Annotated in this window: 57 protein-coding genes and 1 riboswitch (1 of these 58 cut by a window edge); of the genes, 29 read left to right on the top strand and 28 right to left on the bottom strand. The window is 53.8% G+C overall.

All coding sequences use genetic code 11. The features are described 5' to 3' along the window. From EGT74_RS08570 to EGT74_RS08560, 3 genes are all read left to right on the top strand, one after another. Window positions 1-241: the final stretch of a M16 family metallopeptidase gene (locus tag EGT74_RS08570; protein ID WP_123846094.1), read on the top strand. It extends 1,004 nt beyond the left edge of the window; only the last 241 of its 1,245 coding nucleotides appear in the window; the start codon falls outside the window, past its left edge; it ends in the stop codon at window positions 239-241. A 3-nt stretch (window positions 242-244) separates the two neighbouring features. Further along, window positions 245-1,528 carry a M16 family metallopeptidase gene (locus EGT74_RS08565; RefSeq protein ID WP_123846093.1) on the top strand — a complete coding sequence of 428 codons (1,284 nt, stop codon included), beginning with the start codon at window positions 245-247 and terminating at the stop codon, window positions 1,526-1,528. 67 nt (window positions 1,529-1,595) lie between these two features. Continuing rightward, entirely contained in the window at window positions 1,596-1,946 is a 351-nt protein-coding gene (locus EGT74_RS08560) for a phage holin family protein (RefSeq protein WP_123846092.1), read from the top strand. Window positions 1,947-1,998: 52 nt separating this feature from the next. Here the strand turns inward: EGT74_RS08560 and EGT74_RS08555 are convergent, their stop codons facing one another. Together EGT74_RS08555 and EGT74_RS08550 are read right to left on the bottom strand one after the other, a co-directional pair. After that, entirely contained in the window at window positions 1,999-3,573 is a 1,575-nt protein-coding gene (locus EGT74_RS08555; protein WP_123846091.1) for an N-acyl-D-amino-acid deacylase family protein, read from the bottom strand. A 10-nt stretch (window positions 3,574-3,583) separates the two neighbouring features. Then, window positions 3,584-4,015, bottom strand: a complete 432-nt coding sequence (locus EGT74_RS08550) for a YybH family protein (protein WP_123846090.1) — start codon at window positions 4,013-4,015, stop codon at window positions 3,584-3,586. A 98-nt stretch (window positions 4,016-4,113) separates the two neighbouring features. Between EGT74_RS08550 and EGT74_RS08545 the strand changes: the two genes are divergently transcribed. The 5 genes from EGT74_RS08545 (at window position 4,114) to EGT74_RS08525 (ending at window position 8,196) form a co-directional block, all read left to right on the top strand. Continuing rightward, complete coding sequence (locus EGT74_RS08545; protein ID WP_123846089.1) at window positions 4,114-5,307, top strand: DegT/DnrJ/EryC1/StrS family aminotransferase; 1,194 nt, start codon at window positions 4,114-4,116, stop codon at window positions 5,305-5,307. An 18-nt stretch (window positions 5,308-5,325) separates the two neighbouring features. Beyond that, a complete protein-coding gene (gene kdsB, locus EGT74_RS08540) occupies window positions 5,326-6,063 on the top strand; it encodes a 3-deoxy-manno-octulosonate cytidylyltransferase (protein ID WP_123846088.1) in 738 nt (245 codons plus the stop codon). A gap of 58 nt (window positions 6,064-6,121) precedes the next feature. Further along, window positions 6,122-7,198: an iron-containing alcohol dehydrogenase family protein gene (locus tag EGT74_RS08535; protein WP_123846087.1), complete on the top strand. Its 1,077-nt coding sequence runs from the start codon at window positions 6,122-6,124 to the stop codon at window positions 7,196-7,198. 46 nt (window positions 7,199-7,244) lie between these two features. Beyond that, the gene (locus tag EGT74_RS08530; protein WP_123846086.1) at window positions 7,245-7,739 is read left to right on the top strand and encodes a hypothetical protein; all 495 of its coding nucleotides are present in this window, start codon (window positions 7,245-7,247) and stop codon (window positions 7,737-7,739) included. Window positions 7,740-7,812: 73 nt separating this feature from the next. Then, complete coding sequence (locus EGT74_RS08525; protein WP_123846085.1) at window positions 7,813-8,196, top strand: group III truncated hemoglobin; 384 nt, start codon at window positions 7,813-7,815, stop codon at window positions 8,194-8,196. A 406-nt stretch (window positions 8,197-8,602) separates the two neighbouring features. On the opposite strand, the gene EGT74_RS08520 is transcribed toward EGT74_RS08525, so the two are convergent. From EGT74_RS08520 to thiS, 8 genes are all read right to left on the bottom strand, one after another. Beyond that, entirely contained in the window at window positions 8,603-9,814 is a 1,212-nt protein-coding gene (locus tag EGT74_RS08520; RefSeq protein ID WP_123846084.1) for an MFS transporter, read from the bottom strand. 24 nt (window positions 9,815-9,838) lie between these two features. Beyond that, window positions 9,839-10,948, bottom strand: a complete 1,110-nt coding sequence (thiH, locus tag EGT74_RS08515) for a 2-iminoacetate synthase ThiH (RefSeq protein ID WP_123846083.1) — start codon at window positions 10,946-10,948, stop codon at window positions 9,839-9,841. 606 nt (window positions 10,949-11,554) lie between these two features. Beyond that, window positions 11,555-12,328: a thiazole synthase gene (locus tag EGT74_RS08510; RefSeq protein WP_123846082.1), complete on the bottom strand. Its 774-nt coding sequence runs from the start codon at window positions 12,326-12,328 to the stop codon at window positions 11,555-11,557. Continuing rightward, window positions 12,316-12,936: a thiamine phosphate synthase gene (locus tag EGT74_RS08505; protein WP_181954735.1), complete on the bottom strand. Its 621-nt coding sequence runs from the start codon at window positions 12,934-12,936 to the stop codon at window positions 12,316-12,318. Before EGT74_RS08505 ends, EGT74_RS08510 begins: the two co-directional genes overlap by 13 nt. A 186-nt stretch (window positions 12,937-13,122) precedes the next feature. Further along, entirely contained in the window at window positions 13,123-13,947 is an 825-nt protein-coding gene (locus EGT74_RS08500) for a hydroxymethylpyrimidine/phosphomethylpyrimidine kinase (protein ID WP_123846080.1), read from the bottom strand. Next, window positions 13,932-14,522 (bottom strand): thiamine phosphate synthase, encoded by a 591-nt coding sequence (locus EGT74_RS08495; protein WP_123846079.1) that lies wholly within the window; start codon window positions 14,520-14,522, stop codon window positions 13,932-13,934. The genes EGT74_RS08500 and EGT74_RS08495 overlap by 16 nt, the downstream gene beginning before the upstream one ends. Before the next feature lie 165 nt (window positions 14,523-14,687). Continuing rightward, window positions 14,688-16,400 (bottom strand): phosphomethylpyrimidine synthase ThiC, encoded by a 1,713-nt coding sequence (thiC, locus tag EGT74_RS08490; protein WP_123846078.1) that lies wholly within the window; start codon window positions 16,398-16,400, stop codon window positions 14,688-14,690. A gap of 91 nt (window positions 16,401-16,491) precedes the next feature. Continuing rightward, window positions 16,492-16,692, bottom strand: coding sequence for a sulfur carrier protein ThiS (thiS, locus tag EGT74_RS08485; RefSeq protein ID WP_123846077.1), 201 nt, complete (start codon window positions 16,690-16,692; stop codon window positions 16,492-16,494). 51 nt (window positions 16,693-16,743) lie between these two features. Continuing rightward, a riboswitch (TPP riboswitch) is annotated at window positions 16,744-16,843 on the bottom strand. A gap of 90 nt (window positions 16,844-16,933) precedes the next feature. Between thiS and EGT74_RS08480 the strand changes: the two genes are divergently transcribed. Next, window positions 16,934-17,425 (top strand): lipocalin-like domain-containing protein, encoded by a 492-nt coding sequence (locus tag EGT74_RS08480; RefSeq protein WP_158618060.1) that lies wholly within the window; start codon window positions 16,934-16,936, stop codon window positions 17,423-17,425. Between the two features lie 107 nt (window positions 17,426-17,532). Here the strand turns inward: EGT74_RS08480 and EGT74_RS08475 are convergent, their stop codons facing one another. The 3 genes from EGT74_RS08475 to dnaN all read right to left on the bottom strand — a co-directional run bounded on the left by EGT74_RS08475 (window position 17,533) and on the right by dnaN (window position 20,082). Next, window positions 17,533-17,787 carry a hypothetical protein gene (locus EGT74_RS08475; RefSeq protein WP_123846075.1) on the bottom strand — a complete coding sequence of 85 codons (255 nt, stop codon included), beginning with the start codon at window positions 17,785-17,787 and terminating at the stop codon, window positions 17,533-17,535. Window positions 17,788-17,822: 35 nt separating this feature from the next. Continuing rightward, entirely contained in the window at window positions 17,823-18,653 is an 831-nt protein-coding gene (locus EGT74_RS08470; RefSeq protein WP_123846074.1) for a sterol desaturase family protein, read from the bottom strand. Between the two features lie 310 nt (window positions 18,654-18,963). Continuing rightward, window positions 18,964-20,082 (bottom strand): DNA polymerase III subunit beta, encoded by a 1,119-nt coding sequence (dnaN, locus tag EGT74_RS08465; protein WP_123846073.1) that lies wholly within the window; start codon window positions 20,080-20,082, stop codon window positions 18,964-18,966. Between the two features lie 287 nt (window positions 20,083-20,369). On the opposite strand from dnaN, the gene EGT74_RS08460 reads away from it, so the two are divergent. The 6 genes from EGT74_RS08460 to EGT74_RS08435 all read left to right on the top strand — a co-directional run bounded on the left by EGT74_RS08460 (window position 20,370) and on the right by EGT74_RS08435 (window position 29,795). Continuing rightward, complete coding sequence (locus EGT74_RS08460) at window positions 20,370-21,629, top strand: pyridoxal phosphate-dependent aminotransferase (RefSeq protein ID WP_123846072.1); 1,260 nt, start codon at window positions 20,370-20,372, stop codon at window positions 21,627-21,629. A 1,268-nt stretch (window positions 21,630-22,897) separates the two neighbouring features. Beyond that, window positions 22,898-23,503 carry a TetR/AcrR family transcriptional regulator gene (locus tag EGT74_RS08455; RefSeq protein WP_123846071.1) on the top strand — a complete coding sequence of 202 codons (606 nt, stop codon included), beginning with the start codon at window positions 22,898-22,900 and terminating at the stop codon, window positions 23,501-23,503. A 3-nt stretch (window positions 23,504-23,506) separates the two neighbouring features. Beyond that, window positions 23,507-24,115 (top strand): TetR/AcrR family transcriptional regulator, encoded by a 609-nt coding sequence (locus tag EGT74_RS08450; protein WP_123846070.1) that lies wholly within the window; start codon window positions 23,507-23,509, stop codon window positions 24,113-24,115. A gap of 27 nt (window positions 24,116-24,142) precedes the next feature. Next, on the top strand, window positions 24,143-25,501 hold the full coding sequence (locus EGT74_RS08445; protein ID WP_123846069.1) for a TolC family protein: 1,359 nt from the start codon (window positions 24,143-24,145) through the stop codon (window positions 25,499-25,501). Between the two features lie 8 nt (window positions 25,502-25,509). Further along, the gene (locus EGT74_RS08440; RefSeq protein ID WP_123846068.1) at window positions 25,510-26,574 is read left to right on the top strand and encodes an efflux RND transporter periplasmic adaptor subunit; all 1,065 of its coding nucleotides are present in this window, start codon (window positions 25,510-25,512) and stop codon (window positions 26,572-26,574) included. A 26-nt stretch (window positions 26,575-26,600) separates the two neighbouring features. Next, entirely contained in the window at window positions 26,601-29,795 is a 3,195-nt protein-coding gene (locus EGT74_RS08435) for an efflux RND transporter permease subunit (RefSeq protein ID WP_123846067.1), read from the top strand. Window positions 29,796-29,918: 123 nt separating this feature from the next. Here the strand turns inward: EGT74_RS08435 and proC are convergent, their stop codons facing one another. The 3 genes from proC to dusB form a co-directional block, all read right to left on the bottom strand. Then, complete coding sequence (proC, locus tag EGT74_RS08430) at window positions 29,919-30,719, bottom strand: pyrroline-5-carboxylate reductase (RefSeq protein WP_123846066.1); 801 nt, start codon at window positions 30,717-30,719, stop codon at window positions 29,919-29,921. A 137-nt stretch (window positions 30,720-30,856) separates the two neighbouring features. Further along, a complete protein-coding gene (locus EGT74_RS08425; protein ID WP_123846065.1) occupies window positions 30,857-31,426 on the bottom strand; it encodes an HNH endonuclease in 570 nt (189 codons plus the stop codon). A 32-nt stretch (window positions 31,427-31,458) separates the two neighbouring features. Continuing rightward, entirely contained in the window at window positions 31,459-32,508 is a 1,050-nt protein-coding gene (gene dusB, locus EGT74_RS08420) for a tRNA dihydrouridine synthase DusB (RefSeq protein ID WP_123846064.1), read from the bottom strand. A gap of 110 nt (window positions 32,509-32,618) precedes the next feature. Between dusB and EGT74_RS08415 the strand changes: the two genes are divergently transcribed. The 5 genes from EGT74_RS08415 to EGT74_RS08395 all read left to right on the top strand — a co-directional run bounded on the left by EGT74_RS08415 (window position 32,619) and on the right by EGT74_RS08395 (window position 35,846). Continuing rightward, on the top strand, window positions 32,619-33,554 hold the full coding sequence (locus EGT74_RS08415) for a CPBP family intramembrane glutamic endopeptidase (protein WP_158618059.1): 936 nt from the start codon (window positions 32,619-32,621) through the stop codon (window positions 33,552-33,554). An 11-nt stretch (window positions 33,555-33,565) separates the two neighbouring features. Next, window positions 33,566-33,799, top strand: a complete 234-nt coding sequence (locus tag EGT74_RS08410; RefSeq protein ID WP_123846062.1) for a putative signal transducing protein — start codon at window positions 33,566-33,568, stop codon at window positions 33,797-33,799. 31 nt (window positions 33,800-33,830) lie between these two features. Next, window positions 33,831-34,694, top strand: coding sequence for a phosphatidate cytidylyltransferase (locus EGT74_RS08405; RefSeq protein ID WP_123846061.1), 864 nt, complete (start codon window positions 33,831-33,833; stop codon window positions 34,692-34,694). 68 nt (window positions 34,695-34,762) lie between these two features. Beyond that, complete coding sequence (locus EGT74_RS08400) at window positions 34,763-35,419, top strand: phosphatidylserine decarboxylase family protein (RefSeq protein WP_123846060.1); 657 nt, start codon at window positions 34,763-34,765, stop codon at window positions 35,417-35,419. A gap of 178 nt (window positions 35,420-35,597) precedes the next feature. Beyond that, window positions 35,598-35,846 (top strand): hypothetical protein, encoded by a 249-nt coding sequence (locus EGT74_RS08395; RefSeq protein WP_123846059.1) that lies wholly within the window; start codon window positions 35,598-35,600, stop codon window positions 35,844-35,846. A 163-nt stretch (window positions 35,847-36,009) separates the two neighbouring features. Here the strand turns inward: EGT74_RS08395 and EGT74_RS08390 are convergent, their stop codons facing one another. Then, window positions 36,010-36,705: a YjjG family noncanonical pyrimidine nucleotidase gene (locus tag EGT74_RS08390; RefSeq protein ID WP_123846058.1), complete on the bottom strand. Its 696-nt coding sequence runs from the start codon at window positions 36,703-36,705 to the stop codon at window positions 36,010-36,012. Window positions 36,706-36,850: 145 nt separating this feature from the next. On the opposite strand from EGT74_RS08390, the gene EGT74_RS08385 reads away from it, so the two are divergent. From EGT74_RS08385 to EGT74_RS08375, 3 genes are all read left to right on the top strand, one after another. Continuing rightward, window positions 36,851-37,558, top strand: coding sequence for an SDR family oxidoreductase (locus EGT74_RS08385; protein WP_123846057.1), 708 nt, complete (start codon window positions 36,851-36,853; stop codon window positions 37,556-37,558). 96 nt (window positions 37,559-37,654) lie between these two features. Then, window positions 37,655-39,601 carry a BatD family protein gene (locus tag EGT74_RS08380; RefSeq protein ID WP_123846056.1) on the top strand — a complete coding sequence of 649 codons (1,947 nt, stop codon included), beginning with the start codon at window positions 37,655-37,657 and terminating at the stop codon, window positions 39,599-39,601. Between the two features lie 6 nt (window positions 39,602-39,607). Continuing rightward, window positions 39,608-40,360 carry a tetratricopeptide repeat protein gene (locus EGT74_RS08375; protein WP_123846055.1) on the top strand — a complete coding sequence of 251 codons (753 nt, stop codon included), beginning with the start codon at window positions 39,608-39,610 and terminating at the stop codon, window positions 40,358-40,360. A 9-nt stretch (window positions 40,361-40,369) separates the two neighbouring features. Here the strand turns inward: EGT74_RS08375 and EGT74_RS08370 are convergent, their stop codons facing one another. The 7 genes from EGT74_RS08370 to EGT74_RS08340 form a co-directional block, all read right to left on the bottom strand. After that, window positions 40,370-41,113, bottom strand: a complete 744-nt coding sequence (locus EGT74_RS08370) for a LytR/AlgR family response regulator transcription factor (protein ID WP_123846054.1) — start codon at window positions 41,111-41,113, stop codon at window positions 40,370-40,372. A gap of 38 nt (window positions 41,114-41,151) precedes the next feature. Continuing rightward, on the bottom strand, window positions 41,152-41,970 hold the full coding sequence (locus EGT74_RS08365) for a histidine kinase (RefSeq protein ID WP_158618058.1): 819 nt from the start codon (window positions 41,968-41,970) through the stop codon (window positions 41,152-41,154). 155 nt (window positions 41,971-42,125) lie between these two features. Then, window positions 42,126-42,836 carry a response regulator transcription factor gene (locus EGT74_RS08360; protein ID WP_123846052.1) on the bottom strand — a complete coding sequence of 237 codons (711 nt, stop codon included), beginning with the start codon at window positions 42,834-42,836 and terminating at the stop codon, window positions 42,126-42,128. Window positions 42,837-42,889: 53 nt separating this feature from the next. Beyond that, entirely contained in the window at window positions 42,890-43,924 is a 1,035-nt protein-coding gene (locus EGT74_RS08355) for a sensor histidine kinase (protein WP_123846051.1), read from the bottom strand. A gap of 6 nt (window positions 43,925-43,930) precedes the next feature. Beyond that, a complete protein-coding gene (locus tag EGT74_RS08350; RefSeq protein WP_158618057.1) occupies window positions 43,931-44,488 on the bottom strand; it encodes a gliding motility lipoprotein GldH in 558 nt (185 codons plus the stop codon). 341 nt (window positions 44,489-44,829) lie between these two features. After that, window positions 44,830-45,705 (bottom strand): YicC/YloC family endoribonuclease, encoded by an 876-nt coding sequence (locus tag EGT74_RS08345; RefSeq protein WP_123846049.1) that lies wholly within the window; start codon window positions 45,703-45,705, stop codon window positions 44,830-44,832. Window positions 45,706-45,785: 80 nt separating this feature from the next. Next, complete coding sequence (locus tag EGT74_RS08340; RefSeq protein ID WP_246008153.1) at window positions 45,786-46,352, bottom strand: pseudouridine synthase; 567 nt, start codon at window positions 46,350-46,352, stop codon at window positions 45,786-45,788. A 202-nt stretch (window positions 46,353-46,554) separates the two neighbouring features. On the opposite strand from EGT74_RS08340, the gene EGT74_RS08335 reads away from it, so the two are divergent. The 3 genes from EGT74_RS08335 (at window position 46,555) to EGT74_RS08325 (ending at window position 49,237) form a co-directional block, all read left to right on the top strand. After that, on the top strand, window positions 46,555-47,151 hold the full coding sequence (locus EGT74_RS08335; protein WP_246008152.1) for a Crp/Fnr family transcriptional regulator: 597 nt from the start codon (window positions 46,555-46,557) through the stop codon (window positions 47,149-47,151). A 410-nt stretch (window positions 47,152-47,561) separates the two neighbouring features. After that, complete coding sequence (locus EGT74_RS08330) at window positions 47,562-48,503, top strand: UDP-3-O-(3-hydroxymyristoyl)glucosamine N-acyltransferase (protein ID WP_123846046.1); 942 nt, start codon at window positions 47,562-47,564, stop codon at window positions 48,501-48,503. Window positions 48,504-48,514: 11 nt separating this feature from the next. Next, window positions 48,515-49,237, top strand: a complete 723-nt coding sequence (locus EGT74_RS08325) for a hypothetical protein (protein WP_123846045.1) — start codon at window positions 48,515-48,517, stop codon at window positions 49,235-49,237. Here EGT74_RS08325 and EGT74_RS08320 read toward each other — a convergent pair. From EGT74_RS08320 to pheS, 3 genes are read right to left on the bottom strand one after another with little or no spacing between them, the layout of a single operon-like run. Beyond that, entirely contained in the window at window positions 49,234-50,223 is a 990-nt protein-coding gene (locus EGT74_RS08320; protein WP_123846044.1) for an NAD-dependent epimerase/dehydratase family protein, read from the bottom strand. The genes EGT74_RS08325 and EGT74_RS08320 overlap by 4 nt on opposite strands. Before the next feature lie 33 nt (window positions 50,224-50,256). Next, complete coding sequence (locus EGT74_RS08315; protein ID WP_123846043.1) at window positions 50,257-51,102, bottom strand: 3-hydroxyacyl-CoA dehydrogenase family protein; 846 nt, start codon at window positions 51,100-51,102, stop codon at window positions 50,257-50,259. A 30-nt stretch (window positions 51,103-51,132) separates the two neighbouring features. Further along, the gene (gene pheS / locus EGT74_RS08310) at window positions 51,133-52,161 is read right to left on the bottom strand and encodes a phenylalanine--tRNA ligase subunit alpha (RefSeq protein WP_123846042.1); all 1,029 of its coding nucleotides are present in this window, start codon (window positions 52,159-52,161) and stop codon (window positions 51,133-51,135) included. A gap of 63 nt (window positions 52,162-52,224) precedes the next feature. Between pheS and EGT74_RS08305 the strand changes: the two genes are divergently transcribed. Continuing rightward, window positions 52,225-53,508, top strand: a complete 1,284-nt coding sequence (locus tag EGT74_RS08305; protein ID WP_123846041.1) for a histidine kinase — start codon at window positions 52,225-52,227, stop codon at window positions 53,506-53,508. 52 nt (window positions 53,509-53,560) lie between these two features. Next, window positions 53,561-54,019, top strand: a complete 459-nt coding sequence (locus EGT74_RS08300) for a hypothetical protein (RefSeq protein ID WP_123846040.1) — start codon at window positions 53,561-53,563, stop codon at window positions 54,017-54,019. 273 nt (window positions 54,020-54,292) lie between these two features. Here the strand turns inward: EGT74_RS08300 and purU are convergent, their stop codons facing one another. After that, window positions 54,293-55,120 carry a formyltetrahydrofolate deformylase gene (gene purU / locus EGT74_RS08295; RefSeq protein WP_123846039.1) on the bottom strand — a complete coding sequence of 276 codons (828 nt, stop codon included), beginning with the start codon at window positions 55,118-55,120 and terminating at the stop codon, window positions 54,293-54,295. A gap of 123 nt (window positions 55,121-55,243) precedes the next feature. Between purU and EGT74_RS08290 the strand changes: the two genes are divergently transcribed. Continuing rightward, window positions 55,244-55,810, top strand: coding sequence for an RNA polymerase sigma-70 factor (locus tag EGT74_RS08290; RefSeq protein WP_123846038.1), 567 nt, complete (start codon window positions 55,244-55,246; stop codon window positions 55,808-55,810). The last annotated feature ends 103 nt before the right edge of the window (window positions 55,811-55,913 follow it).

Below are 55,913 nucleotides of genomic sequence, written 5' to 3'. Positions count from 1 at the left end.
AAGAGAACTGCAGAAAGTGAAGAACCGGGTGGAAAGCCTGCTGGCTTTTGAAGACATGAGCCTGCTGAACCGCGCCAACAACCTGGCCTTCTACGAACTCATGGGCGACGCCGGGCTGATGAACGCAGAGTTTGAGCGCTACGAGCGCGTTACCACGGCGGATGTGCATCATGAGGCACAGATCATCTTTTCGGAGAAAAACGCCAATACCATTCACTATTACGCAGGAAACCAAGTATAAATTATGATCAACAGAAAACAGGCGCCCCCGATCAAAGACGCTGTGGAATTTGAATTGTCGCTGAAGCCATACGAACTGTTTAAACTCGATAACGGTATTCCCGTGTACGTGATCCGTTCGGAAGAACAGGAGACCCTTCAACTGGAACTGGTATTCCCCGCCGGTTCGTGGTACGAGTCTGAGAACATGGTGGCCGCGGCTACCAACTTCCTCATGAAAAACGGCACCAGCAAACGTTCCGCGCTGGAGATCAACGAGCTGATCGAATATTACGGGGCCTATCTCAACCGCAATTGTTACCACGAAAACGCTACGTATACTTTACACTGCCTGTCCAAACACACAGCCTCCCTGCTGCCGGTGTTCCAGGAAGTGATCCAGGACCCTGTGTTCCCGGACGAGGAACTGGCGATTTATGTGCAGAACATGAAACAGAAGCTGGCGGTGAATCTGCAGAAATGTGAATTCGTAGCCAACCGGCATATCGATAAATACCTCTTCGGAGAGTTCCATCCTTACGGCCGCGTGAGCAGCATGATGGCGTACGATGCCCTGCAAACGGAATCGCTCAGGGCGTTTTATAAAAAACAATACACGTACAACAACTGCAAGATCTTCCTGGCCGGCAACCTGCCGGCGGATATGATCGAAATGCTGAACCGGTATTTCGGCAGCAGCGAATGGAACGGGCAAAGCCACCTGCTGCGCCCGGATTTGCCGATACTGCCGGCGGAGGAAAAGAAATACCGCATCTTCAACGATGAAAACGGTGTGCAGGGAGCGGTGCGTGTAGCGCGCCCCTTCCCCAACCGCTACCATCCCGATTTCCCGAAAATGCTGGTGCTGAATACCATCTTCGGCGGCTACTTCGGAAGCAGGCTGATGAGCAACATCCGGGAAGACAAAGGGTATACCTACGGCATCCATTCGCAGATCTATAACTTCCGGCAAACGGGCGGCATCAACATCCACACCGAAGCCGGCCGTGACGTATGCGAAGCCACACTCACGGAGATCTACAAAGAACTGGCCCGCCTGCAAACAGAACCGGTGCCGGAAGAAGAACTGGGCCTGGTGCGGAACTACATGATCGGATCCATTCTCGGCGACCTCGACGGGGCCTTCCAGGTTATCCAGCGCTGGAAAAACCTCATCCTCAACGATCTCGACGAGCATTATTTCCAGAACAACGTCAGGACTATTAAAACCATTACCGCTGAAGAACTGCAGCACCTGGCCAAAGTATATTTCAACCGGGAGGATTTTTACGAGCTGATCGTGATCTGACGGTGAACATTCAGCATGCTTTTTGTGTAATTAATGGGATTGCATTGTATGACCAATTAAGCCTATCATGGGAATACTGATTCGTATACTCGTCACCGCATTGGCCGCCCTGTTAACGGCGTACCTGTTGCCCGGCGTAAAACTGCCGGATTTTAAAACCGCACTTTTACTCGCCATCGTGCTGGGCCTGCTCAACCTCATCGTAAAACCGATACTGGTACTGCTCACGCTGCCCGTGACCATTATTACCCTCGGCCTCTTTTTACTGGTGATCAACGCGCTGATCGTGTTGTGGGCCAGCAGCCTGGTAAAGGGGTTCAAGGTAGACAACTTCTGGTGGGCGCTCATCTTCAGTGTAGTGCTCTCCGTGATCAGCAGTATCATGCTGTCGCTGGGGCCGTCGCAGGACAACGACTAAAAAAAAGACAGCGGACAATGCACTTGCCCGCTGTCTTTCTTATATTCTTTTACTATTGATTCAGTTTCAAGACGGCGCCGCTCCTGGTGCCGTTGTGCTTCCCGTTATCGACCGTTACCTGCCCGTTGACCAGTACGTACTGGAAGCCGGTGCTGTATTGGTGCGGGGCGCTAAAGGTAGACAGGTCTTTGACCGTATCGGGGTTAAAGATCACAATATCTGCCGCATAACCGGGCAACAGCAGCCCGCGGTTTTTGAGCCGGAATTTCTGCGCCGGCAGCGACGTCATTCTGCGGATGGCTTCTTCCAGCCCGATCACTTTTTCTTCCCGCACATATTTCCCCAGCACTCTTGCATTGGTGCCATACCCGCGGGGATGCGGCACGCCCACGTTAAACTCGCGGATGCTCGCGTCTGACGCAAACATGTTGAAAGGGTATTGCATGATGTATTTCACATCCTTTTCGCTCATGCCGTGGAACACCATGCTGGCATTTCCCATTTCCGCCATGTCGAGCACCGTTTGTACTTCTTCTTTCAGGTTGGATTTGCGGCCCCGCATCTTGTTTACTTCCGCGATGTTTTTTCCGTTGAAGGTGGTGTCCGGCTTGAAATAAGCCACTACGGCGTAGTCGAGGTGCTTCAGGCCGCGTTTTTTATACATCGCCGTCATTTCCCCGGCAATTCTTTTGCGGGTGGCGGGGTCTTTCAGGCGGTACTGGATCGAATCCGCTCCGCCGGACAATGCCCAGTCGGGCAGCATGGTGCGTAAACTGGTGCTGCTGGCCGTGTAGGGATACTGGTCGATGGTGACCTCGAGCCCTTCCTGCCGGGCTTTTTCCACCATGCCGAGCGTCACATTGGAGCGGCCCCAGTTCTGTTTGCCGCCGATTTTGAAATGGGATATTTCCACCGGGATATTCGCCTGCCGGCCGATGGTAAGCGCTTCTTCTATGGCGGCTTCCACGGCATCGCCTTCGTTGCGCATGTGCGTGGCGTACACACCGCCGTGCAGGGCCGCTACTTTCGCCATGCCCACCACTTCGGGCGTGCGGGCGTAGAGGCCGGGCAGATAGATGAGGCCGGTGGAAAAGCCTACCGCGCCGTCCTGCATCGCTTTGTCGACGATCGCTTCCATCCGCTGCTGCTCATCCGGGCTGGGCGCACGGTCGGTACTGCCCATCACAGCCCGCCGAACGTCGTTGTGGCCAATGAGGGAACCGACGTTCACGGAAGTCTTCAGGCTGTCGAGCTGGCGGAAATATTTGCCGAGGTCTACATTGGAAGAGCCGCAGTTGCCGGTGATCACGGTGGTCACGCCGTCGTACAGGAAGTTATCCGCCGTAGGCACCTTGAATTCGTCGCCCTCGATATGGGTATGCACGTCTATGAAACCCGGCGCCACAACGAGGCCGCCGGCTTCGATGGTACGGCTGGCTTTGAGGGTGGCGGGCAGGCGGCCCGTTTGCAGTATGCGCCCGTCTTTCACCGCCACATCGCCGTAATACCAGGAGTTACCGGTGCCGTCGATGATTTTTGCATGTCTGATCAGGAGGTCGCAATCAGATTGGGCATGTACGCCCAAACCGGCCAGCAGTAAGGGAAGCCAGAGGAGCCGTTTTGTCATTTTGTTATATTTAACTGGAATGGTCTGCCACGATTTTCCACTCTCCTTTCATTTTCCGCACTACGAGGGTGAAGTGGCCGGAAAGATCGCCGATTGTGCGGGCGAGATGCCATTTCCCTACTACAAAATACACATCCGTGGCCAGTTTTTTAAATTCCAGCAGGTTGAAGGTCAGTGTGCCCATGCCCTCTTTGCCGGGATACGACTTTTTGTAATTGTCGAGCGTCGCCTGCCAGCCATATGTGATGCCGCTTTTCCCGATGAACATCAGGGAATCGGACCGCCAGTAGGTCTCCATGAAACGCTCCAGGTTTCCCTCGTTCCAGGCCGTCAGCTGGGTGCCAAGCACCGCTTTAATGGCGTTGACGTCCCGCGACTGCGCACTGGCGGGCATTTGGAGGGTGAATAAAGATATCGCAATGAGAATGATGCATTGACGCATGGTAAATTTTTAGCAAAAGATAAACAGTTTTTGGCATTTGCGCATTAGTTGATTATACTACCTTTGCACAACCTCGTAAAATAAAAAACTGTATCAATATGCCAGGATTTGAACTATTTGGCGCAGAAGAGAAAAAAGAAGTAAATGACGTACTGGAAACCGGCATTTACATGCGTTATGGATTTGACGGTCCCCGCAAAGGGATCTGGAAAGCGAAAGAGCTGGAGCAGGCGCTCTGCGAGCGGTTTAACGTGCAGCATGCGCAGCTGACTTCCAGCGGCACCACGGCGCTCACCACCGCGATGGCCGCCCTGGGCATCGGCGCCGGCGATGAGGTGATCATGCCTACTTTTACTTTCGTGGCTTCGTTCGAAGCCGTACTGTCCGTAGGCGCTACCCCCGTGCTGGTGGATGTGGACGATACGCTCACCCTGGCCCCCGCGGCGGTAAAAGCCGCCATCACGCCGCAAACCAAAGCCGTGATGCCCGTGCACATGTGCGGTTCCATGGCTGACATGGATGCCCTGGAGGAAATCTGCCGCGAGCATAAACTGATCCTGCTGGAAGATGCCTGCCAGTCTACCGGTGCCACTCATAAAGGCCGCGCCCTGGGCTCTATCGGCGATGCCGGCACTTTTTCATTCGACTTCGTAAAAACCATCACCTGCGCCGAAGGCGGTGCGGTGATCACCAACAATAAGGAAGTATACCTGAAGTGCGATGCGTACTCCGATCATGGCCACGACCACCTTGGCGGGGCCGACCGCGGAGCCGACGGGCATCCGCACCTCGGCTTCAATTTCCGGATTTCGGAGCTGCATGCGGCCGTGGGCCTGGCGCAGATCCGCAAGCTCGACCGCTTCCTGGCTATTCTCCGCAATAACAAACAGGTATTGAAAGAAGCCCTGGCAGCAGTGCCGCAGGTAACATTCCGTCGCCTCCCCGATCCGGAAGGCGACAGCGCCACCCACCTGTCTTTCTTCCTGCCCGATGCCGACACCGCCCGCGCAGCTACCGCAGCCATCAAAGCCGCCGGTTTGCCTGCGTTCTACTGGTTCGACAATAACTGGCACTATGTGCGTAAATGGCAGCACTTCAAAGAAAGCGCCACCCTCACGCCGTTTGCCGCGCAGCTGACCAAAGCCATGGAAGTGTATAAAACCAAAACTTTCGAGGCCTCCGACGCCATCATCAGCCGCTGCATTTCTTTCCCCATCAGCCTCGCCTGGACGGAGGAAGAACTGCGCGACCGCGCCACCAAACTCGCCGCCGCCGTTAAAAGTGTTTTATAATCCAAGCTTCCGCAACGCATGAAAAAGATCGCACTGATCCCTGCACGTTATGCAGCCACCCGGTTTCCCGGCAAAATGATGGCCGTGCTGGGCGGTAAAACCATCATCTGGCGCACCTACGAATCCGCCCGCAATACCGGCGTGTTTGATGAAGTGATGGTGGTGACAGACAGCGACGTGATCTATAACGAAATCGTCAGCAATGGCGGCAAAGCCGTAATGAGCAAAAAAGAGCACGAAAGCGGCTCCGATCGTATAGCCGAAGCCGTGGAGGATATGGAGGATGTGGATATCGTGGTGAACGTGCAGGGCGATACGCCTTTCACCCAGAAGGAACCGCTCGAAAAACTGCTGCAGGTGTTCGAAGGGGAAACCGGCAAAAATGTACAGGTAGCCTCGCTCATGCAGGTGCTGACAGACTGGAAAGACATTGAAGACCCCAACTTCGTGAAAGTGGTGGTGGACAAGGATTTCAACGCGCTTTTCTTTTCAAGGTCGGTATTGCCGTACCCGCGGGACAAAGCTGTGAACACCACCTACTACGAGCACATCGGGGTGTATGCTTTTCGCCGCAGCGCCCTGCTGCAATTTACCCGTACGCCCATGAGCCCACTCGAAGCTGCGGAGAAAATAGAATGTTTACGTTATCTTGAAAACGGGATCTCCCTGAAAATGGTCGTAACCGACTATATGGGAGTGGAGATCGATACGCCGGAAGACCTGGAGCGCGCTTCGAGGTACCTGGAGAATAAATAATGACCAGCGCAGGAAAAGGACCGTTTCCGCCTGCCGTTGAAAAATAAAACAGTTAGGGATGAAATTCAGAAATTTTAAACTCGTCGGGTACGTTATTTTCGGCCGTGGCGCGTTTAACCAGCTCGATGAGATCATTGCGCCGCACCGCAAGGGAGATGCGCCCATGATCTTTTTTGTGGACCATTATTTTGAGAAAAACCAGCCCTTTATTTCCCGCATCCCGTTGAGGGGGAAAGATAAAGTGGTGTTCATAGACGTGACGCACGAACCGAAAACCGTATATGTAGACCGCCTGCGCGATGAGCTGACGGCGGAATTCGGTGAAGTGAGCGGCATCATCGGCATCGGCGGCGGCTCCACCATGGATATGGCCAAAGCGGTCAGCCTGATGATGACCAACCCCGGTTCCTCGGCCGACTACCAGGGCTGGGACCTCATCAAAAAACCGGCTGTTTACAAAGTGGGCATACCCACCCTGTCCGGCACCGGCGCGGAAGTGAGCCGCACCACGGTACTGACCGGCCCCACCAAAAAACTGGGGATGAACTCCGACTACACGCCGTTCGACCAGATCGTACTGGATCCCGAGCTGATCAAAAATGCGCCGGTGAACCAGCGTTTCTATACCGCCATGGACTGTTATATCCATTGCATCGAATCGCTGGAAGGCACCTACCTCAACGCTTTCAGCCGCTCTTACGGCGAAAAGGCGCTGGAGCTGTGCCAGGAGATCTACCTGAAAAAAGAGCAGTGGGACGATGATGCCGACGAAAAACTGATGATGGCCTCTTATGCCGGCGGTATGAGCATCGCCTATTCACAGGTAGGCGTGGCGCATGCGGTGAGCTACGGACTGAGCTACCTGCTCGGCACCAAGCACGGCATCGGCAACTGCATCGTATTCGACAAACTCGAAGAATTTTACCCGGCCGGTGTGAAGGAATTCAAGCAGATGGTGGAAAAACACCAGGTGGAAATTCCCCAGCACATCACCAAAGGCTTGTCCGACGCTGATTTCGACAAGATGATCGACGTGTCGATGGGATTGGCCCCGCTTTGGGAAAACGCTCTGGGCAAAGACTGGCAGCAGCAGATGACGCGCGACCGGTTGAGAAAACTGTACGAACAATTGTAAAATACAGGCTGCACCACCACGGTGCAGCCTTTTTAATGATATCGAGATGGAAGAAATCGGAAAACTGACGGAAGAATACAAACAGGTACTCGCCAAAGTGCAGGACCGGCGCAGGCACTGGCATGAACATTCCAAACCGTTTCTCAAACAGTACCTCAGCGAGGTATCGGAAAAACATCAGCTGAACTGGAAGGCCGGCGCCAACGAATCGATGCAGGGCCTGGAAGCCGTGTATCTTGTATTCGACCATGAGCCGAGCGGAATTGTGGAGCAGTCGCCGTTCAGTGTGGTGCAGAAAATGAAGGTGGGTGGTTTTCTTTCTTTTTCCCAAACCCGCAACGGCCAGGTGGTGGTATGGATCAGCTTCCCGTTCATCGACGGCATGGCAGAGGAAAAACCTAAGGTGGAAACCATCGAAACGATTGAGCCCGAAGAAATTACCGCCGAAAACATCACCCGTTTCATCAGCAAGTTCCTGGACGAGCTGATCCAGTGGGAAAACGACTCCCGCGACGAAATCGGATTCAGAAGTCACCGCTGACAGCAGTCCGGATGATTTTTATCAGTGGCGGTACGCGCCGGTTTTCCGAACTTTGTGGTAAGAAATGATTCCGATGCGAGACATAGAAAACAGCGACGATATCAAACTGATGGTGGATACCTTCTACGCCAAGATCCAGCAGGATGCCCTGCTGGGGCCCGTCTTCGCGGAACGGATCGCCCCTGATGCGTGGACGCCGCACCTCGAAACCATGTACCGCTTCTGGGGCTCACAGCTGTTGGGCACACAGCAATATCAGGGCGCACCCTACGCCAAACACCGCACTTTGCCCGTTCATGCCGAACATTTCGACCGCTGGCTGCAGCTGTTCGATGCTACGGTAGACGAACTGTTCAAAGGCCCGCGCGCTTCCACCGCCAAAGTAAAAGCCGCCTCCATAGGCAAAATATTCCTCAGTAAAATGATGTTTGAAAGAGGGCTGTCAGGGAAGATCTAATACCCCCTTGTAATGATTTTAATGGAACGCTCCATCGAATTACCGTTATGTTTTTGTTGCCTGTTGTAAAGTGAGTTTGAATGAGGGTTGTTCGGGTAGGTCTGATGCCCCTTGGTAAAGCTATTTTGCGGAAGCCTCTCCGGGAAGTCCCGTTATGCTGTTGTTACCTATTGTAAAATGAGTTTGAATGAGGGTTGTTCGGGCAGGTCTGATGCCCTTGGTAAAGCTATTTTGAGGAAGCCTCTCCGGGAAACCTGGGATGCTTTTGTTTCCCATGATAAAATGAGTTTGAAGGAAAATTGTTCCGGACGGTTTGATGCCCTTTGTTAAAGTGATTTGAGTGGCCTCTCCGGGAAATTCCGACTTCTTTTGTAAATAGTTTCCGGGGCGCCCTGTGGGGCAAAACTCAATGCCCTTTTGATCTTAAGCGGATGGTTTTCCGCATGTACCGCACATACTTATTTCGGTAGATAAAAAACAGGTAAACAGTGGCCAGCAAAGTAATGATGGCCATGATGTAAAACACGCGGGCAAAGTGTTCCGGGTTGTTGCCGTACCATTCGGCGGAAAAGAACGCACCCAGGCCAATCCCCGCTTCCAGCGCAATGTACATGCTCCCCAGGGCGCGACCACGATGCTCCGGCAGGCCGAGGTCAATCGTCCAGGCCGTTACGGCAGGGGAATTGATGCCCAGTGACACGCCGTACACCAATGCGCCGGCGAGCAGCATGCCGGGGCTCGTTGCCAGCCCTATCATCAGCATCGACACGGCCATCAGGGCAGATGCAATTTTCAGGAGCGGCACGCGGCCGTATTTGTCGCTGGCCTTGCTGGTGAGCAGGCGTATGCCGATGGAGCTGGCGGTGAAGAAGGTAAAGAACACGCCCTTGTTTTGCAGCCCAAGGTGGGCGCTGAAATCGGGAATGATGGTCAGCAGCGCGCCATAGCTGAAATACGTGAGGAAGGTGATCACCACCGGGGCAATCACCAGCGGTTCAAAAATCTCGTGTTTCGATATCTTCAGGAGCCGCGGTGAAAAGCTCTGCCGGTTATGCAGCGTTTCTTTCATGCCGATCAGAATCACGACAGACAACAGCGCGAATCCGGCCGATATCTGGAACATGGTCATGATGCCCCAGGCATTGGCGATGGAACCGCCGATAGAAGGGCCGAGCGACAGTCCGATAGTACTGAAAAGCCCCACCATGCCCATTGCTTCGGCGCGGCGGTTGAAGGGCACCATATCCGCCACGTAGGCAGACGTGCCGGTAGGTTTGAAGCCGGTGGAAAAACCATGGAAAAAACGAAGGAGGAGGAAAGCGGCAACGGAACTGACGAGGGGATACAGGAGGCTGCAGATCACGCAGGTGACGGAACCGAATACCATGACCGGCACCCTGCCGATAGTGTCCGTCAATTTTCCGGAGAATGGCCTGCTTAAACCAGCCATCAGGGTAAATAATCCGATGATGTAACCTTTGTAGTCGGCGCCGCCTAGGCTGGTCAGGTAGGCGGGCAACTCGGGTATCATCATGTTAAAACTTGCCGAAAAAAGCAGGTTACTGCTGCACAATAACCAGAACTGCACGGTATAAATCTTACCCGACTGGTGGTCCATGCCACAAAGTTAGGAGAAAAAACATCATTGCTGAAACACTTCCCAATCCTTCCATACCGGCTCGTACCCCTGCTGGCGGATCATGCCGGCAACGTCGGCGGCCGACCTTTCATCACTGATCTCAAACTGTTCCAGGCTCTGTGGATCCACGGCATAACCGCCCGGGTTCGTTTTGGAGCCTGCGCTCATGGTGGTGATGCCGAGCTGTACCAGGTGATTGCGGAACTTTTCCGATTCGCGGGTGGATAGGCTGAGCTCCACGTCGTTGTACAGCAGGCGGTACGCGCAGATGAGCTGCACCAGTTCGCGGTCGCTCATTTCCACCTTCGGCGCCAGTCCGCCGGAAAACGGGCGGAGCCGCGGGAACGAAATGCTATAGCGCGTTTGCCAGTAGGTGCGTTGCAGGTAATCCAGGTGCAGGGCGGTAAAGAAGCTGTCGGTCCGCCAGTCTTCCAGCCCGATCAGCACGCCCAGCCCGATTTTATGAATGCCTGCGGCGCCTAACCTGTCGGGCGTATCCAGCCGGTAGGAGAAGTTCGATTTTTTCCCTTTGGGGTGATGTTTGCGGTAATCGGCTTCATGATAAGTTTCCTGGTAAACCAACACCGAATGCAGGCCCAGCGGGATAAGCGCGCGGTAGTCGGCTTCGTCCATCGGCTGCACTTCCATCGATACCTGTGCGAAATGCGGGCGGATAAGGGGCAGCACTTTCCGGAAATAATCGAGGCCAACGGTTTGTGTGGCCTCTCCCGTCACCAGCAGTACATGCTCAAACCCCTTGTCGCGGATGGCGTCGATTTCCTGTAGAATTTCCGCGCCCGTGAGGGTTTTGCGGCGCAGCGGGTTGTTGTAGCTGAAGCCGCAATAGGTGCAGATGTTCTGGCATTCATTGGACAAATACAGGGGCGCGTACAGCTGCATCGTTTTGCCGAAGCGCTGCTGTGTGATCAGTCTGCTGGCCGCCGCCATCTGTTCCAGGTAAGGAACGGCGGCGGGGGAGATGAGCGCCATAAAGTCGTCGAGATGGCGCTGCTGGCGGCCGAGCGCCTGCTCCACATCACGGGCGGATTTGCTGTAAATCGCCGCTTTTATATCGTCCCAGCGATGTTGCCGGAAAATGGTTTCGAATCCCATGTTGATGGTTTTTATGTGTAATGCTTCGTGCCTCCCATACTGTGCCTTGCCGGATGTTCCGGTAACTGTAGCGTTCTTCCTGGGAGTTCCACTTCTCCGCAATTCTTCGGGAATGCCCCTTATTCACTGATTGGTTCCTTTGCCGCTTATTCCTCTACATTTCTTCCGGATGCAGTTCTATTCACTGATTGCGCCTTTGCGTCCATTGTTTTGCACCCTCCTGATGCGGGCGATTCAATGATTGCCACTTTGCGTCCATTCCTTTTTATTTCTTCGCAATGCAGTGCTATTCGCCTGTTGTCTCCTTTTCAGTCCATTCCTTTTGCACCCTCCGGATGCTGCACTATTCACTTGTGCCTCCTTTGCGTCCATTCCTTAATTTCTTCGCAATGCAGTGTTATTTACCTGTTGTCTCCTTTTATATTCATTCCTTTGCTCCCTCCGGATGCCGCATTATTCACTGATTGCTCCTTTATGTCCATTCTTGTTTACTTCTTCGCAATACAGTGCTATTCGCCTGTTACCTTCCTTCCGTCCATTCCTTTGTGCCTTCCGGATGCTGTACCATTCACCCGGTGCCTCCAGTACCGCTTTCGCATTGCCGCTTTATTCATCCAGGAAAGCCAATAAAGGACTGCTGGCGTGAGCCTGGCGGCTTTCTCCCGGCAATCCGGCCTCGAATGCGTGCCTGCCGGCGCTGACAGCCTCCCGGAACGCCGCGGCCATATTGACCGGGTTGCCGGCCACGGCAATAGCGGTGTTGACCAGTACGGCGTCTGCGCCCATTTCCATAGCCATGGCGGCGTGCGAGGGTGCGCCGATGCCCGCGTCGATGATGACGGGCACTTTGCTTTGCGCGATGATGATTTCGAGGAAGTCCTGCGTGCGTAATCCCCGGTTACTGCCGATCGGTGCGCCCAGCGGCATCACGGCCGCTACGCCGGCTTCCTCCAGTCTTTTGCAGAGCACCGGGTCTGCATGGATATATGGAAGCACCACGAAACCCAGCTTCACCAGTTCCGCCGCCGCCTGCAGTGTTTCGATCGGGTCGGGCAGCAGGTAGCGAGGGTCCGGGTGGATTTCGAGTTTGATCCAGTTGGTGCCCATGGCTTCGCGCGCCAGCTGTGCCGCAAACACGGCTTCCCCGGCGGTGCGCACCCCGGAGGTGTTGGGCAGCAGGCGGATATGGGGATGCCGGAGCCAGGCCAGCATATCGTGGCGTTCCGGGTCTTTAGGATCAATCCGTTTGAGTGCGACTGTCACCAGTTCAGACCCCGAAGCAAGTATGGCCGCTTCCATGGTAGCCGCATCACCGAATTTGCCGGTGCCCGTAAAAAGGCGGCTGTTGAAGGTGGTGCCGGCGATGGTTAATTGTTGCATGACAAAGCTTGTTGAATGTGATGAACCATTTCTTTTTTATTGGCGGCATGTGTGATCAGACCCGACACGGCCACGCCGTGAATGCCGGTGGCCATCAGGGCGGGAATGTCTTCCAGCAGAATACCGCCGATAGCGAGCACGGGAATGGCGACGCCTTTTTCGCGCAGGTGCGCCATCAGCTGTTTATAGCCTTCGAGGCCCAGTACAGGGCTGAGTTTTTCCTTCGTGGTGGTGAAACGGAAAGGCCCGTAACCAATGTAGTTCGCTCCTGCGGCCGCGTGTGCCAGCGCGTCGGCTGGGGTGTTGGCGGTTCCGCCCAGCCAGCAGCCCTCGCCGGTCAATTGGCGGGCTTCCCGCACGGGGATGTCCAGCAGGCCCACATGGGCGCCGTAGGCACCAATCACGGCTGCCATGGCAGGATGATCGTTGATGGAAAGTTTGGCGCCATACTGGTCGCAGATGATTTTTGCCGCAGTCGCCTGCGTGGAAACGTCGCCGGACTTTACCCGCAGCTGGATCCAACGGCAGCCCGCCTCGCAGGCCGCGCGAATGTTATCGAGGTGGGAGGAGTCTGGTGTCTGTTGCGAGATGTATAATAGTCGTTCCATGATGTTGTTTTGATGTGATTGATATTTTTTGTGTTTGTCCGCCGGATTTGTCAGGTAGTGAACGCCTTGCGGGACCTGCTTAAACCGGATAATTGCAAGACTATGTTCTTACCATTAAAGCCGAAACACAACTGCTTCCCTAAAGCTCCGCGCACTGCCCTTCTGCATCATTCCGCAAGGGTGAACTCAGGCCGGCTGCTGCATTTTAAACAGGTGATGCCCCAACAGGGACGGTGAACTTTGCAGGTAATCATAAGTATACGCTTTGCCTTCCCGGCACGCCCGCTCCAGCGAAAGGCTATTCGCCAGCGCGGCTGTAATGGCAGCGGACAGCACGCAGCCCGAGCCGTGTTTGGGATATACAACGGGCTGGTGCAGGTGCGCTCCAGGCTGACCCGGAGTTATGGTACTCCCCGCTTCCATTGAAGAAATCGGAGCAGGGGGGGCGAAATCCGTCTGACCGCCACCGTCATACAGCGTGTCCCAGCCTTCTTTCCCCGGCCGGTGCCCGCCTTTCAGCAGCACGTTACAATGCCCCGCCATTTTACGGGCGGCGTTTTCACCGGAGGGATCGTTCATCATCGCCACGGCCTCATCATAATTCGGCGTCAACAGGAGCAGATGCGGGAGCACCTGTTCCCATTGCCTTAATGAATCGGCATGAAAAGCGAAGCCGGCAGAGGCTTTCAGCACCGGGTCGAGCACAAACTGAAGACCGGGCCGGATGGCCCGCAAAGCGGGCAGAATTTCCAGTATCGCATCCGGACCGGCCACGATACCGATTTTGCAATACCGCACCGGGAACTTTTTGAGCAATGGCGCGGCCTGCGCGATGATCTTCGCAGCGCTGAGCCACTCCACGGCGTGCAGCTCGTCGTCTGTTTGCACCGTGAGGGCCGTGCACACACCGAAGCCGGTGAGGCCATACGCTTCAAAAGTTTTGATGTCTGCCAGCAAACCCGCGCCCCCCGAGGGGTCAAGGCCTGCCAGGCTCATTACGAATGTTGCCATAAATCCTGTATCGTTTGATAGGTTTTCACTGCCCCGGCGGGATTGCTCCAGATCGTTCCGAGCAATGCGGCACCGCAAAAGCCCATCGATTTTACCTGCCGGATGTTGTCCGCCTGCACCCCGCCGATGGCGATGCAGTTGGGCGGGACGGCCACAAAAAGATGTCCTTTACCGCTGTAGCCGTTCTTCGAAATGCTGTCGAACACAGGGCCGAGCAGCAGGTAGTTCCATGGACCGGCCGGCGCCCCGGGCGTGTGAATGGAAGTGCTGAAAACGGGCGCTTGCGACGCCTGGCGATGCGGTGTTCCGGCGGATGGTACCGTACGGCTATTGTCCGTCCGCCTTACCGCCTCACCAACATGCAGTCCCATCACGTTATACCGTTGCAACAGTTCCGGGAACCCCGCCACCATCACCCGGGAATGATCGTGCAGCCGGTCGAGCAGGCCGGTATAAGCCTCCAGGCTCCAGCCGGGCTTCCGCAACAGCAGCGTAACCGGGCCGGCGGCGGCCAGTTCGTTGAGATACAGGTGTTCTTCGTGTATCCTTTCAGGGGATGTGACTATCCAGATCATGTTTGCAGTCTTCCATGTTAATGCGGCTAGGACTTTCCTCTCTGTTCTGATGAATGAAGGTTTTCGTCAGGGCCTGTTATCCACTACGATTTACGATTCGTTGTCCATGCCGTGATATCTTCCCGCTGCAAATGTTTGTTGGCATCGGGAATGCAGGCCTTCGGGTCATGAATAAATCTCCCCTCCCGCGGCCGCAAAACGTTCCGACTGTTCTTTCAGCCCGGCAGCCCTTACTTCCTGCGATATTTTCATGGAGCAGAAATGCGGTCCGCACATCGAACAGAAGTGCGCGATTTTGGCGCCTTCGGCCGGCAGGGTTTCGTCGTGGAAACTGCGGGCGGTGTCAGGGTCGAGGCTGAGGTTGAACTGGTCTTCCCAGCGGAACTCGAAGCGCGCCTTGCTGAGGGCATCGTCGCGGTGCTGCGCGCCGGGGTGGCCTTTGGCGAGATCGGCGGCATGGGCGGCGATCTTATAGGTGATCACGCCGGTTTTTACGTCTTCGCGGTTGGGCAGGCCCAGGTGTTCTTTGGGCGTTACGTAACAGAGCATCGCCGTACCGAACCAGCCGATCATGGCGGCGCCGATGGCGGAGGTGATGTGATCGTAGCCGGGCGCGATGTCGGTGGTCAGGGGGCCTAACGTGTAGAAAGGCGCTTCGTGACAATGTTCCAGTTGTTTGTCCATGTTTTCTTTGATCAGGTGCATGGGCACGTGGCCGGGCCCTTCGATCATCACCTGCACATCGTGCTTCCAGGCGATTTTCGTGAGCTCGCCCAGCGTTTCCAGTTCCGCAAACTGTGCTTCGTCGTTCGCGTCCGCGATGGAGCCGGGCCGCAGGCCGTCGCCCAAAGAAAAGGCTACGTCGTAGGCTTTCATGATCTCGCAGATGTCTTCGAAGTGGGTGTAGAGGAAATTTTCCTTGTGATGCGCCAGGCACCATTTGGCCATGATGGAACCGCCGCGGGAAACGATGCCGGTAGTGCGTTTGGCGGTTAGCGGCACATAACGCAGCAGTACGCCTGCGTGGATGGTGAAATAGTCTACCCCCTGCTCCGCCTGTTCTATCAGCGTGTCGCGGAAAAGCTCCCAGGTGAGGGCTTCCGCTTTGCCGTTCACTTTTTCCAGCGCCTGGTAGATGGGCACGGTGCCCACCGGAACGGGGCAGTTGCGGATGATCCATTCCCTTGTTTCGTGGATGTTTTTACCGGTGCTCAGGTCCATGATGGTATCGGCGCCCCAGCGGCAGGCCCACACGGCTTTCTCCACTTCTTCTTCGATGCCGGAGGTAACGGCCGAGTTGCCGATGTTGGCGTTGATTTTAACGAGGAAATTGCGCCCGATGATCATCGGTTCCGCTTCCGGGTGGTTGATGTTGGAGGGAATGATGGCGCGGCCCGAGGCAACTTCCTGCCGCACGAATTCCGGCGTGATGAGGCGTGTTTTAGATCCACCGGCGGCGCGCTGGTTCTCCCGGATGGCGATGTATTCCATTTCCGGGGTGATGATGCCCTGGCGGGCGTAGTGGAGTTGCGTCACGTTCCGGCCCGGCGCTGCTTTCAGCGGCAGGTGCAGGTGTTCGAACTTCGTTTGCTGCGGTGCAGAGAAGGCCGGGAGCGCTTCCACATCGTTGCGGCCGGTAATCCACGTTTCCCGCAGCCGGGGGATTCCTTTGTGCACGTCGATGTCGATTGCAGGGTCGGTATACGGCCCGCTGGTGTCGTACACGGTGACGGGCGCATTGGTTTCTTCAATGCCCTGAAGGCGTGTATCCGTAAGCGTTATTTCCCGCATGGCAACGCGGATGTTGTGCAGCTGCCCGGGAACATAAATTTTCTGAGATGCGGGCAAAGGCGCCCGGCTGATGGTGGTGTTTTGCATAGCGCAGTTTTTTTGTTTTGCTGAGGAATGGGCACGACGATCCCGGCGCCCGTTGAGGGCGTTGGCGGACAGGCGTTATTGCAGGCAGGTATTACCCTCCCTGTGTGGCCTGGATGATCATGACCTTGTCGGCCGGCGACAGTGTGGTGGCGTCCCATGCGGCGCGGGGCACCACACTGCGGTTAACCGCAACCGCAATGCCCTTGGTGGGGAGCTGAATAAACTGTAAGAGTGCAGCAACCGTAGTGTCCGGCTGCACTGCATAAAGTTTATTGTTTACAAGCACTTCCATGTTTGCAGGAGTTTAGGTGAAACAATAAACTTTAAGGATGTAGATGAGAAGGAGTTCAGTATTACTTTTCCCTACGTCAGTGCGAACTGCATCAGGTACTGAGGGTATCATCTCAGTTCCGGCGCGGGCCGGAACACCCCTAAAGTGATACAAATGTATGGTGTAGAATACCAAATTCCAAATACACAACGGTTTAGCATTATCTTTGATAGGAACAAGAGATATGTTTAAACGATCCTGTATGAAAAAACTCAACCTGTTTGCCGGATGCTGGTTATTGCTGGCCGCCTGCCAGGCGCCGGTGTCGGGCGAAAAGGAAAAAGACAGTGTAGCCGTTACCGATAGTACGGAGCTGGTCGACACACTGCCGGCCGATTCGGTGACCGTGATTCCTGCAGATACCGCCGTGATAGTGGATTCCACGCTGGTCCCGGGCCGCTGGCTGCAGCCGGTGCAGGGAATAGACAGCGTGATGCAGGGTTTCAACCTCAGGAAAAACGGGAAAGCGGAATCGGTGAACATGCACAGCCGCCTTTACGATAAATGGAAGCTGCAGCAGGATACGCTGCTGCTTTGGAGCCATGCTGAGGGGGACAAAGAACCGGTGACGGAGATCGATACGCTGGTGATCAAAATGTTGAACGATACATCGTTGGTGGTATTTCCAACCAATGCAGCTCCGGGGTACCTGGAAAAATATACAAGAAAAAAAGGTTCAAGGAAAGGGAAATAAGGACAATGCAAGTTCCCCGATCCGGATTCGGGAGGTTGCTTCATAATTGGGTACGGTTATTACACCGGCACCCGAACTGAGGAACTTGTGCAAGCGCTTTAGCGCGACTATAAATTATACTGCTGCCAGAAACCTATAGCGGTGGCAACAATTGCCAGGAACAGGCCGGCCACGGCCATCTGCAGCTCGTCGGTACTCTTACGGGCAATTATCAGGGATATGATGCAAACGAAAACGCCTGCAGCGCCAAGGTAAATAGCAGCGTCTGCGGATTTGCTGATGAATGAAAATGCGGCCGTAACCACACCTACAAAAATGGAAGCAAACCCTGCGATTTTGGGCATACTAGTTGGGTGATGCATACTGAATAGAGATTATGGTGAATAAATATTGAACGCTATTGTTGCAAGCCCGGCTGTTGGTCACGTTCCGGCACCTCTTCCCAGGGAGTCTTCAGCAAGGGACCAATCTGTTGATAACGCGCATCCTGGTATTCATCCAGCCCATAACGCAGACTGGTGGTATCTTTCACTGTAACGAACGTACCGAAGAGGCGATCCCAGATAGAAAATATATTGGCATAATTCGAATCCGTTTCCGGCTGATACCGGCTGTGGTGTACTTTGTGCATATCCGGCGACACGATGATCCAGCTCAATGTTTTGTCCATCCAGCCCGGCAGGTGGATATTGGCGTGATTGAACTGGCTCATGAACGCCGAAATCGTCTGGTAGAGCATCACCATCCAGATGGGCGCACCCATGGTCACAATGCCCACAAACAGCGCGATCACGCGGAACACGCTTTCCACCGGGTGGTGGCGCAGCGCCGTGGTGGTATCCACCGCCGTGTCCGTATGGTGGATTTTATGGAAATGCCACATCCAGGCGATTTTGTGCTGGATGAAATGAACCAGGTAAGCGCCTATAAAATCGAGCATCAGCAGCGCGGCAATGGCATGCGCCCACACCGGCAGCTTCAGCCAGTATAAGAGCCCGAATTGCTCCCGTGCTGTCCATTCCGAGGCCTTGACGATCAAAAAGGCGAATCCCAGGTTCACCATGGCGGTCGTTAACGTAAAAAAGAGATTGGTGCCGGCATGCCGGTATTTGTTCCCCGAAAACCGGAACCGCGGGATCACTCCTTCGATGAGCCACAACAATACCAGCCCGGCCACTAACATGGCGGTACGGTATGAAGATGGTATATGCTCAAAAAAGTCGATCATGTGCGGATGGAATTTATACGTACGTGCGTTGAGGTTAGTAAATATCAGTTACGTTTCTAATGAAAATTTACGATTTTTTGCCCAATTGTAGCGGGTTTCAGCGGATTATTTGTATTTCAAAAAACAAGCAATTCATTCAGAGAATGCTTTATATATGAAGAAATGGTTAATTGTTGGGGTCGTCGGCGGGGTATGGGAATGGATACATTTTTCCTTTAATGTATAATGGAAATTAATATTTGAAGGGTTTGTGATAAAACAAAAAAGAGGAAGCACTGCTTCCTCTTTTTTTATCGGTATCGTGTTAAGATCAATTGTTGAGCAGCAGCGGCATCACCAGCATCAGGAGGTCTTCGGACTCCCCCTTTTCCACGGGGCGGAGAATACCGGCTTTAGTGGGCGCGCTCAGGTCGATGGTGATTTCGTCACCTTCGGCGGCGTGCAGCATTTCGATGAGGAATTTCGCGTTGAAGGCGATCTGCATGTCTTCCCCGCTGTACTGGCAGCTCATGCGCTCGTTCCCTTCAAAGGAAAAATCAACGTCCTGCGCGGAGAGCTGCAATTCGGCGCCGCTGATGTTGAGGGCTACCTGGTTGGTGCTCTTGTTGGCGAACACGCTCACGCGTTTCAGGCCGTTCTGGAAGTCGTTTTTCACGAGCGTCAGGCGGTAAGGGTTTTCCTTCGGGATCACCACTTTATAGTCAGGGAAACGGGCGTCTATCAGGCGGCAGATCATCTGTGCATTGTCGTGCGACACAAAGAAGTGGTTGCTGCTGTAAGACACTTTGATTTCGCTGTCGTTATCAGGGATGGCGGATTTGAGCAGGTTGAGGGGCTTCTTCGGTACGATGAAGCTGTCGGCCTGCGGACATTTCACATCGGTGCGGATATACTTCACGAGCCTGTGCGCGTCGGTAGCCACGAAGGTGATATTGTCCGGGTGCAGTTCAAAAAACACACCGGTCATCTGCGGGCGAAGATCGTCGTTGCTCACGGCAAACAGGGTTTTGTTGATGGCCGTCACCAGGGCGGAAGCCGTCATGGTGAAGTTCGTCGCATCTTCTGCCGCCGGCTCTTTCGGGAAGTTTTCCGGGTTTTCTCCCATCACCTTGTATTTACCGTTGTCCGACGTGATCTCAACAGCAAACGAATTGAGGTCTATGTTGAAAGTCAGCGGTTGGTCCGGCAGGTTCTTCAGGGAGTCCATCAGAATTTTCGCCGGAATACAAATGCGCCCGGTTTCTTTGGCCTCTACCTCCAGCTTTACCTTCATAACGGTTTCCAGGTCGGTAGCAATTACGGTGAGCTCGTTTTTGTCGATCATGAAAAGGAAGTCCTCCAGGATGGGCAATACCGTGTTCGAGTTAATCACACCGCTGATCTGTTGTAATTGTTTCAATAAAGTAGAGGAAGAAACGATAAACTTCATAAGGTTACTTAATAATTGTTGCAAATGTAAGGCAAACAAAGATAGAAAGTTTTGTCAATCATCCTCCGCCGCTTTTCCACAACTTACGCGCATGTATTCGCATTATCACAAAATATAATGCTTGTTAAAAGAGCGGTAAATCGACTTATTTTTGAACAAATTCGCAGTATTTCTGCCATGTGTTGAAAATATTGAAAACAATATGCCTTTTCTTTTAAATTATTAATAAATCGGTTAGTTTTGCGGGCGCAAAAATCATCATTCATTAAAACAAAAAAACTGGGGTTATGAAACTGTCTCATTTAGCCGAAACGCTGATAGGTTCTGAAATTATCAAACTGGCCGGAGAGATAAAGGAAAAGCAGGCTAAGGGTGAAAAGATCTACAATTTCACCATCGGTGACTTTGACCCCAAGGTATTCCCTATTCCGCTGGAGTTTGAAAATGAAATCATTCAGGCTTACAAGGATAAATACACCAACTATCCGCCGGCCGACGGTATTGCCGAACTGCGCAAGGCAGTGGGCGAATTCATCTCGGAGCGCGAAGGCCTCAGCTATGATCCGAACAGCGAGATCGTGATCTCCTGCGGCGGCCGTCCGATCATCTACGCTACTTACCGCACGATCGTTGACCGCGGTGAGAAAGTAATCTACGCCACTCCTTCCTGGAACAACAACCACTACACTCACTTCCTCGAAGGCGAGCACGTGGTGCTGGAAGCAAAAGCGGAAAACGACTTCATGCCCACCGCTGCCGAACTGAAGCCGCTGCTGAAAGGTGCAACCCTGCTGGCGCTCTGCTCTCCGCAAAACCCCACCGGTACTACCTTTGGTAAAAAACAGCTGGAAGAAATATGCGATATGGTACTGGAAGAGAACAAAAGCCGCGCAGCCGGTGAAAAACCGCTGTACGTGCTGTTCGACCAGATGTACTGGGTGCTCACCTTCGGTGAAACGCATCACTACAACCCCGTTTCCCTCCGCCCGGAAATGAAAGATTACACCGTGTTCATCGACGGTATGAGTAAAGCCTTTGCCGGTACGGGTGTGCGTGTGGGCTGGGCGCTGGGCCCCAAACACGTGATGAGCAAAATGAAAGCGATCCTGTCTCACGTGGGCGCCTGGAGCCCCATGGCAGAACAGAAAGCCGCTGCCAAATACCTCGTACAGAAAGAAGCCGTGAACAAATACCTCGTTCACTTCAAAGGTGAGGTGGAAGAAAGACTGGTGAAAATCTTCGAAGGATTCGACGCGCTGAAAAAAGCCGGCCACCAGGTAGACGCCATCGCTCCGCAGGCAGCCATTTACCTCACCATCAAACTGGACCTGGTGGGTAAAAAGACGGCAGACGGGAAAGAGCTGGCAGACCAGGCAGCCGTTACCTCCTACATCCTGGATGAGGCGAAACTGGCGGTGGTTCCTTTCTACGCATTCGGCTCGGCTAAAAACTCACCCTGGTACCGCCTGAGCGTGGGCACCTGTGTGAAAGAAGAAATCCCTGCCATGCTGGCAGCATTGAAAGCGGCACTGGAGAAACTGCAATAAGCGGAAAAGTCTACATAGAAATAGCAAAAAGGCCCGCCGGAAGGCGGGCCTTTTTGCTATGCCCCGGCCGGCATATCCCATTTGGCCCGGACCATTCATTTGCGACAAACAGCACCCTGTTACGCCCTTCCAGGCATTCATTTCCCGCTTTTGGAGGCGGGCAGGTCCGGTAATTTTAGCGGGAAGAGCGGTTTTGGACGGCGTGGATTCGGCGCGTTTAAGCCGGGGATAACCAAAAAAGGTACACCGCCATTAGAAATAAGGCCCATGCCGTGGAAAAGGCTGAAATTCATTTATTGGCGTTTTTACACATAATATAAAACGAATGAATCAGGATTTTTCATTTTGTGTATATGTGCCAAAAAACTCATTCCCAATAAGTTGTGTTTTTCAGTGTTTTGGCCGTGGCCGGCAGATCAATACCATCGGCCCCGCTCGTATTTCGCTCCCTCCCGACCCGGTAAACCATTCCGGGCGCACGGCGTTCCGTCCGCTGTCGGTGCCCTGCAGGCTCCTTCAAAAATGTGCACGAGTGCAGAAAAAATGTGCACGAGTGCAGAATATGGAGCAACACGGGGCACGCCTGCCTGTTTTCTCCTTCCCCGTAATTACCGTCCCGGTGCCGGCCGGAAATTGAACGCGAATTGACAGAAATTTGATCTGAATGGAGATTCCCAGGGCAAAAGACGAACCTACAACGAACCTACACTGGGGGAATAACGAACCTACGTCCAAAAGGGAAGCTTCGTTGTAGGTTCGTTGTAGCTTCGTTGTAGGTTCGTCTTTTACGGTGGGTTCACTTTGATTCGTCCCGAAATAGGTTTACACCCCTTGTTGTTAATCCGCATAAAGGTCTACAGGTTCAAAGAGTAAAAAAAGAAACGATTACGTGACTCGTCCTGAAACAGGTGTACGCCCCTGGCCAGATTGTCATGATAGTCCACATGGTACATGGATATGTGAATAAATCCGGTTCACCGGATGCCGGGGGAGCGCTTCCCGCCTCTTTTTCTGCTTCCTCCGTACTGCCATTTTGCCCCGCCCCGGCTCAGGTGAGGTCATCACAGCCATGCCGGTTATAAGTGAGAGTGACCCTGGTTATCAGACCCATGTAATTTAACTGATTCATAATCAATCTGTTCCCGGGAAACTCCCAAAACTCTCCCTGTCACGGAATCGTTAAAAATCCGTTAAATGGTCAACTTCATTTACCAAATCCAAATATTCACTATACCTTTGACTTTGTAACTAAAAAAGTCAGAAAGTTAATGCACACAGACAACAGAGACGAAATGCGTGACCGGATCATAGAGGCGGCTCTGAAAAGGTTTACTCACTATGGTGCTTCCAAAACCACTATGAATGAGATCGCCGAAGATCTGCATTGCTCCAAGGCCTCTTTATACTACTATTTCCCCGACAAAAACGCGCTGCACTTCGGAGTGCTCGAAAAAGCAGGTGAAACCTTTTTTGCACGCCTCGAAAAAGTAGCGGAGGGCGAGGGCGCGACCGTCGACATATTACTGGAGATGGCCAGGGTGCGCCACATCTTCGCCAAAAGATTCTGCCGGCTGGAGCTTTTTAAAGTACTGCGCGACAAACAGATAGACACTACCGGCGACGTATTCGAACAGGCCCGCCAGCGGGAAACCGCCATGACGGCCAAAGTGCTGCAGGCAGGCATCGACCGGGGCGAACTGGCCCCCTGCGACGTGCAGCAGATGGCCGTTCTATACATCCAGTCGATGCTGGGGCTCCGCCTTTCGCTGGCCAACGGCGCCATGAGCGACGACATCTCCGAAGAAGGGTTCGAAACCGTGCGGCAGTGGCAGGAGCAGTTCACCGCCATTTTCATCAAAGGATTAAAAAAATAAGGCATGAAGGAAAGAATTTTAGAAACCGCCCTTCGCTTATTCAGCACATATGGTATCAAAAGCATCACCATGCAGGACATCGCCCGTGAATGCGGCATCTCCAAAAAAACGGTGTACGAGCACTTTTCCGATAAAACGGATCTCGTAGACGCCGTGGTGGCTTTCATGACCGGAACACATTGTCATAAACTGGAGGAGTGCACCAGCAGTGGGAGGGATGCCATTGAGGAGCTGGTGCTCTCACTCCGCCAAATAGAACTGCAGGTAAAGAGCATCAATCCCGTCCTGCTGTTCGAGCTTGAAAAATACCATCCCTCCGCGTGGAAAGTTATCCAGGAGTTCAAAGACCGGTTTGTCCGCAAAAGCATCCGGGAAAACCTGGAGCGCGGCATCCGTGAGGGACTTTTCCGCAGCAACATGAACATCGACATTATCACGCACCTGCGGCTGATGCAGATCGAATCGGCCTACAACCCGCGCTACTTCCCCGCGGCGCAGTTCGACCTCCACGACGTGATGGTGCAGGTAACGTTACATTATATACACGGCGTTGCCACTCCGGAAGGCCACCGGCGCATCGAAGCATACACGGCCATTCGTCAAACCGCATAAATACCATACGATATAACAGTTTGTAACATGAAAAAATGGATCGTATCCTTCCTGTTTCTTTCAACAGCAGGAATATTAAACGCTAACGCACAAACGAAACCCCTGACACTGCAGGAGGCCCTGAAGTTTGCGTTGGCCAATAACCAGACCCTGGCCGTGAGCCGGATCGAGGAAAACATAGGCCGGCTCAAAACCGAAGAGGTGCGCGCCCAGGCCCTGCCCCAGGTGAATGCCAACGGCACCATCACGGACAACCTGAAAAAACAGGTGATGGTACTACCGGGCGAACTTACGGGCCAACCAGGTAAAACCTCGCTGCTCGAAGTAGGTACCACCTGGAACGTTGCCGCCACCGGCGAACTGAACCAGCAGATCTACAACCAGAGCGTGTTCACGGGCCTGAAAGCAGCGAAAGCGGGGGAACAGTATTACACCCTGCAAACACAGCAATCCACGGAAAACGTGATCTATGAAGTGTCTGCCCAATACTACAGCCTGCTGGTGAAGAAAGAAAGGATGAACGTACTGCAGTCCAACATCGACAAGCTGACCCGCCTCGTGGAAACCACCAAAAGCCAGTTCGACAACGGCCTGGCCAAAAAAATCGACCTCGACCGCATCAAGGTGAGCCTGGTGAACTACCAGACCCAGAAAACGCAGCTCGAGAACCAGCTGAGGGTGGACGAAAACAAACTGAAACAAAGCATGGGCATGCCCGCAGATGCAGCTATCAGCCTGCCTCCGCTGGCGCTCAGCGAAATAGAACAAAAAGCCGCCGGTACTGCCGACTTCGGGAGTTTCAACATAGCCAACAGAACGGAAACGAAACTTTTAGACAAAACGGAAGAACTGCAACAATTCCAGAAGAAGGCATACCTGGCGGAATATTTTCCCAGCCTTTCCTTTAACGGCCGCTATTCTTACAACGGGTTGAGCAACAAATTCGACCTCTTCAGCGGCAGCGGGGGCACCGCCAACTGGTTCGGCATGGCCTCCATCGGCCTCACGCTGAAAGTGCCCATCTTCGATGGTTTCGCACGCCGCTCGCGGGTGCAGCAGGCCAACCAGGTGCTCAGGCAGATCGACCTGCGGCAGGAGCTGAACAAACTGCATCTCACCACCGCTTACGAAAACTCCCGGCTGGTGATACTCAACAGTCTCAGCACCATCAAAACACAAAAAGAAAACGTGGGCCTCGCCGATGAGGTGTACGCTTCCACACAAAATAACTACAAACTGGGTTTGGCCAGCCTGACAGACCTGCTCGACGCGGAAACTTCACTGGCTGAGGCGCAAAACAGCTACAACGAAGCGCTCCTGCAATACAAACTTGCCGAGCTCGACCTGATCAAATCTAACGGTAACCTGCCATCACTTTTAAACTAATGCAAGCCATGAAGAAAGTTTTAATCTACGGCACTTTAACAATAGCGGCCATTGCGGCCATCATGTGGAAGCTGAACGCCAACAAAAAGGCGAATGCTGACAAAACGGAATTCGTAAAACAAAGCAACACCGGCGATGTGCCCGTGCTCACCGAAAAGGTGGCGCGCGTGGAGTTCGATCAGAAATTCTCCGTGAACGGGAATTTCGAGCCGGCCCGCGATCTGACCTTTCTGAGCGAAGTGAGCGGCCGCATCACCAAACTGATGGTGGACGAAGGCAGTGTCGTGAAACAGGGCCAGATCATGGCGCGCATCGATGATGAATTGCTGGGCACCGACCTGCAGACGGCGAAAGTGAACCTGGAGCAGATGAAGGTAGACAAGGAAAGATTTGAAAGCGCCTTCAAAACCGGCGGCGTTACCCAGAAACAAATGGACGACACCCGCCTGCAGTACGAAATCGCACAAAGCCGCTACGATGCAGCTTCCCGCCGCATCCGCGACACCTATGTGAAAGCGCCGATCTCCGGCATCATCAACGCCAAATACGTGGAGCAGGGCGCCTACCTCTCCGCGGGCACCAAAATGTTCGACATCGTGGACGTATCGCGCCTGAAACTGCGCGTAACCGTACCGGAGCTCCAGGTGATCAACCTGAAGCTGGGCGATAAAGTGAACGTGACCACCAACGTATTCCCCGAAACCGTATACACCGGCAAGATCACATTCATCGCCGCCAAAGGCGACAATACGCTCAGCTACCCGGTAGAAATGGAAGTGACCAATGTAAGCGGCAAACCCCTGAAAGCGGGCATGTACGGCACCGCCAACTTCGAAATGCCCCGGCAGGAACCGGCCATCCTGGTAGCCCGCACCGCGTTCGTAGGCGGTGTGAACAGTAACCAGCTTTACGTGAAAGAAGGCAATGCCGCAAAACTCCGTAAGGTAGTAGCCGGCCGCATCTACGGCGATAAAGTGGAAATACGCGAAGGGCTCAATGAAGGCGAGACCGTGATTACCAGCGGCCAGATCAACCTGGTCGACGGTGCGAAGGTGACAGAACAGACCAAGTAGGATTGCTTACATAAACGAACTGAATCATGAAAATTACAGAGATTTCCATAAAAAGGCCGACGGTGGTGGTCGTACTGTTCACCATCCTGACCTTGCTTGGTTTCATCAGCTACAAATCCCTCAACTACGAGCTGCTGCCCAAGTTCTCATCGCCGATCGTAACGATCGCCACGGTCTACCCGGGCGCTTCACCGCAGGAGGTGGAAAGCACCGTGACGAAAAAAATCGAGGATGCGGTGGCCTCGATGGAAAAAATCAAGAAACTGACTTCCAAGTCGTCTGAAAGCCTTTCCGTTGTGACGGTAGAACTGAACAACGACGCCAATGTGGACATTGCGCTGCAGGACGCACAGCGTAAGGTGAACGCCATCCTGGCGGACCTCCCCGGCGATGCCAAACCACCGTCGCTGAACAAGTTTTCGCTCGACGATTTACCGATCATGACCCTGTCTGCCACGGCCAAAATGGATGAGCGCAAGTTCTTCGACCTGGTGGACAAAAAGCTGCAACCGCAGCTCTCGCGCCTGCCCGGCGTTGCGCAGATTTCGCTGATCGGCGGCCAGGAACGGGAAATCAGGATCAATATCGATCCTAAAAAACTGGAAGCGTATAAATTATCGATTTTACAGGTCCGCCAGCTGGTGACCAACGCTAACCTCGACTTCCCCACCGGTAAGGTGAAAACCACGGATCAGCAGATACTGGTGCGCCTGGCGGGTAAATACAAGGATGTGGACCAGCTGCGGAATTTAGTGCTGACTACCACGGCAACTGGCACCCAGGTGAGGTTGCAGGACGTGGCCGATGTGCAGGACGACCAGAAAGATGCGGAGAGAATTGCGCGGGTAGACGGGTTGAACGCCATCGCCATGCAGGTGCAGAAGCAGACGGATGCCAATGCCGTGGAAGTGAGCAAACAAATACAGAAGGCGATCGCAGGGATCGAAAAAGAATACAGCGCCAACGCACTCGAGATCAAGGTCGCCAACGACAACTCGGTGTTCACGCTCGAGTCTGCCGACTCCGTGATACATGACCTGATCATCGCCGTGTTGCTGGTGGCTGCCGTGATGATGCTCTTCCTCCACAGCCTGAGGAACGCCATCTTCGTGATGATCTCCATCCCGGCCTCGCTGATCGCGACTTTCATCGGTATGAAATTGTTCGGCTTCTCGCTGAACCTCATGAGCCTTTTAGGGCTCTCCCTGGTAGTAGGTATTCTGGTGGATGATGCGATTGTGGTGCTGGAGAATATATACCGTCACATGGAAATGGGCAAGAACAAGGTGCGTGCGGCGTTTGACGGGGTGAAGGAAATCGGGTTCACCGTAACTTCCATTACCCTCGTAATTGTGGTGGTGTTCTTACCCATTTCACTGACGAACGAACTGGTGAGCAAGATTCTCCGCGAATTCTGCGTGGTGGTGATGATCTCCACCCTGCTGAGCTTGCTGACTTCCTTTACCATCGTTCCTTTGCTGGCTTCCCGCTTCGGTAAGCTGACGCATCTGACGGGTAAAAACGTCTTCGAGAAATTCATCCTCTGGTTTGAAAAACAGCTCGACAAATTCACCCACTGGATGACCAATGGCCTGAAATGGGCGCTGGCGCACAAAACCATCACCATCGTAGGTGCGCTGGTATTGCTGGTGGCTTCTTTCCAGCTCCTGAGCAGGGGTTACATCGGCGGTGAGTTTATCCCGAAAGGCGACCGCGGCCAGTTCATCATCATGCTCGAAATGCCGAAAGATGCTTCCCTGGAACAAACCAACCAGGCTACGCGCAAGGTGGAGCAGATCATGGACAAAAAACGCGAGGTGGTTTCGCAGATCACCACTGTGGGCCAGACTTCCGAAGACGGCTTCGGCACCTCGCAGTCTACCGCCTATAAAGCGGAGATCACCGTGATGCTGATAGACCTGCACCAGCGTGAGGCGGCAGACATTTTTGCCTCCAAGGTGAAAAAGGAACTGAAAGGCCAGCTGCCAGGCGTGAAAGTGAAAACAACCCCCGTGAGCATCATGGGTACGGCGGAACGTGCGCCGGTGGAACTGGTGGTGATGGGCACCAACCTCGACAGTGTGATGAGCTTCGCCAAAACGGCCATGGCCGAACTGAAGACCATCGAGGGCTCCAGCGAGGTGAAACTGTCTGTGGAAGAAGGTAACCCGGAAATCAACGTGCAGGTGGACCGTGATAAGATGTCGGCCCTGGGCCTTACCCTCGAAAACGTGGGTGGTACTATGCAAACGGCCTTCAGCGGTACGGCGGACGATTCCAAGGTGAAATTCCGCCAGGGTGAATACGAATATGATATCAACATCCGCTTCGACGACTTCAACCGTAAAAACATCCAGGACGTTTCCAATATCGACTTCAAAAACGATAAGGGCGAACTGATCAAACTGTCGCAGTTTGCGACCATTACCGAGGGTTCCGGGCCGAGCCGCCTCGAGCGTCGCGACAAGAACACTTCCGTGTCCGTACAGTCGCAGGTAATGGGCCGCCCTTCCGGTACAGTTACGCAGGAATTCGGCGCGAAAGTCGCCAAGCTGCAGAAACCGGCCGGTGTGTCTTATGTATTCGGCGGTGACGCTGAAAACCAGGGCGATTCGTTCTCCACACTCGGTATGGCGCTGCTGATCTCGATCGTGATGGTATACCTCATCATGGTGGCGCTGTACGACAACTATATCTATCCGTTCGTGGTGATGTTCTCCATCCCGCTGTCCATCATCGGGGCCCTGCTTGCGCTGGCGCTGACGAACAACACCCTGAACATTTTCACCATCCTGGGTATGATCATGCTGATCGGCCTGGTGGCGAAGAACGCGATCATCCTGGTGGACTTTACCAACCAGATGAAGGAAGAAGGGCAGAGCACGTATAACGCGCTGCTGCACGCCAACAAGGCCCGTCTGCGCCCCATCCTCATGACCACCATCGCGATGGTGATCGGGATGCTGCCGATCGCACTGGCTACCGGTGGCGTGGCGTCTACCAAAAACGGCCTCGCCTGGGTAATTATCGGCGGTCTGATCAGCTCCATGTTCCTGACGCTGATTGTGGTGCCGGTGATTTATATGGTGGTGGATAAAGTGATGGCGAAGTTCGGTATGGGCCGGGTGTCGAAGAAACGTTACATCCGCCAGCGGATGGTAGCGCCCACCCGCCAGGAGCTGGAAATGCAGGACCTGTCGTCCGCTTCCATGATGAACTGATAAAATACTTGCATAAGTGATAATAGTGTTACAAACAGTGTAACAGTTGTAGGTTTAACTAAATGGCCGGGATAATCTTATCCCGGCCTTTTGTTTTTAACCTGATGAGGAGCTGAACTGTTATCAGTCCTTCGCAATTTTATTATAAGAAACGGTAATCCCCTTGATCAGCGACGAGCTGAAGCCCTGGTGCTCCATTTCGTTGAGGCCTGCAATGGTGCAGCCTTTGGGGGTGGTTACCTTGTCGATTTCCTCTTCCGGGTGACGGTTTTCGCGGATCAGCAGTTCCGCCGCTCCTTTCACCGTTTGTGCGGCGATGCGGGTGGCCGTGCGCGCATCGAAGCCGATTTCGATCCCCCCCTGGATGCTGGCGCGGATGAACCGCAGCGCGTAGGCGATGCCGCAGGCGCCCAGTACGGTGGCGGCGTCCATGAGTTTTTCATCGATGCTCACCGTTTGGCCCAACTGGTTGAACATATCGGTCACGAATGCCGTTTGCTGTTCCGAAACGTTGCGGCCGCACACGCAGGTAATGGATTCCTGGATGGCGATGGCCGTATTGGGCATGGCGCGGAAAATGGGCATGCCCGGCAGCGTGATCTTTTCAAGATCGTCGAGCAGTACGCCGGTCACCACGCTGATGAGCATCTGTTTTTTGGCGTCGAAGGAGGCCCGCAGTTCGCTCAGCACTTCCTTGACATTGTATGGTTTAAGGGCCACCACCACCACGTCGGCCCGGCTGATGGCTTTGGCGTTATCCGTTTCTACCTGAACCCCCTGTTCGGCGAGGTTCGCCAGGGTGGCGATGTTGCGTTTCGTAATGGTAATATCCGCCGCCTCTGAAAAGCCGCTCTTCAATAAACCCTGTGCTATGGCTGAGCCCAGGTTGCCACCGCCAATAATGGCTATCTTTTTACCGGACATAGTCTATCATTTTAGAGGAGTAAGGTATGACAAAACGGGGAGGCTTGCAAGGGAAGGGCCCTTAAAAGGCAGTGGCTCCCCGCGGGGAACCACTGTCAGACAACATCATAATATGATCATTCCTGATGACTCAGGCATTAATCCAGCGTTACATGGCTCCAGTTTTCGCCGCTTTTGATGCGGTACAGCTGCATTTCGCTGATGGCAAACTGTTCGGCGATCTGTTTCATCGTTTTCTTGCCGGGTTTGTTCAGCAGGCGTTTGATGCTTTTGACCTTCACCACGTTCAGCTTTAGGCCTTTCTGGCGATGGCGCTGGAGCTCTTTGTAGGCAATTTTGGCCGGGCTGTTCTGCTGGTGCTTTTCCATTTCTTCTTTGGTAGCCCAGCGGAGGTTGGAGGCTTTATTGTTCTTTTTGTCAAAATCGAGGTGAATCACATATTTCTGGGTGCGGCTGGTTTTCGGGCAGAACAGGCGGGCTACTTCGCGGTGCAGGTATAGCGACTGATAGGTGTCGGCGGGTTTGATGTTCAGCACCGTATAGCCTTCTACGGTAGAACCGTTCAACAATTTGCCGTCATCAACGCTTTCGTGGTAACTGATCACTCTTCCCATATTGGACACCGCGTATTTTTTACGCAGGGCAGATTTGTTTTTAATCTGCAAGTCTTTCCAGACTTCGTTTTTCAGATTTTTGATCGTGGCCATTGTGAAGTAATTTTTTTGTGATTCAATTGGGATTAATCCGGAAAACCACACGCCGCTACCATATCTGTTTCTGCCATCGGGGCCATTGTCCTTTCAAATATATGATCTCTGTACTGTAGTGCAACGGCATCCAGCACTTCTTCTACCGCCGCTGCCGTATTGCAAGTTACTAATTGTGCACGGAATTCTTTGATGTGCGGCAGGCCTTTCAGATAATTTGTATAGTGCCTGCGCATTTCCAGGATACCGACCACATCCCCCTTCCAGCTGATAGAGTGGCGCAGGTGCTGTTTGCACACTTTTACGCGCTCGGCCACGGTTGGCGGGGGCAGGTGGGTGCCTGTACGCAGGTAGTGTTTGATTTCGTTGAATATCCAGGGGTAACCGATGGCCGCCCGGCCGATCATCACCCCGTCTATCCCGTATTTTTCCCTGGCGGCTTTGGCCTGCTCGGGTGTGCAGATGTCGCCGTTACCGAAAATGGGGATTTTGATGCGGGGGTTGTTCTTGACTTTACCGATCAGGGTCCAGTCGGCATTGCCCTTATACATTTGCGTGCGGGTGCGGCCATGGACGGTGAGGGCTTTAATGCCTACGTCCTGGAGCCGTTCCGCCACCTCTTCTATGTTTTTGGTGTCGTCGTCCCAGCCGAGGCGCGTTTTGACCGTTACGGGGAGCCTGGTGGCCTTTACCACGGCTTCGGTGAGGCGCACCATCTTGGGGATGTCTTTCAGGATACCCGCGCCGGCGCCCTTGCAGGTCACCTTTTTTACGGGGCAGCCGAAATTGATGTCGAGCAGGTCCGGATTGGCCACCTCCACAATCTGGGCGGCCATGGCCATGGGCTCTTCGTCGCCGCCGAATATCTGGATGCCCACCGGGCGTTCGTAGTCAAAAATGTCGAGTTTCTGCCGGCTTTTGATGGCGTCCCTGATCAAACCCTCCGAGGAAATGAACTCCGAATACATGAGATCCGCACCATTGATTTTGCATACGGCACGGAAAGGCGGATCGCTCACGTCTTCCATAGGCGCCAGCAATAAAGGGAATTCACCCAGTTCTATATCTCCTATTTTTACCATATAATAATTAAAAGCACGCCGCTAGTCGTTCAACTGGCAAACACAATGTAAATTTACGCAAAATTACCACAGCAATACTTATGGGATACTTACGGCAATACTCTCCATTCATGCAGCTGATCACGTTTTTCGGGCTTTGGTTTGCGTTCATGTTATTATACTCACTGTTCCTGGCCGGATTTTTCCCGGCTATCAGTGGCGGCTATACGATCGCTCAGATGGAAGACACCAAGGTATGGGCCGATCCTTCCTTTGTACGGGGCCTCAAAATCGTACAGCTGCTTTACACGCTGGTGAGTTTTATGGTGCCGGCGCTGGTATTTGCCTACCTGGCCCATCCCCGTCCGGCTGTTTACATGGGGCTTTCCGCCCGTCCGAAGTACCTGCAACTGGCGCTGGCCATCCTCGTCATCCTCTGCGCGCTGCCGTTGGTGAACGTGCTGGGGGAGTGGAACAGCACCTGGCCGGTGTCCAAACAAATGCGCGACCTGGAGGAACTGGCCACCAAACAGACCAAACTGCTGCTCAATATGCCCGACATCGGGTCAATGCTGTTTAATCTCTTGCTGCTGGCGCTGCTGCCGGCCATCGCCGAAGAGGTGTTTTTCCGCGGGGTATTGCAAAGAGTATTAACACCGATGGTTAAAAATGGTTGGGTGGCCGCCATCATCGCCGCCGTTATTTTCAGCGCCATCCATATGCAGTTCCTCGGTTTTATGCCGCGGCTGCTGCTGGGCTTCCTCATGGGCGCCATTTACTTCGTAACCGGCAACCTGTGGCTCGCCATTGCAGGCCATTTTGTGAACAACGGGCTGCAGGTGGTGTTAGTGTATCTGTACCAGGCCAAAGTGATCAGCTACGATGCGACGCAGGACGAGCACGTTCCTGCTGTTTACGGTGCGCTGAGCGCACTGGTTGCCGGCATCCTCATCTGGCGATTGTATATGAAGGCGCGGGAGGCCGGGCAAACTTTCGAACTGCCCGCCGAGCCGGGTGACGAGGAGGAAGAAAACGAAGAGAACAAACAGGATCATTCAAATATTTAAAGACTAATCACATGGAAAAAGACTGGGTAAAAGTATTCGGCAGCCAAACGCCCTTCGAGGCGGAGATCATCAAAGGCATGCTGCTGGAAAATGAAATCGAAGCGGTGATCGTCAACCGCCAGGACTCTTCTTTCGGCACCATGCTGCCCGGAATGGACGAGGTGTATGTACATAATTCCAACGAAGGCAAGGCCCGCGAGCTGATTGCGGCCAGCCGGGAGGGGACAATCGAAAACAATCAGTAGCTTTACGCCCGATCCAACTTTTTAAGCCTGTATGAAGACCTTCATCACGCGCACCATTACCGCCCTGTTCTTCGTCGCCATCATGCTCGGAGGCATTTTGTGGAATGAGTTGTCTTTTTTCCTGCTTTTTTTCCTGATCAATTTTTTTGCCCTGCAGGAATATTTCAAACTGGTGCGCAACATCGACGTAGAGTATCACGACATATCGCCCTGGCACAAATACGGCGTACTGGTGGCCGGCAGCGCCATCATGATGGCCGCTACCAACTCCACGTTCGGCGGCACCGGCGTAACCGTGGGCGAAATAGGCTGGGCGATGGCGCTGATTTTCGTATTGATACTGCCGTTGGGTGAGATACTGATGAGCAGGGTGTTTTCCTTAAAATCCATCGGGTACTCGCTGCTGGGGCTGATATATGTGACCATGCCGCTGGCCATGCTGGTAAGCCTGCGCTTACAGCCGTACGAACTGACGCCTGTGCCCGTCGGTTTCCTCATCCCCCTGCTGCTGATCATTTTTATCTGGATAAACGATACGATGGCTTATATCGTGGGCTCCCTGATCGGGCGCACGCCGTTTTTTCCCGCCATTTCGCCGAAGAAAACCATCGAAGGTACCGTGGGCGGGATGATTCTCGCCATTGCGGCCGCCGGCGTGTTCGGGTATTTCTGGGGGGATCAATGGCTGCACTGGCCGCACTGGATAGGCCTGGCCTGTATCGCCGCCGTTTTCGGCACCGCCGGCGACCTGCTGGAATCGCGGCTGAAACGACTGGCCGGCGTCAAAGATTCCGGCAGCATCATGCCCGGGCACGGCGGCTTCCTCGACCGGTTCGATTCCTTACTGGTAGCGGCTCCCTTCGCCTGGATATACGTTAACTTTATTGTTCTTTAAATAGAATAAATTTTCTTCATACCTTCGTACCGCCTAAAAACGGGCATACCTAAAAATCGAATTGAACAATGACAATCCATCGGGAAGGAACAGCTACCATCACCCTGGTTTTTGTGCTGCTGGCGCTGCTGAACGGCGCCCTGTTTTACTGGCTGCCCGGCGCGCCGGTACTGACGTGGACGGTTTTAGCCGTTTCTGTTGTGTTTTTCCTGTTTATCGTTTCCTTCTTCCGCATCCCGGCCCGTGAAATGAAACAGGACGAACAGCTGGTGATTGCCCCGGCCGACGGTAAAGTGGTAGTGATCGAAGAAACTTTCGAAGCGGAATATTTCAAGGATAAACGCCTGCAGGTGTCGATCTTCATGAGCCCTGCCAATGTGCACGTGAACCGTAATCCCATCAGCGGCGAGGTGAAGCTGAGCCAGTACCATGCCGGTAAGTACCTCGTTGCATGGCACCCGAAATCATCCACCGAAAACGAACGCCATACCGTGGTGATCGGCAACGGCAAACAGGAAATCCTGGTACGCCAGATCGCCGGCGCCCTGGCCCGCAGAATCGTCAACTACCTGAAAGCGGGCATGCAGGTACGCCAGAACGAAGAAATGGGCTTCATCAAATTCGGTTCCCGGGTAGATATCTACCTGCCGGTAGGCACCAAAGTGGACGTCGCTTTGGAGCAAACGGTAAGGGGCGGACAAACGGTGATTGCGAAGCTGGGATAGTTTTAACATTATTTTACGGGAGGAATAGCCTATTTTCAGGAAACAAGCAGCCGGTTATGGGAAAAACAAAATATTCATTCCTTAAAAAATCACAGCCGTCCAGGAAAGGCAAATGGCACCTGGCGCTGTTCCTGCTGGAAGTGCTGGTATCTTTCGTTAAAATTTAAAAGCAACAACTATGAAGAAATTGTTTTTGGCATGTGCCGCTATCGCTTTACTGGCCGGTCCGGCAGTGGCACAGGAGAAAGCCGCGGCAGACAAGCAGGCGAAAAAAGAGACCTGTAACAAAGGCGCGGATGCCAGCTGTTGCAAAGAGGCCCAAACCGCTAAAAACAAATCCTGCTGCGTGTCTATGCCGTCTAAAGCCGCCGCCCTCAAAACGGCCGCTGCGGCCAAGAAACCTGCTAAACCTGCTCCGAAAGGATAAAAGATATGCGTAAAAAGTAAGGGGTTGTACCGTTTGGTGCAACCCCTTACTTTTTTATGGTGGGCGGCGTCCATGGCGGACGCGCCTGTTTTTATGATATGATCAATCCGAAAACGTGCCCGCGGAAGGTTTTGATGGCCCTTTTTAAGGCAGTTCAATCCTGCTACAGGATATCCTTCAGTTCCTTCAGGCTCCGGATGGTGTAAGTAGGCGTTACCCCTTCCTGCGTTTTATCCGGCGCAAAATACACCTGGTCCATGCCCGCTTCCTTGGCGCCGAGAATGTCCACGTCGAGCGTATCGCCGATCATAATGCTTTCGGCGGCGCTGGTAGACGACAGTTTCAGCGCGTAATCGAAAATATCGCGGTGCGGTTTCAGCGAACCGGCGGTTTCCGAGGTAACGATGTGCGTGAAATAATCGTGAATGCCGGAGTGTTTCATTTTCAGGCGTTGCGTTTCCTCAAACCCGTTGGTGATCAGGTGGATGGGATACTGCTTTTCTTGCAGGTAGTCGAGCACCTCGATGGCGTGCGGGAACAGGGCGGTTTTGGTAGGCAGCACTTCCAGGAAGCGTTTACCCATGGAGTCGCACAGTTTGTCGTCGCACATCTTGAACTCCAGGAACGTCATGGTAAAGCGTTTGGTACGGAGCTCATTCCTGTTAATGAACCCTTTGCGGAAGCGGTCCCAGAGTTTATCGTTGATCACGGAGTAGCTCGCGTAAAAGGTGTCGAAAGAGGGAATGCCTCTTTTGTCGAGCTCGTGTTCCGTATAAAGTTCCTGTAAAGTGGCTACGGCGTTGGTTTCAAAATCCCAGAGGGTATGGTCCAGGTCAAAAAAAATATGTTTATATCGCATAATCTGTTCTGTAGCGTTGGCAGCTGTTGTTGTGCTGCAAATTTACGACAACCTGCCGACATGGGTGTTTTTAACCTTTCAGCCGTTCTTATTTCCAAAAATGGAAAGCATTGTGTAAAATGCATGCTGAACAATCTTGGAACACATGTATGCAATCATTACCGGCGCCAGCAAGGGCATAGGGAAAGCAGTGGCGGAGCGGCTGGCCGCGGAGGGATTCGATATCGCCATTTGCGCGCGCCATGCGGATACGCTCGAAGCCGCCCGTGCGGCCGTGGCTGCAAAGCGGCCGGGTGCGAAGGTATTGGCCGAAGTGGTGGATATGGGCAAAAAAGAGGAGGTGGTGGCCTTCGGGAAAAAGGTGACGGGGGTATTGGGTGAAGCGCCCGCCATCCTGGTCAACAATGCCGGCATTTTTGTGCCCGGCGCCGTGCACGAAGAAGAAGAGGGGCACCTGGAGAACATGATGGCCGTCAACCTGTACAGCGCCTACCATCTGACGCGATATTTACTGCCCGGCATGAAAGCGGCCGGGAAAGGACATATTTTTAATCTTTGTTCCACCGCCAGCCACCGGGCGTACCCCAACGGCGGCTCATACAGCATCACCAAATTCGCGCTGCTGGGTTTTTCGAAAAACCTGCGCGAAGAAATGAAACCCTTCGGGATAAAGGTGACGTCGGTAAGCCCGGGCCCCACCTGGACGGCCTCCTGGCAGGGGTTCGAAGGCCCCCGGGAGCGGCTGATGGAGCCCGGAGATGTGGCCGATATGATATGGGCGGCGTACAACCTCAGCGAACAGGCTGTGGTGGAAGACATCATGATGCGGCCCATGCTGGGGGATATTGAGTAAAATCCTTTACTGTGGCCTATTTAGGGCTTTTTTTAACTAACTTTTAACGCATATTGAAAGAGAGGCGCAACGGCTTTGGTTAAATTTGTATTCAGAATGATATTGAATGCTGCCATTTTAAAAAAGTATTGTTTTACGCTGCTGCTGCTATGCGGGGCGGCACTGGCTGCCGTTGGGCAGGAATTCCGGTTTACTACCCATGTAAATTCCAACAGTATCGCGCTCGATGAAATGGTGCAGATACAGTTCATGCTCGAAAATGCGGAAAACCTCAGCGCATTTGAGCCTCCGGCGTTTAAAGGATTCGACGTGGTGCAGGGCCCCAGCCAGATGCAGGGAAGCACCTACATTAACGGGAAAATGACCACCTATGTGGCGTTCAGCTACATCCTGCGCCCCAAACAGGTGGGCACTTTCACCATTCCCGGCGCCACGGCGCGGGTAGACGGCCGGCTGGTGCGCAGCAATCCCACCAACATGGAGGTGAGCAAAGGGGGCGCCGGCTCGGTGATGCCGCCGCAGCAACCGCAACAATATCCCCAGCAGCAGGGCAGGCCCCGCCTCAACGCCGACCCCGCCATTTTACGGAGCGGCGAAGACGTGAAGGAAAAACTCCGCAAAAATCTTTTCGTAAAAGTAGAGGTGGACAAAACCACCGTATACGAGGGGCAGCAGCTCACGGCCACGTATAAACTCTACACCCGCCTGCCGACGAATTCCAACGTGACCAAAGTGCCCGCGTTCAAAGGGTTTTCGGCCAGGGATATCGAATTGCCCAACCCGCCGCAAGCCTACGAAGAAACGGTGAACGGCGTACCGTATAAAGTGTTTATCATCCGCAAAACCCTGCTCTTTCCCCTGCAATCCGGCCAGCTGGAGCTGGATCCCGCAGAAGTGGACAACCAGGTACATCTTGTGAAAATGCAGCGGGGCAAAAGAAAAAATCCCTTCGCCGACGATCCCTTCTTTAGGGACGCCTTCGGCAGCAGCCCGTTTGACGACGCCTTTTTCGACGATGCTTTCGGTAACCACGAATATGAAGTAGTGCCGTATAAAATTCAGAGCCCGGTGGTAAAGGTGACGGTGAAGCCGCTGCCCGCGGAAGGCCGCCCCGCCAGTTTCAACGGCGCCGTGGGAAGTTTTACCATGACGGCCGGGACGGATAAAAAAGAGCTCAGCACCGACGATGCGCTCAGCCTGAAAGTGACCATCAGCGGGCACGGCAATGTGAACCTGCTGAATGCGCCGCCGCTGAATGTGCCAGGTGCGTTTGAAAAATACGATCCCACCGTATCAGACAATATCGAAAAGAACAGCAATCCCCTCAGCGGCAGCCGCCAGTTTCAGTATGTGCTCATGCCGCAGGAAAAAGGGGATTATGAGCTGCCGCCGGTGGAGTTCTCCTATTTCGACCCGCAGGCCAATGCTTACAAAACACTTTCCTCTGCCGCCTTCCCCCTGCATGTGATCGCAGGCAAACAAATCAAAAAAGAGAAAGAAGATTTCGCCGGCAAAACGGAATTGGCCGGTATCCGCACCACGGTCAGCCAATGGAACAAACGCAGCCCCTTCTTCTTCGGCAAACCCCTTTTCTGGACGCTGCTGCTGTTGCCGCTGCTCGCCGTGAGCGGCATGGCATGGTACCGCCGGCGCGAAGATTTCCGGAGCAGCAATGCGGCGATGCTCCGCCATAAACACGCCAACAAGGTGGCGCTCAAGCGCCTCGAACTGGCTGCCCGTTACCTGCGCGAGGGAAAAGACAAAGCATTTTATGAAGAAACCTCCAAAGGCATGTGGGGATACCTCAGCCACAAACTGAAAATCCCCATGGCCGAACTGAACAAACAGGTGGTGCAGGAAAAACTGAGCGCGCAGCAGCTGCGGGCCGATACGATGCAAAAACTGTTCGCGCTCACAGATCGCTGCGAAATGGCGCTGTATGCGCCCTCCAGCAGTATCGAGCACCGCCAGGACGCTTACCAGGAGGCCGTTCAGATCATTACCGATATCGAAGATCAATTAAAGCACAAGGCCGGAAAATAAAAGAGTATGCGATTTTCAGTCACGCTATGTTTCCTTGTCTGCACTGCACTGATGGTGCAGGCGCAAAAAGAGCCCATATCGTTTATCGAGGGCAACCAGCTGTACCGGCAGCAACAGTACAAAGAAGCTGCCGCCAAATACCAGCAGGTGATCGATTCCGGGTACCAGGTGGCCGATCTGTATTTTAACGCCGGCAATGCTTATTACAAAAGCAACCAGATCGGCATGGCCGTGTATAGTTTTGAAAAAGCGCTACATCTCCGCCCTGGCGACGAAGGCATTGAACATAATCTTTTCCTCGCCAACCAGCGCGTGAGCAATAACATCGAGGCGCTGCCCCTGCTCTTTTTCGAGCGCTGGTGGCTGCAGTTGCAGCAGCTCCATTCCGCACGTGGCTGGGCCATCGGCAGTATCGTATGGTTCTGGCTGCTCTGTGGCGGCATTATCCTCTATTTCTTCATGCCCGGTATGCGGAAATCATACATCCGCTGGTCCGTTGCCGCTGTGGGCGTGTTTTTCATCGCCTATTTCAGCATGGCCGCATGGATGCAGAACAAGGCGTACAACAACAGCACCGCCATCGTGATACAGCGCAGCGTCAAAGTCAAATCCGCCCCTGACGAAGGCAGCAAAGACCTGTTTGAAGTAAAGGAAGGCGTGAAGGTGGAAGTGCTGGATGGTACGAAAGACTTCAGTAAAGTGCAGCTGGCCGACGGTAAAACCGGCTGGATGCCTGTTGGCGGCCTGAAAAAACTGTAACCCCGCTTCTCAGAGCTTTTCAATCCTGGTCAGGAAATCCTGCTTGCGGTTGCGCGACACGGGGATGCTTTTGCCGTTGCTCAGGATGATTTCCCCTCCGTCTCCCTTGATGTATTTTTCCATGTAAGAAAGGTTGATGATATAACTGTTGTGCACGCGGAAAAACCCTTTGTCTTTCAGCACCTCGTCCACTTCTTTCAACGAGCGGCAGATCAGCACCGGCTTTTCGTGCTTTTGCAGGAACACGCGGGTATAACCTCCTTCCGATTCGCAATAGAGGATTTCTTTTACGGGCATCATCCGCAGGCCGTCTACCGTAGGCAGGGCGAGTCTTTCATTATGCTGTACGTGCTGATGGAGGAACTGGAGCAGGGCGTCCACTTTCGGGCCGGGCGAGGCGCTTTGGTTCAGGGCTTTTTGTACGCTGAGGATGAGCTCCTCCTTATCAACGGGTTTCAGTAAAAAATCGAGCGCGCTGTGGCGGATGGCTTTGATGGCGTATTGGTCGTAAGCGGTGGTAAAGATGACGGAAAAGTTTCTGCGGCTGCAGTTTTCAAGAAGATCGAAACCGTTCATGCCCGGCATTTCCACGTCGAGGAAAACGAGGCGGGGCTGGTATTTTTCGATGGCTTTCAGTCCTTCTTCAGCCCCTTCGCAGACGGCGTCGAGTATCACTTCCGGGCAATGGCGCGTCAGCAGCATTTGCAGCACGTCCCTGCAATGTTTTTCATCGTCAATAATTATCGTATGCATGCAAGCGCGTTGATTTTGGATGACCTGGCATCGCTAAATTACTGAAAAAACACTGTTTCTTCCGGTTTGGATGCGGGGTTTACATCCGGTAAATGAATGATGGTGTAGGTCCCTGTTTTCTGGTGATGGGAATCGTAGAGGTGGCCGCTGGTAACGGCGGCATGTGTATGATACCGGGCGTTGAGCCAGTGCAGCCTTTCCGCCGCCACACGGGTGCCCGCGGTCTTTTGCTGAAAGGTGCTGAAAGCGCTTTGCCGCGCCACGCCGTTATCTTCCAGGCGGATGTACAACCCTCCTTCTTTGCGCCCCACTTCCACGCTCAGACGGCCTCGTCCTCCGGGAGGGCGCTGCAGCAGGCGATACCAGATGGCGCTTTGCACATACGGCTGCACGATAAAAGGAGGCACTAACGAGTGTGTGTCGGAGCCCGGCAAACAGGTAACGGTATAATCGAACTTCTCGAAGCGGAGCTGTTCCAGCTGAAGGTAAAGCTCCAGTGCCTCCAGTTCTTCCTGCAGGCTTACCCATTCTTTGCTGCTGTTTTCCAGCACCAGGCGCATGAGCCGCGAAAAACGCGTGAGGTAATCGGACGCCTGTTCGGTACTGGCGGACAGGATGCGGTTATGGATCGCGTTGAGACTATTGAAAATAAAGTGGGGGTCCATCTGGCTTTGGAAGGTATGCAGTTCCAGGGTGGCCCGGCTTCGTTGTGCGGAAGCGTGCGCCTGCATTTTTTTCCGCAGGCCCCGTTCGCGCCACCAGAAAAATACGCCCAGCACTATCACGGCCCCGGTAAAGAGGCCCCAGTAAATGAATTTGCCCATAGCCGCCAGCACCTCCGTTAAAAGAGGCGCCATACAAGTATGCCATATTCCCGGGTCGCTGGTGGGGTTATACATAAAAGTTTCCTAAGCCAATCAAAGATAGGCCCCTTTCCCACCCCGGAAAAGGGGGATTGAATAGCTGGCAGGGGGAGCCTTACAAATGGCAGCGGCGGGGGGATAGTTGGTGATCAGCCATCGGTAAACTTGTAACCCACCCCGCGCACGGAATGGAAATACTGGGAATTGCGGCTGTCCTGCTCGAAGTATTTGCGGAAGTTGAGAATAAAATTGTCGATGGTACGGGTAGTAGGATATACGTTGTAGCCCCATACTACCTGCAGTATTTTTTCACGGGTCACTACTTCGCCTTTGTTTTCGATCAGCAGCTTCAGCAGCATGGTTTCTTTTTTGCTGAGCTCATGGCGCTTGCCGTCTTTGCCCACACATTCCTGCGCCGCGAAGTCGATCATGTTGTTGCCGAAGCGGTATACGTTGGGAACGCTGTCTTTGTCCTGTATCTTCTTGTTCTTCACGATGAGCTTTTCCACACGCAGCAGCAGCTCTTCGAGGTTGAAGGGTTTGGTCATGTAGTCGTCGCCGCCCTTCTTGAGGCCGAGCACCCGGTCTGCACTGCTGTTCTTGGCGCTCAGGAACAGGATGGGCACTTCATTGTTCTGGATGCGGATGTTTTCACATACCGCCAGGCCGTCCATTTCGGGCAGCATGATATCGAGAATGATCAGGTCAAAATATTCGTTCTTCACGGCTTTTAAGGCGCTTGTGCCGTTGTCTGCCGCGGTTACTTCATACCCCTCCAGTTCCAGGTTGAGCTTGAGGGCTTCCTGGAGGTTCTCTTCATCTTCTACCAGCAATATCGATGCTTTCGTCGCTTCCTTCATATTGATGTGGTATTTAGCTAATTGTCTATAAAATTACGTACAACCCGTTAATTTTATGCGGGTTGGGTAGAATATTCGTCCCAGACGATCTGGAAGCAGGTGCCTTTGGGCTCATTGTCAATCGCTGCAATCTGGCCGCCATGCTGCTCCACGATCTTTTTAGCGAGGTAAAGGCCCAGGCCGGATCCTTTTGATTTGCGGGTGTTTTCGTTGCCAATGCGGTAAAACTTCTCGAATATCCGCTTCCTTTCGGCAGGGTCGATGCCTTCGCCTTCGTCGCAGATTTCGAGTTTCAGCACCGGTTCTTCCTCATCTTCTTCCGTTTCGGTATACAACCGCACCTGTATTTCGGTGCCCTTCGTCGCATATTTCACCGCGTTTTCCACCAGGTTGTTCAGCAGCAGCTGCATCATGAACCGGTCTGCCTGCAATTCGATGCCCGGCTGGATAAACGAAGTGAGCTGATGGCTGGCGATGCGGCCTTTCAGTTCGTCCACCCCCAGCTGTATGAGCTGCGAAAAATCGAGCTTTTCCAGGTAGGGCTGGTATTTCTGATGCTCGAACTGCGACGCCAGCAGGATGTTGTTGCAGAGCTGGTCGAGGCGGTTGGTTTCCCGGATGGTATTGTCGAGCAGCTTGGCCTGTTTTTCTTCATCCAGCTTGTGCCTGCGCAGCGTTTCGAGGTTCAGTTTCGCTACCGCGATGGGGCTTTTCAGCTCATGGGTAACGGCCATCATAAAATTTTGCTGCTGCTGGGAGAGTTTCATCTGTTTCCACACCGCGCGGTACACCACGGCGGCGCCGGCCAGTATCAGCACCAGGAAGATGATGCCCTCGCCTACGTATTTGAAGGTGCGCATCTGCTGTTCTTTCTGGAGGCGCTGCATCTCATACGAAAACTCGGCAGGCTGCGTCAGTTCATGTACCCGGTGCGTCAGTTCCAGCCTTTCGTACCCGGCAATCTGTTTGCTCTGCTGGTGCAGGAGCACGCCCCACCAGAGCAGCTGCAGCACGGTGTAGGCCAGCACAAACACGTAGATGCCGGAAATGAGTTTTTTGCTTTGAAACCAGGATGCCGTTTTTTTCATGGTGTTCTATTTCCGCGGTGCGCCCTTTTCGATGCGCAGGCCCACGCTCAGGATGTCCGGCAGGGGATTCTGGCGCATGTTCTGCTCAAAGGTAAAGCGGTACCGGCCGGGTTTGCTGAAAATGGCGTTTTGCTGGATGGGGATGCGGTGCTCGAATATATCGTCCTTGCCGGTCACAACGATGCCGTTCACGCCGCTGCCTGTCCATTTGCCGTAGGTGTCCGCCAGGGGCAATTCCACCCGGCGTGTGGTGCCGATGCTGTCTCCCGGCGCTTGTGTGTTGATCAGCAGCCAGAGATTGCTGTAAGGGTAAGCGTCGGTATGCCGTACGTTGACGTACATGTTAAAATAATACGCCGTATCCTCGGGCGCCAGCTCCAGTTCAAAAAAAGGCTTGTCGTTCACCGCCCAGTCAGACCGGCTGATATCGCGGTTTTTCTCGAATGTATCCATCCTGGGCGGCTTGCATGCAAGGGCGAGCATGCCCAGAAGGGCGCAGGTGAAACCAAGTTTCATCACGTTTCTATTGTCTTTTTTAAAGGGCTGATGGAATATAGATTGCATCAGTAGTCTTTTGTCTTTAATCAGGCCGATGAAACATACATGCATCAGCGATCTTTGTTTGTATGGGTCTGATGGAACATACGTTTCATCAGTGATCTTTGTTTTGTACAGGTCTGATGGAACATGCGTTTCATCAGTGAATCCGTCTGTTATAAAGAAGCTGGCGGAATATTTCACCAGTGATCCTGTCTTTTCAAGCGGCTGATGGCATGCTCATCGCATCAGGCGTTTTTATGATCTTTTTCAGAGGTCCGGCAGCCGCGCTTAACCGGCAGTTTCGCGGGAAGGCCTCAGCGGTCCTTTTGTTGCCGCCGCCGGCTGTATTATCGGCACATCCTTCTTTACAGTACGTTCAGCACCTGCTCTTTCGCCTTTTCCAGTTCGTCTTTCATCATCACTACCCATTGCTGGATGCCGGCATCGTTCGCTTTGGAGCCGGTGGTGTTGATTTCGCGGCCGATCTCCTGCAGCACGAAGCCCAGTTTCTTGCCTTTGGCGGCGTCCGTTTCGGCGAGGATGTCTTTAAAGTACCGGCAGTGGTTCTGCAGGCGGATGAGTTCTTCCGAAATGTCGAGTTTTTCCAGGTAGAAGATCAGTTCCTGTTCCATGCGGTTGCCGTCCACGTTTTCTTTGCCTACGTATTCGGCCAGCAGGGTTTCGAGGCGGGTGCGCACTTTGTCTTTCCGCAGCGGGTCCAGTTCCTTCACCTTCTCGGTATACAGCAGGATATTGTCGATGCGGAGCAGCAGGTCTTTTTCCAGCATGGTGCCTTCGTCTACCCGGTGAGCATCCATTTCGGCGATGGCGGCGCGGATGATCTTTTCCACTTCCAGCCACTCGGACTCTTCCATTTGTTCGGAGGCGGGCGTTACCACTTCCGGCAGTTTCATCAGCACGTTGAGCATATCTTCCTGCGGCAGCGAAAGGTCGGTGGCCATGGCCGTGATAGCCTGGTGATAATACCGGGCCAGCTCCGTGTTGATCACCACGGGGCGGGTTGCGCCGTTTTGTTTGATGTTGATGGTGGCATCCAGCGTTCCGCGCTGCAGCTCCTGCTGCAACAGGTTCCGGATGTCGAATTCATAGGGCTTCAGAAGAGGGGACATTTTAAGGTTGACCTCAAACTGTTTCCCATTCAGCGACTTGATTTCCGCGAGAATGGTTGTTTCCCCCCGGGTAACTTCCGCACGGCCGAAGCCGGTCATGGATTTGAGCATATTATCTGTTTAGTGTGACAAACCTAATTAAATTAAGCCATATTTCGGATTGGGAACCAGGCAATTTGGAGGGACGGGCGCTATTTGAAGAGGGCTTTATAGATTTCGGCCTGCTTCATCTCCACCAGGTCGCCTGGCTGCATCCCTTCCACATCCAGTTTTTCTATCCGGTAACGGATGAGCCTCAACGTGGGGAAACCAACGGCGGCGGTCATTTTACGGACCTGGCGGTTTTTCCCTTCCCGCAGTATCAGCCGGAGCCAGGGGGCCGGAATGTGTTTGCGGAAACGGATGGGCGGGTTCCGTTCCGGTACAAACGGCGGTTCGGGGAAGATGGCCGCATCGCAACCCCGCGTACGGTACGGTTTGCCGTCTACGTTGATCTCCACCCCCTCGTGCAGCCTGCGGATGGCTTCGTTGGTAACGGCGCCATCTACCTGCACCCAATACTCCCTTTCATGCCCGAACCGGGGGCTCAGCAGCCGGTGGTTCAGCGATTTGTCGTTGGTGAGGATCAGCAGGCCCTCGCTGTCGTAGTCCAGCCGCCCCACCGGGTACACATCTTTCGGCACGTTGAAGAAGTCGGATAAAACTGCTTTGTCGCCTTCTTTCCCGAAGCGGGTCAATACCTCATAAGGCTTATACACAACAAAATAGTGGAGGCTCACTGCTACTTACTTTGGTTAAGGGACTGTAAATTAGTAATTTTGGCCCATCCTTGGAGGTTTTATGGCGCATGATATGTTAAGCGATCACACAGAATGCCGGTTTTGCAACAAGTATCCCGGAGAGGTTTTTTCGGCTGCATCACCGGCTCACATAGCCGAAATTGCCAACGTCAAACAATGCATGATCTACAAAAAGGGACAGGTGATCTTCCAGGAAGGCGCGCATCCTTATGGTATCTACTGCATCAATACGGGGAAGGTAAAACTTTCGCACAGCGGCGACGAAGGCAGGGAGCAGATCATCCGCCTCGTCAAACCCGGCGATCTCATCGGTTATAAAGCCCTCATTAGCAACGAACCATATACGGCCACCGCCACCGTGCTGGAAGACAGTGCGGTATGTTTCATCCCCCGCGATGTGTTTTTACAGATACTGCAGAAAGACAACGCGCTTTCCCTCAAGATGATGCAGATACTTACCAGCGAACTGAGAAGGGCTGAACTGAAAATAACCCATCTAGCCCAGAAACCGGTAAGGGAACGCCTCGCCGAAACCCTCCTGACGCTCAAGGAAACATACGGTGTGGAAGACGACGGGCAAACCATCAACGTAACCCTTTCCCGCGAAGAAATCGCCAACCTCGTAGGCACCGCAACGGAGTCTGCCATCCGCCTGCTCTCCGAGTTCAGGAAAGAAAAAGTGATCGATCTGCCCGGTAAAAAGATCAGGATACTGCAATTACAGAAGCTCATCAACATGGCGAACCTGCAGGATTAGGATAACCCGCCCGCCCGAAGCATCCTTTTTAAAATTTTTTAAGTTCAAAAAGGTCCCGGAAGCATCAAAACGAAGGAAAAATGAAAAACCGCGGCTCCCTGTTCCGGGTCGCGTAAGGGCATCTGAGCAGGCATCCGGCAACGCTGCTTTTTTAACATCACAAAAACATGATCGGCTGAAACGCTTTGCCCGTGCAGGATGCAGAGGCAATAAAAAAAGTCTGACCGTGAGAACAATCAGACTTTCTTGTTATGTGAATGGGTTAGTAAGTACAGGGAAACAAATTTCCCTACACAATATTAAAAAGAATTTCATCACAAAAGAAAAATTTTACAAGAAATTTTATTCACAAGCAAAAAAAAATTGTGGATAACGCCCCCTAACTTTGCTCTCACTTTAACGAAGTTCATATGAAGTTTGATTCACCGATTGCGGTAAAAGAAATAGCGGCGCTGATCGGCGCGGAACTGGAAGGCAATGATGCGCTCATGGCTACCGGTATCAACGAGATACACAAGGTAGAGCAGGGCGACATCACCTTTGTAGATTTTGAGAAGTATTACAACGCCAGCCTTCATTCAGCAGCCAGCATCATCATCATCAACAAGAAGGTGGAAGCGCCCGCGGGGAAAGCCCTGCTGGTGATCAGCGACCCCTTCAGCGCTTACGTCAGCCTGGTGAAACGTTACCGGCCTTTCGTACCCGCCACTACGCCCATCAGCGATACGGCAGTGGTAGGTGAAGGCACCGTTCTGTTCCCCCAGGTATTCGTCGGGCATCACGTCCGCATCGGGAAAAACTGCGTTATTCATCCCAACGTCACCATCTACGACCATACCGTTATCGGCGACAATGTGATCATCCATGCCGGAACGGTGCTCGGGGCAGATGCCTTTTATTTCAAGAGAAGAGCTGACCGGGAAGTGATGTACGACAAACTGGAGAGCTGCGGCAGGGTGATCATCGAAAGCGATGTGGAAATAGGCGCGGGCTGCACCATCGACAAAGGTGTGAGCGGCGACACCATCATCGGGCGCGGCACCAAGTTCGACAACATGGTGCACATCGGGCACGGCGCGGTGATCGGCCGCAACTGCCTGTTCGCCGCACAGGTTGGCATCGGTGGCAAGGTGAAGGTGGAAGATAACGTGATCATCTGGGGACAGGTGGGCGTGAACAAAGACCTGACCATCGGCAAGGGCGCCGTTATTCTCGGACAGAGCGGCGTGGGCAGCTCCATCGAAGGAGGCAAAACCTATTTCGGCTCGCCCGTGGAAGAAGCCCGCGAAAAGAAAAAAGAACTGGCCTGGATAAAACGCATTCCTGAAATGTGGACCCGGCTGAACAGCTAGATCAATTACCTATGGCAACAAAGATTGTAACCGGCGTCGTAGCCTTCGGGATGTTACTGACCGCCTGCACCGCACCCAAACCGGCAGTGGTGAAAAAAGACCCCGGCCTCTACATCCAGCCGCACGAAGTGGCGGTGAAAGTGAAAGACGGCTGGCTCACCGCCAAAACCATCACGCTCGGGGATTATGTCACCAGTTCCCGCACCAATGGCGTGGCGGCGAACACACCGCCCAAACAATGGAGAAACGTGTCTGACGCTTTTTATTTCACGGTGAAAACCGCCAGCGAGCAGTTTCCCGTGCAGGTATTGAGCACGCCCCGCATCACGTTTTCGAACCGTCCCTTACCGGCCTATCTGAACAGTTTAACGGGCGATGCGCCGCTTTGGTACACAACCCTCGGCGCCGTCAGTTCCGCGCCTTTAAAAAGCTGGGAATTCATCCTGAAACGCAACCTTTCTTTTCTTGAGCTGAACGACAATAAACCTGTGGGCGTTTTACGCTCCGCCACCGACGAAGTGCGGGTATCGGCGCATAACCGGTACGGCACCCGCAACAGCTACGAGAAGGTATGTTACGAGTTCCAGCTGAAGGGCATCCCCGTGGCGGCCGTGATACCCGGAGAAACGCCGCAGGTGTGGATACATGAAAAAGCCGATGCCGCCATGCGGCAAACACTGGCCGGCGCCATGCTGGCTTTGATATTTAATGATAAACTGGGAGAAAGGCGTTAGTTCGCCTGCCGTTGTTTGTCGGCGAGGAAGGCCGCGGAGATTTCCCGCACGGTATCTTCCAGCGGGCGGAAGCGGAAACCGGGCAGCGCTTCCTGTATGCGGCCCGCATCGTAGTACACCTTGAGTTGTGCGGTGCGGGCTGTTTCTTTTGTAATAAGGGGACGTTTGCCGGTGAACCAGCTTTTGATTTTAGCCGCGCGCCATACCAGTTCCGCCATCCAGGGTTTGGCGGCGATGTGCGGGGGCTTTTTCCCCATCGCTTCGGCCATTACGGCGAACAGCCGGCGGTAAGGCCAGTTGTCGGCATTCAGCACAAAACGTTCCGCAGCGATGTGGCTGTCCATCAGCCGCGTCATCACCTGCACCACATCCTTTACATCCACAAACCCGTTGATGCCTTCGGTATAATAAGGGAATTCTTTCCAGGCGTTTTTCAGCAGCATGCCCGAGCCGTCGTGCCAGAACCCGGTGCCGAGAATGATGGAAGGGTTCACGATCACGGCATTGAGCCCTTCGGCGATGCCGCGCCAGATTTCCATTTCACTGAGATGTTTGCTGATGGCGTAGTACGAGTTGTTGGTGCTTTCTTCCCAGGGAGATTTTTCCGTGATGGCGGCCTGTTCTCTCGCGCGGCCGAGGGCAGCCACGGAGCTGACATGCACCAGTTTCCGGACACCGGCATCGAGCGCCAGGTTCACCACGTTGGCCGTGCCTTCCACGTTCACTTTCATCATCTGCACCCTTCTGTCGGGGTGGAAAGACACCACCGCCGCGCAATGATATACCTGCTCCACACCCTGCATCGCATCTTCGAGCGTCCCTACGTCGAGCACATCGCCCTGCACCCATTCGATACTGTTTTTGACGGCATCCAGCTGTTCCGGGATGTGCTGGCGGTAAAGGGCTCGCACGGGCTTGCCGGCCTTCACGAGGGCCTGCAATAAGTAGCTGCCTAAAAAACCAGTACCACCGGTAACAAGGATCATGGTGTTTTGAAAGTTGGTGAACGCAAATGTAAATCAATAGTTGTAAAAACCTTTGCCGGTTTTACGGCCCAGTTCACCCCTGGCAACTTTATCGGCCTGCAGGGGCGACGGGCGGAAGCGGGGGGCGTGTTGAAAAGCTTCATACAGCGAAGTGGTGACGGCATAGTTGATGTCGTTCCCGATCAGGTCCATCAGTGCAAACGGGCCGAGTTTGAAGCCCGCGGCTTCGAGCAGGGCGTCGGTAGTGGCAAGGTCGGCCACTCCTTCTGCGGCGATCTGCATCGCTTCGAGGTAATAGTGACGGGCCACGCGGTTCACGATAAAACCAGGGGCGTCTTTCACGCGCACGGGCTGCTTGCCCATCTCCTGCGTAAGATGGATCAGGTCGGCAAACGCCTCATCGCTGGTTTGCGGGCCGCGTACCACTTCCACCAGCCGCATGAGATGGGCGGGGTTGAAGAAGTGCATGCCGGCCACACGCTCCGGGTGAGGAACGCCTGCCGCGATGGCGGCGATGGAAAGGGACGACGTATTGGTGGCGAATATCGTACGGGAACCGTTGAAGGTGGCGAGGTTGGTAAAAAGGGCGGTTTTGGCGGGCAGCTGTTCCACGATGGCCTCGATGATCACATCCGCCACGCAGGCATCCGGTGTATTGACCGGTTGCAGGAGCTGCAGTGCGGCGGCCATTTTTTCGGGCGTGCTCTTCCCTTTGTCCACCGCCTGTTGCAGGCTCTGGCGTATCATCTCCATGCCCCTGGCAAGTGCTTCGGGGCTGGCGTCGAACAACAGCGTGCGGAACCCGGCGGAAGCGGCCACCTGTGCAATACCGGCGCCCATGGTGCCGGCTCCGCATACAGCAATTGTTTGTATATCCATGAAATCGGATTGGGAAGCAAATGTATTGTGCTACACGGTACCCTGGAACTGCTTCAGGAAGCGGGCGTCGTTTTCAGAGAACAGGCGCAGGTCTTTGATCTGGTACTTGAGCATGGTAAGCCTTTCTATGCCCATACCGAAAGCAAAGCCGGTGTATTTACCGGAATCGATGCCGCAGTTTTCCAGTACCTGCGGATGCACCATGCCGCAGCCGAGTATCTCTACCCAGCCGGTATGTTTGCACACGTTACAGCCTTCGCCGCCGCAGATCAGGCACGAAATATCCATTTCGGCGCTGGGCTCGGTGAACGGGAAGAAGGAGGGACGGAAGCGGACTTTGAAGTTTTCGCCGAAGAACTCCTGCACAAAGTAGTACAGGGTCTGTTTCAGGTCTGCAAACGATACGTTTTCAGCGATATAGAGCCCTTCGATCTGGTGAAAGAAGCAGTGGGCACGGGCGCTGATCGTTTCGTTGCGGTACACGCGGCCGGGGCAGATGATGCGGATGGGCAGTTTGCCTTCTTCCATCGCCCTTACCTGCACGGAAGAGGTGTGGGTGCGGAGCAGCCAGTCGGGATTGTTATGCACGTAAAACGTATCCTGCATGTCGCGGGCGGGATGGTTTTCGGCCAGGTTGAGCGCGGTAAAGTTGTGCCAGTCGTTTTCGATTTCGGGGCCTTCGGCGATGGTGAAGCCGAGGCGCTCGAAAATACGGATGGCCTTGTTACGCACCAGGCTGATGGGATGGCGGGTGCCCAGGCGGTGCGGTTCGCCGGGCAGCGTCAGATCCAGCTGGCCGGTAGCGCCCGCAGCCTCGTCTTTCAGCTGCTGAAATGCTTCATACCGGCTTTCTGCCAATACTTTGAAGGCGTTCAGCACCTGTCCGAACTCCTTTTTCTGCTCGTTCGGCACGTTTTTCATTTCCCCGAACAGGGATTTCACCAGGCCTTTGGTTCCCAGGAATCTGATACGGTACTGCTCGAGCTCTTCCGCGTTTTTCGGCTGGAAGGCGGCAATTTCCTGTTTGTATGCTTCTATTTGCTGCACAATCTGCTCCATCCAACAAAGATAACGCCCTGTGAAGAAAAATGAGTAATTTTTGGAGGAAATTAGGGCTTCTTCATGCCGGGCATAGCATATATCCTTATCATAACGCTGCTGGCGCTGGTTTCAGCAGTGCTCTACCGTAAAATGGTATTGTACCGCCGCCAATACAAAGCGGAGGCCACCCTGAATTATTTCACCACTTCCCTGTTCGGTAAAAATACGGTGGACGACATTCTCTGGGATGTGGCCAAAAACTGCATTTCCCGGCTGCACCTGGAAGATTGTGTGATTTACCTCCTCGACGAAGAGCGCCGTGTACTGGTGCAAAAAGCGGCTTTCGGCCCTAAAAACCCGGTGCGCTTTGAAATCCGCGATCCGATCGAGATACCGGTCGGGAGGGGCATCGTCGGTTCCGTTGCTTTCCACGGCAAACCGGAACTCGTGCCCGACACCAGCCGCGATGCCCGTTATATCGTTGACGACGAAAGGCGCTTTTCGGAACTGGCCGTGCCTATCATCCTGCATCATAAAGTAATCGGGGTGATCGACTCCGAGCATTCCCGCAAAAACTTCTACACCGCCGGTCATTTATACCTGCTGGAAAAGATCGCCTCCATCTGCTCGTCCAAGATCAGCCGCACCCTCATGGAAGAACAGGCCCGGCAACAGGAACAGGAAGTACAGCTGCTGCACAAACAACTGGCCGAATTCCGCCTCGTGACCCTCAAGAGCCAGATGAACCCGCACTTTCTCTTCAACTGCCTCAACGGCATCTATCACTGCATTTTATCGGCGGATGTGGACAAGGCGGCGGACTATGTATCCAACTTCGCCCGGCTACTGCGCATGGTGCTGATGCATTCGGAAAAGAACTTCATCAGTCTTCGCGAGGAAGTGGACCTGCTGGGGCACTACCTGAAAATAGAATCCCTCCGCAGCGACAAACCTTTCGAGTTCAGCCTGCTCATCGATGAGGGGATTAACCCCGATGAATATTTTGTGCCCGGCATGCTGATACAGCCCTTCCTCGAAAATGCCATCTGGCATGGCCTGATGCATAAGGAAGGCCATCGCCGGCTGCAGATCCACTGGCGGCGCCTGAAAGAAAAAGTACTGGTCTGTGAAATCATCGACAATGGTGTGGGGCGCGCGGAATCGGCGCGCCACCGCCCTGGCAAACATGCTTCCAAAGGCATGGGGCTTTGTATGGAAAGGGTGGAGCTGTATAAAGTATTGTTCAATACCACCTTCACCATCCGCGTAACCGACCTGTACGACGAGGACGGCGCTCCCCAGGGCACCAAAGTGAATATTGCCTTCGAGATCGCCCCGGGCATGGGCATCGCACACCTGGGATAAAAAGATTTATGGAAAAGAACGGCGGCTGCATCTCTGTAAAAAATCCGATGTTATGAAAAAACACACCTCTTGGTTGTTGGCCGCCTGTTTGCTGGCGGGCAACGCCGCGTACGCGCAGGAGAAGGCCAGGGAGCCTGTAAAACCCACACCGCCGTTGATCAAAGAGGATGCTTCTCCTTCCGCCAAACAAGGAAAAACAACCATACTGAAAACTGAACCTGCCGTTACAAAAGATGAGCCAGCTCAACCCGGCTATAAGATCAGGCTGGGCGACCTGAAGCCCTCCACGCGGGAAAAGATCCTGCGGGACGGTAGTTATAAAAACCTGACCCGCGAGGAAATGGAAGAGGTAAGGAGCGTGGTAAAACCGGCGCTCCGGGAAGGGGATGTTCCCCCACCTCCGCCGCCCGTGATCAAAAAAGATGTACCTCCACCGCCGCCGCCGAAGGTTGAAAAGGCAAAAAAAACGGGGCCACCTCCACCACCAGTTCCTCCCGCTAAACAACGTTAAACAGAACCGTCCCAAAAGTAACCGATGATTGTACGTTACTTTTGAGACGGTCGCGTGCCTTTATATAAGTCCCTGCGAGTGCGTTCCGCATCCCGGGATACGGCTTAACGCGTTGAGTTAATTCATCTATTCCTGTACAGCCACCGCATGTACTATCCTGTGAACCCGGCCGACAGCGATACCGATGTGTTGCACTGGCTCCAATCTTTACCCGGATCAGAATTTCCACAATTGATGGGGCTTTCGCACCTCTTTTTCCTTCCCTGCTTTCTGTTACTCAAACACCACGGTTTTATTCCTGTACACAAACACCCGGTCGCTGAACACCAGCCGCAGCGCCCTGGCAAGCACGGAGGTTTCGATTTCCTGCCCGGCCTTCATCATGTCGCCGGCGGTATAGGAATGGTTGACCGGGATTACCTGCTGCGCGATAATGGGCCCTTCATCCAGTTCATTGGTCACAAAATGCGAAGTGGCGCCGATCAGTTTCACACCACGCTCGAAGGCCTGTCGGTAAGGATGGGCGCCCGCGAAGGCGGGTAAAAAAGAATGGTGGATGTTGATGATCCGCATGGGGTACGCCGCTACAAAAGCAGGGCTCAGGATGCGCATGAATTTCGCCAGCACGATGTAGTCGGGCTCGCAGGCATCGATGTGCGCGCGGATAGCGGATTCCAGTGCATCTTTACTGACCCCTTCGTGCGACACGAAATGAAACGGCACGCCGAACCGGTCGCAGATGTCCTGCAGCACGGCATGGTTGCCGATCACGCACTGCACCGTGGCGCCCAGCGTTTTGAACTGGTGACGCACGAGTATATCGGCCAGGCAATGGTACTCCTTGGTCACCATCACCACGATTTTTTTCTCAGGCCGGGGATTGATGGCAATCAGCGCATCGTCCGGCAATACTTTCCGGATCTCCTGCTCCAGGGCAACGGGCTCCGTTTCGTTTTCCGTTTCTATGCGGATATAAAAACGGTTCTCCACTTTGTCTACATGTTCGCGAAGGGAAACGATGTTCAGCTTCGCCCGGGCCATGATGCCGGAGATGTCTGCGACGAGACCGATCCGGTCTTTCGATTGAATAAGGGCAACCATACGACAATGTAATCAGAAATTATGTAATATCATTGCGCCGGCCCGTGAACAGCGTGTTAAGCGCCGGGGGATATTTTAATTTGTCTCCCGAATTCAATACATTGCGCCTATCTGAGCTCAGGGATGAAGGCGTTTTCCATCTATACGGACAGTGAACTGGTGGACCTGCTGAACGCAGGCAACCGCGCGGCTTTCGATGAAATCTATCATCGGCACTGGAAGTCGTTGTACCGCACCGCCTACCGCGTTTTAAAAGACGAAGGGGCCTGCCTCGACTTGTTGCAGGACATATTCATCTGGCTCTGGGAGCACCGGGGCCACCTGGAAGTGCGGGTCCTGCATGCCTATCTTTCCATGGCGGTTAAATACAAAGTGGCCAATTACATCCGCCAGCTCAAAGTGCGCCCCTCATTGTTCGAGGAAGTGGAAAAACTCGAAATCCCGGATACGGCCACCATTTCCGCCCTCGCGCTGAACGAGCTTAAAACTATCATCGCCGCCTTTACCGAAGAACTGCCGGAGCGCTGCCGGCAGGTGTTTTATCTCAGCCGCATCGAATACCTCTCCAACAAAGAAATCGCGGCCCGGCTCGGCGTATCCGAAAAAACCGTGGAAAACCAGCTCACCATCGCCCTCAAAAAACTCCGGCTCAAGCTCGGTAGCCTCCATTTGTGGATGTTTTTCCTGTGATGTTGAAGGGAAGGCTCTTTTTGTACACACATCATCTCCTTTATGCATCCACACTTCCCGCAAACATCCGTCTCTCCCCCAGGCGGGCCTGGCAGGAGCGACG

The organism is Chitinophaga lutea (assembly GCF_003813775.1).
Lineage (GTDB): Bacteria > Bacteroidota > Bacteroidia > Chitinophagales > Chitinophagaceae > Chitinophaga > Chitinophaga lutea.
Note: the sequence above shows the minus strand (reverse complement) of the source record. Positions and strands in the feature narration are given on the sequence as shown.

Bases quoted from the DNA above. Each gene is read 5' to 3' on its own strand.
- pheS (WP_123846042.1), bottom strand. From the start codon at position 52,161: ATGGAGCAGATTGTGCAGCAAATAGAAGCATACAAACAGGAAATTGCC.
- EGT74_RS08350 (WP_158618057.1), bottom strand. From the start codon at position 44,488: ATGCAATCTATATTCCATCAGCCCTTTAAAAAAGACAATAGAAACGTG.
- purU (WP_123846039.1), bottom strand. From the start codon at position 55,120: ATGGTTGCCCTTATTCAATCGAAAGACCGGATCGGTCTCGTCGCAGAC.
- EGT74_RS08445 (WP_123846069.1), top strand. From the start codon at position 24,143: ATGAAAAAATGGATCGTATCCTTCCTGTTTCTTTCAACAGCAGGAATA.
- EGT74_RS08545 (WP_123846089.1), top strand. From the start codon at position 4,114: ATGCCAGGATTTGAACTATTTGGCGCAGAAGAGAAAAAAGAAGTAAAT.
- EGT74_RS08305 (WP_123846041.1), top strand. From the start codon at position 52,225: ATGCCGGGCATAGCATATATCCTTATCATAACGCTGCTGGCGCTGGTT.
- EGT74_RS08365 (WP_158618058.1), bottom strand. From the start codon at position 41,970: ATGGCGCCTCTTTTAACGGAGGTGCTGGCGGCTATGGGCAAATTCATT.
- EGT74_RS08525 (WP_123846085.1), top strand. From the start codon at position 7,813: ATGCGAGACATAGAAAACAGCGACGATATCAAACTGATGGTGGATACC.
- EGT74_RS08380 (WP_123846056.1), top strand. From the start codon at position 37,655: ATGATATTGAATGCTGCCATTTTAAAAAAGTATTGTTTTACGCTGCTG.
- EGT74_RS08520 (WP_123846084.1), bottom strand. From the start codon at position 9,814: ATGGACCACCAGTCGGGTAAGATTTATACCGTGCAGTTCTGGTTATTG.
- proC (WP_123846066.1), bottom strand. From the start codon at position 30,719: ATGTCCGGTAAAAAGATAGCCATTATTGGCGGTGGCAACCTGGGCTCA.
- EGT74_RS08325 (WP_123846045.1), top strand. From the start codon at position 48,515: ATGGCAACAAAGATTGTAACCGGCGTCGTAGCCTTCGGGATGTTACTG.
- EGT74_RS08450 (WP_123846070.1), top strand. From the start codon at position 23,507: ATGAAGGAAAGAATTTTAGAAACCGCCCTTCGCTTATTCAGCACATAT.
- thiS (WP_123846077.1), bottom strand. From the start codon at position 16,692: ATGGAAGTGCTTGTAAACAATAAACTTTATGCAGTGCAGCCGGACACT.
- EGT74_RS08505 (WP_181954735.1), bottom strand. From the start codon at position 12,936: ATGGAACGACTATTATACATCTCGCAACAGACACCAGACTCCTCCCAC.
- EGT74_RS08400 (WP_123846060.1), top strand. From the start codon at position 34,763: ATGACAATCCATCGGGAAGGAACAGCTACCATCACCCTGGTTTTTGTG.
- EGT74_RS08455 (WP_123846071.1), top strand. From the start codon at position 22,898: ATGCACACAGACAACAGAGACGAAATGCGTGACCGGATCATAGAGGCG.
- kdsB (WP_123846088.1), top strand. From the start codon at position 5,326: ATGAAAAAGATCGCACTGATCCCTGCACGTTATGCAGCCACCCGGTTT.
- EGT74_RS08425 (WP_123846065.1), bottom strand. From the start codon at position 31,426: ATGGCCACGATCAAAAATCTGAAAAACGAAGTCTGGAAAGACTTGCAG.
- EGT74_RS08440 (WP_123846068.1), top strand. From the start codon at position 25,510: ATGAAGAAAGTTTTAATCTACGGCACTTTAACAATAGCGGCCATTGCG.
- EGT74_RS08510 (WP_123846082.1), bottom strand. From the start codon at position 12,328: ATGCAACAATTAACCATCGCCGGCACCACCTTCAACAGCCGCCTTTTT.
- EGT74_RS08300 (WP_123846040.1), top strand. From the start codon at position 53,561: ATGAAAAAACACACCTCTTGGTTGTTGGCCGCCTGTTTGCTGGCGGGC.
- thiH (WP_123846083.1), bottom strand. From the start codon at position 10,948: ATGGGATTCGAAACCATTTTCCGGCAACATCGCTGGGACGATATAAAA.
- thiC (WP_123846078.1), bottom strand. From the start codon at position 16,400: ATGCAAAACACCACCATCAGCCGGGCGCCTTTGCCCGCATCTCAGAAA.
- EGT74_RS08555 (WP_123846091.1), bottom strand. From the start codon at position 3,573: ATGACAAAACGGCTCCTCTGGCTTCCCTTACTGCTGGCCGGTTTGGGC.
- EGT74_RS08500 (WP_123846080.1), bottom strand. From the start codon at position 13,947: ATGGCAACATTCGTAATGAGCCTGGCAGGCCTTGACCCCTCGGGGGGC.
- EGT74_RS08335 (WP_246008152.1), top strand. From the start codon at position 46,555: ATGATCTACAAAAAGGGACAGGTGATCTTCCAGGAAGGCGCGCATCCT.
- EGT74_RS08315 (WP_123846043.1), bottom strand. From the start codon at position 51,102: ATGGATATACAAACAATTGCTGTATGCGGAGCCGGCACCATGGGCGCC.
- EGT74_RS08415 (WP_158618059.1), top strand. From the start codon at position 32,619: ATGCAGCTGATCACGTTTTTCGGGCTTTGGTTTGCGTTCATGTTATTA.
- EGT74_RS08495 (WP_123846079.1), bottom strand. From the start codon at position 14,522: ATGATCTGGATAGTCACATCCCCTGAAAGGATACACGAAGAACACCTG.
- EGT74_RS08405 (WP_123846061.1), top strand. From the start codon at position 33,831: ATGAAGACCTTCATCACGCGCACCATTACCGCCCTGTTCTTCGTCGCC.
- EGT74_RS08535 (WP_123846087.1), top strand. From the start codon at position 6,122: ATGAAATTCAGAAATTTTAAACTCGTCGGGTACGTTATTTTCGGCCGT.
- dnaN (WP_123846073.1), bottom strand. From the start codon at position 20,082: ATGAAGTTTATCGTTTCTTCCTCTACTTTATTGAAACAATTACAACAG.
- EGT74_RS08385 (WP_123846057.1), top strand. From the start codon at position 36,851: ATGTATGCAATCATTACCGGCGCCAGCAAGGGCATAGGGAAAGCAGTG.
- EGT74_RS08550 (WP_123846090.1), bottom strand. From the start codon at position 4,015: ATGCGTCAATGCATCATTCTCATTGCGATATCTTTATTCACCCTCCAA.
- EGT74_RS08410 (WP_123846062.1), top strand. From the start codon at position 33,566: ATGGAAAAAGACTGGGTAAAAGTATTCGGCAGCCAAACGCCCTTCGAG.
- EGT74_RS08320 (WP_123846044.1), bottom strand. From the start codon at position 50,223: ATGATCCTTGTTACCGGTGGTACTGGTTTTTTAGGCAGCTACTTATTG.
- EGT74_RS08565 (WP_123846093.1), top strand. From the start codon at position 245: ATGATCAACAGAAAACAGGCGCCCCCGATCAAAGACGCTGTGGAATTT.
- EGT74_RS08395 (WP_123846059.1), top strand. From the start codon at position 35,598: ATGAAGAAATTGTTTTTGGCATGTGCCGCTATCGCTTTACTGGCCGGT.
- EGT74_RS08330 (WP_123846046.1), top strand. From the start codon at position 47,562: ATGAAGTTTGATTCACCGATTGCGGTAAAAGAAATAGCGGCGCTGATC.
- EGT74_RS08475 (WP_123846075.1), bottom strand. From the start codon at position 17,787: ATGCATCACCCAACTAGTATGCCCAAAATCGCAGGGTTTGCTTCCATT.
- EGT74_RS08530 (WP_123846086.1), top strand. From the start codon at position 7,245: ATGGAAGAAATCGGAAAACTGACGGAAGAATACAAACAGGTACTCGCC.
- EGT74_RS08435 (WP_123846067.1), top strand. From the start codon at position 26,601: ATGAAAATTACAGAGATTTCCATAAAAAGGCCGACGGTGGTGGTCGTA.
- EGT74_RS08370 (WP_123846054.1), bottom strand. From the start codon at position 41,113: ATGCATACGATAATTATTGACGATGAAAAACATTGCAGGGACGTGCTG.
- EGT74_RS08375 (WP_123846055.1), top strand. From the start codon at position 39,608: ATGCGATTTTCAGTCACGCTATGTTTCCTTGTCTGCACTGCACTGATG.
- EGT74_RS08470 (WP_123846074.1), bottom strand. From the start codon at position 18,653: ATGATCGACTTTTTTGAGCATATACCATCTTCATACCGTACCGCCATG.
- EGT74_RS08560 (WP_123846092.1), top strand. From the start codon at position 1,596: ATGGGAATACTGATTCGTATACTCGTCACCGCATTGGCCGCCCTGTTA.
- dusB (WP_123846064.1), bottom strand. From the start codon at position 32,508: ATGGTAAAAATAGGAGATATAGAACTGGGTGAATTCCCTTTATTGCTG.
- EGT74_RS08480 (WP_158618060.1), top strand. From the start codon at position 16,934: ATGAAAAAACTCAACCTGTTTGCCGGATGCTGGTTATTGCTGGCCGCC.
- EGT74_RS08390 (WP_123846058.1), bottom strand. From the start codon at position 36,705: ATGCGATATAAACATATTTTTTTTGACCTGGACCATACCCTCTGGGAT.
- EGT74_RS08290 (WP_123846038.1), top strand. From the start codon at position 55,244: ATGAAGGCGTTTTCCATCTATACGGACAGTGAACTGGTGGACCTGCTG.
- EGT74_RS08360 (WP_123846052.1), bottom strand. From the start codon at position 42,836: ATGAAGGAAGCGACGAAAGCATCGATATTGCTGGTAGAAGATGAAGAG.
- EGT74_RS08345 (WP_123846049.1), bottom strand. From the start codon at position 45,705: ATGCTCAAATCCATGACCGGCTTCGGCCGTGCGGAAGTTACCCGGGGG.
- EGT74_RS08460 (WP_123846072.1), top strand. From the start codon at position 20,370: ATGAAACTGTCTCATTTAGCCGAAACGCTGATAGGTTCTGAAATTATC.
- EGT74_RS08355 (WP_123846051.1), bottom strand. From the start codon at position 43,924: ATGAAAAAAACGGCATCCTGGTTTCAAAGCAAAAAACTCATTTCCGGC.